Here is a 57,671-nt window from a genome sequence, read left to right as displayed (position 1 = left end):
CAGGTCGATCGGTCGTCCGGCCGCGTGCACCCGGTGCCCGGCCAGGTCGATCGTCACCGCACCGACGCGGATCGTCTCGCCGTTGGACGCGCCGGTGACCGGTCTGCGCCGCAACAACGCCCGCAACCGGGCCACGAGTTCGCCGAGGTCGAAGGGCTTGGTGAGGTAGTCGTCGGCACCCTTCTCCAGGGCGGCGATCCGGTCGCTCACCGCGCTGCGGGCGCTGAGCACGCAGATGGGGATGTCGTTGCCGAGCGCGCGCAGTGCCGTGACCACACCCACCCCGTCGAGTTCTGGCATGTTCACATCGAGCACCATCGCGTCGGGCGCGGACGAACGCACCAGGGTGAGGGCGGCGGCGCCGTCGCTCGCGGTGAGCACCTCGAACCCCGACAGTTCCAGCCCGCGCCGCAACGACGCGAGCACGCGGACCTCGTCGTCGACGACCAAGATCTGCTGTCCGATCATCTGCTCACCCTAGTGCGATCGATCGTCACTGCAGGTCAGCGCGGGAAAGCCGGGCGAGCGGGGCGTGCGCCGTCGGGCCGTTCGATGATCGTCCGTTCACCGCCCGGCCCGATCCGCACGCACTCGACGTCCTCGGGGAGTTCGCCAAGCGCGCCCGGCCCGAGGTGGATCGTGTGATCGCTGCCGGGGTGTGCGGGGAAGCGCTCGAGCTCGATGCTCGGCGGCAGCGACGGTTCGGGCGGGGTGGGCAGTTCACCGCCGGGGGCGGTGCAGAGAATCCGGACGTGTTCACCGCGATCGGGGGTTTCGGGGTCGGCGAACGCGGCGCCGGTGAGGGTCGCGGTGAGCAGCGCGACGCCACCGACGGTCGCGGTGACGGCGCCGACGCGGCGGCGCAGGGAGGAAGCGGTCATGATCGGTCTCCTGGAAGTGGGTCGCCGACCCGTGTCGGTCGGCGAAACCGACGCTAGGCAGGCGATCTTCACGCTTCGTTGAGCGATCGTTAGAGTTCTCTTGGGATCTGGGTCCCCCTGGTTCCGACGGCTCGCCGAAAGCCGTTGCTCGCCATAGAGTGGGACCGGCTGTCCTGGTGAAAATGACAGTACGGAGTCGGGCAATTAGTGTTGGATGATCTTCACTTCGCCTCGTATGTGGGTGGGGAGAGTCAGCGATGCGAGTGTGGAGCAAGAATGACGCGGGAACTGCCTTTCGACGACGGTGACGCGCGCGCCGACGGCACCGACACGGCCTATCTGGTGGCCAACGGTGTGGCCCGCGTGGCACGGGCCGGTGCCTACGTCACCGGTGGCGCGCTGGTCGCGGCCAACGGGACGAGCCAGGAACACGGCAGCAGCAACGCCGACAGCCGCTACGCGGGGTGGTCGTCGCAGGTGCCGACCGATCCGGAACCCGACGCCCCGAGCCCGGTCCTCACCTTCCCTGATCTGCCCGCCGAACCGGCGCCGAACCCGTTGCCCTACAGCCCGTTCGGCACGCAGCCTCCGATGGACGGCGACGTCACGCTGACCTCGCAGCCGCGCGAAGGCGGTTGGCGCCCTGAGATTCCGGGGACCGGCGGCGATCACGACATGCGCATTCCCGGCACCGACGACGACGATGCGTCGAGCGGCATCGGCATCCCCTCCTACGGAGGTCCCAAACCGGGCTACGGCGACGGTGGCTTCGGCATCCCCGGCACCGACAAGCCGAGCGCCGGGCAGCCCGGCGCCGGATTCCCCGAACTCGACGGCATCCCCGGCATCGGGATCCCTGGCTACGACGGGTTGCCCGGCGGTATCCCCGGCTACGACGGCGTCCCCGGCGGCGGGATCGGCATTCCCGGCTACGACGGCCTGCCCGGCGCCGGTATCCCCGGCTACGACGGCGGTGCCCCCGGCTTCGGCGGTGGGATCCCCGGGTACGACCACGGCCTGCCCGGTCTCGGTGGACTGCCCGGCTCGAACGGACCCGGCCAGGTCGCCGACCCCGGCGGCGCCTTCGACGGCATCGGTGACCTCGGCAACCTGTTCGACGGCTTCGGCGCCATGGTGACCTCCGACTGGCAGGTCGACATGCACGCCGGGCTCGACGGTGTGTGGTTCACCTCGCAGATGAAGGTCGACGTCCAGGTCGGCAATGTCGGCGACGCGCTCGACGACTACAGCCAGTGGCTCGGGGAAGGGATTCGGATCCCCGGCGAGCCCGCCCCACTCGACAGCGGTACGGGCAGCGGGGTGCCCGGTGCCGCCGCGCTGCCGGAATCCGGCGTCGGTTCCGATCCCTCGGCGGCCGGTGGGCCAGCAGTGCCCGGCTCGGCATCCGTCCCCGGCCCGACCGGCGGAGCCGAGCTGCCCGGTTCCACGACGGGCCCGGCCGCGAGCGGCGGTCCGGTGGCTCCTTCCGCGCCCGGTCAAGCCTCGGGTACGCCCGGCCAGCCCGCGCCGGTGGTCCCTGGTGGTTCCGCACCGGCCCCCGGCGTTCCGGCCGCGACGGCGCCGGTGGCCCCCGCTCCCGTGGCTCCGGCCCCGGCGCCGGTGGCTCCGGCGGTGGTCGCCCCGGCGCCCGCACCCGTGCCAACCCCGATCGTGGCGGCGCCCGCTCCGGCGCCGATCGCCCCGGTACCGGCTCCGGTCCCCGTCGTCGCCGCGCCGATCGCCCCGAGCCCGGTGGTCAGCACACCACTGCAGACCACCATCCAGCCCGACGCGGCGACCACCCCCATCGCGAATGTGCTCGGCGGTCCGCCCGGTGCGTCCCCGCTCACCGCGCCCGCCGCGGCCGTGCCCGGGCTGCTCGCTCCGACCCCGGTGACCAAACCCGTTGTGGTCCCCGACCTTTCCGACAGCACGCCGACCACGCCGCCGACGATCACCCCGCCCGCGCCGCCGACAACCGTCGATCTCAGCACCCCCTCCACGGTGAAGCTGCCCGAGGTGCCGACCGTGACCGTCCCCACCACGCGGCCCGACGTCACCGTCCCGACGGTCACCGCGCCGACCACCGGTGTGACCGTTCCGGTGACACCTACCTACCCCGACGATGTCACCGCCGACCCCGACACGGGCGTCACCAGGCCGACCACGCCGAGCACCCCGAGCGTCGACGTGCCGATCGACACCGCCGATCCGACCGCGCCCACGCAGCCGACCGCACCCACTCAGCAGCCGACCGCGCCGACCAAGCAGCCGACCGTCGACATCGACCCGCCTGCGGTGGTCACCCCGCCGCCGACGGTGGCGCCGACCGTCGTTCCCGTGAAACCGCCGGTCATCGAGACCAAGCCGATCGCCGCCGAGTTCGATCAGCACGACGGCGGCTACTATGGCGCCTCGGCCGGTCTTTTCGAACCGGGCGTCGGTGCCGCCGATCTGTCCTCGGCGTTTCCCACCACGCACGCTGGGTACGACTTCGTCTAGTCCCAGCACGAGGACCGGGCCCATGCAACGAGAGTGAGGAAAAGGTTGTCTGCCGCGACCGGACTGCAGACCGCGACGGTGAAGCATCCGGACGCGATGGCACCGGTGGTCTCGCTCGTCGACGAACTGCGGGACCTGGTCCGCTCCGGCGGGCGCGACGACCTCGATGCCCGCCTCGGCATGGTGCGGGCCAGACTCACCGATCCCCGCGTGCGCATGGTCGTCGTCGGCGAACCGGGTGCCGGGATGAGCACCCTGGTCAACAGCATGGTCGGTACTCCGGTCAGCGCCACCGACGGCAAGCCCAGCGTGCCGGTGATCGTCGAATACGGCCGGGCACCGACCGCGACGCTGGTGAAGTCGGACCCGCGCGGTCGGCTCGAACGCGTGCCGGTCGACCCGCTCGATCCGGGTCCGGCGCTGATCTCGCTCGGTGTCGTGCGCGCGGAGTTCGCCGAGCCGAGTGCCCTGCTCGCCGACGGCCTCGTGGTGATGGACGCGCCGGGCGCCGCCACCCACGACAAGGTGGCCTGGTCGATGATCGCCGCCGCCGACGTGGTGCTCTACGCCACCGACTCGGCCGCCGAACTCACCCCGGCCCAACTGGACTACCTGCGCCGCGTCGAACGGGTCTGTCCCTCGGTGGTATGTGTGCTCACCAAGATCGACCGCAATCCGCACTGGTCGCTCACCCAGCGCCGCAACCGGGCGCTGCTCGACGAGGCGGGCCTGAACTTCGCCGTCGCTCCCGTGTCGGCGGTGCTGCACCGTCAGGCGGGCGAAACCCGTGACCAGCAGCGCGACATCGAGTCCGGGGTGCCCCAGCTCATCGATCATCTGCGCGAATTCGTTGTCGCCCGCGCCGATTCGGTCGCGGTGACGGCGGCGGTGCGTGACATCGCGCTGGTCACCGACCAGCTCACCGTCACCCTGCGGGCCGAGGCCGACACCCTGCGCGACCCCCGCAGGCGTGCCGAGATCACCCAGCGGCTGGCCGCCGCCCGCGCCGAGGCCGATCAGCTGCGTCAGCGCACCGCCACCTGGCAGGTCACCCTGGTCGACGGCAGTTCCGAGCTCGGCGCCGATATCGAACACGACCTGCGGCACCGCCTGCGCAGCCTGGTCCGTGAGGCCGAGGCCGAGATCGCCCGGATCGACCCGGCCCGCAAGTGGGCCGATTTCGCCACCGAACTCGACGCGCGGATCTGCGAGGCGGTCGAGGAGAACTTCGTGATGGCGCACTACCGTGCCGTCGAGCTGTCCGAACAGGTGGCCGCGAAGTTCCCGCCCGACAACCGCACCCCGCCGCTGCCGGAACTGCGGCTGACCAACCCGGGCGAGGTGCTCGAGCCGGTGCAGCCGCTCGAGCCGCTGGAAAGCGCCAAAGCCGGTGTGGGACAGCAGTTCCTCTCCGCCCTGCGCGGCTCCTACGGTGGCATCCTGATGGTCGGCCTGGCCACAAGTCTGCTCGGTATGTCACTGGTGAACTGGTATTCGGCGGGCGCGGGTGTGCTGCTCGGCGTGAACGCGCTGTGGGACGATCGCCGAAATCGCAAGCAGCGTAGGCAGGCCGAGGCCAAGGTGGCCGTGGCCCGGCTCGCCGACGACGTGATCTTCCAGGTGGGCAAGGAATCCCGCAACCGGCTGCGCACCCTGCAGCGGGTACTGCGCGATCACTACACCGAGATCGCCGCCGAGGTGTCGCGCACCGCCGAAGAGGCCTTGCGCGCCGCCGAGGAGACCGGCCTGCGCTACGGCGACCACCGCGAACTGCGCCTCACCGAGATCGACGCCGGGCTGCGCACGGTCGCCGCGCTGCGCGCCCGCGCCGAGAAACTCGCCTACTGACTCGTCTGGTGGTGGGCCGGGGAGTGCGCGGGCTGGAACTGACCGGCCTGGCGTGAGTCCTCGGCTCGGATCACGTGGGTCACCGCGTTGATGAGCGCGAGGTGGGTGAATGCCTGCGGATAGTTGCCCAGGTGCCTGCCCGTCCTCGGATCGATCTCCTCGGCGTAGAGCCGCAGCGGACTCGCCAGGCCGAGCAGCCGTTCGCACAGATGGGTGGCCCGTTCCAGCTCACCGATCTCCACCAGCGCCGACACCAGCCAGAACGAGCAGATGGTGAAGGTGCCCTCCTCGCCGGACAATCCGTCGTCGGTGGTTTCGGTGTCGTAGCGCAGGACCAGCCCGGACACGGTGAGCCGGTCGGCGATGGCCAGCACGGTCGCCCGCACGCGGGGGTCGTCGGCGGGCAGGAACCGGGTGAGCACGATCAGCAGCAGGGAGGCGTCGAGGGTGGTGCCGCCGTAGGTCTGGGTGAACACACCCTCGGCGTCGACACCGTTGGCCAGCACGTCGTCGCGGATCTCCTCGGCGATCTCGAACCACCTGGTCGCCTGGGCGCGCTTGCCGTGCAGCTCCGCCAGCCGGGCACCCCGGTCGAGCGCCACCCAGCACATCACCTTGGAGGCGGTGAAGTGCTGCGGTTCGCCGCGCACCTCCCAGATGCCGCGATCGGGTTCGCGCCAGTGGTTGATCGCCGCGTTCACGGTGCGTTCGAGCATGGGCCACAACGAGTCCGGTACCTGCTGGCGCGACTTCATGTGCAGGTACACCGCGTCGAGCATGGTGCCCCAGATGTCGTGCTGGTCCTGGTCGTAGGCGGCGTTGCCGATGCGCACCGGCTGGGAGTAGTCGTAGCCGGACAGGTCGGGCAGCGTGTGCTCGGTGATCCGGCGCTCGCCGCCGATTCCGTAGAGCACCTGCAGGGGGACGGCGTCGCCGTTGTCGCCGGTGGTCACGTCGTTGAGGAAGTTGAAGAAATCGTCGGCCTCGTGGTCGAGGCCGAGGGTGTACAGGCCCCACAGGGCGAAGCTGGAGTCGCGAACCCACGTGTAGCGGTAGTCCCAATTGCGTTCACCGCCAGGGGTTTCCGGTAGTGACGTGGTCGGTGCGGCGAGCAGGGCGCCGGTGGGGGCGTAGGTCAGGCCCTTGAGCGTGAGCGCGCTGCGTTGCAGGTAGTTGCGCCACGGGTGATCGGGGAAGTCGCCGAGGGTGATCCAGCGTCGCCAGCATTCGGCCGTGGTCCACATCTTGTCGGCCGCCTCCTCGAAGGAGGTGGGCGCGGGCAGCTCCGACCAGGTGAGCGCGACGAACCTGTTGTCGCCTTCGCTCATCCTGGTGCGCGCCCGCGCCTCACGCCCCTCCAATCCGAGCCGGAGGTCGGTGGTGAGGGTCAGGCTCGGGCAGTCGTCGTCGGCGGTGCACGACGCGGTGGCCCGCTCGTAGACCTTGCCGGAGTACTCCCAGCGCGCACCGTCACGGTGGTAGTCGAACGACGGCTCGCAGCTCATCTCCAACTCCACCGTGCCGCTCACACACTTCACCGTCCGCAGCAGGATGTGCTCGGCGTCCCAGTCCATCGGGGTGCGGCGGAAGCTGCGCGAACGGGAGGTGGTGTTGTGCCAGGGGCCGAGGACCAGCGCGTCACGCACGATCATCCAGCCGGTCTCGGTCTGCCAGGTGGTTTCCAGGATCATTCCGCCCGGCAGATAGCGCCGCGCGGCGGGCACGTGCACGCCGTACGGGCCGATCCGGAAGTGCCCGGCGGCACGATCGAGGACCGCGCCGAACACACTCGGTGAGTCCGGCCGTGGCACGCACATCCACTCCACCGACCCGCTGCTGGCGATCAGGCAGTTGGTCTCGCAGTCGGACAGGAAGGCGTAGTCGTCGATCGGTGGGAAGGCGCCTCGTCGACCACTCGAGAGCACCGGCGTCAGAATCGGCAGGCTGTCTTCGGGAGAAGAGGGCATACCCCATGATCTGTGCGATGCGCGCCCGCGTCCACCGCGGCGGTCGAACCGCCCGGTCGTGACGGGTGTTCACGACGACCTACTAGTGTGGTCGTCGTGCAACGGATCGCAGGATGGTGGGACGGCTTCGAACTGTGGGTGGCCGGGCTGCCGTTCATTCCCCAGTTCCTCGTCGTCCTGGTCGGCATGGTTCCGATCAGCTTCGCCATCGCCTATGGCCTCGATCGCACCCTGCGCGCGATCTTCCGCGCGCTCGGCCGCGACGACCGCCCCGAGCTCGCGCCCGCTCCGGCTCCCGCGCCGGTGCGCCCGACCGTCGGCAGTGGTGCCCGCTGATGCCACGTTCGCGCGTTCAGCTCGCCCTCGTCGCCCTGCTCGTCCTGGTCGTCATCGCCTGGTTCTTCACCAGGTGACCGGCGTGCGGGAACCGCACACCGGTCGTTGCGATCAGTTCTTGCGCCAGTCGTCGAAACGTTTGCCCAGGTCGGCAACGGTGCGGCCGACTTCCTGGCCGACGGTGTTCACCGCCGAACCCACATCGCGGCCCAGATCGCGCACGGTGCGCACCAGCATGTCCTCGGACTGGTCGAACGACTCGCGGTAGTGGCGAGCGGCCTCCTTCACCTCGTCGCTGATGCGTGCGTTGCGGTCCTGGTCGCGGCGTGGATAGGTGCCCGAGAGCACCCGGTCGTACTCGCCGGACTGGATCCAGCGGCGCAGTTCGGCGGCGCGCAGCACCGAGAACGGATGCGACTGCAATTCCAGGTTGAGCAGTTTGAGCACCCCGTCGCGCAGGTCGCCCGAGCGCAGGTAGTCGTCGGCTTGGTCGAGGAACGCGCCGTGGTTCATCTCCTTCAGCCAGGCGCCGCCCGCGGTCTTCATGTGCACGCGCACCGAGGCGTCCACGTCCTGGCAACACAGCAGACCGGCGCGGTCACCCGACAGCTCGGACTTGCGGCTCCACTCCATCAGGGCGGCCACGATCGCCCGCAACGCCCAACCGCCCACCGGCATCCAGCCCACCGAGGCCGACAACCGCATCAGATGCATCAGCATCGTGCGGTAGACCGCGTGCCCGGACAGCGCGTGCCCGAGCTCGTGCCCGATGACGAACCGCAGCTCCTCGGTGTCCATCAGCTCGAGCAGACCGGTGGTGACCACGATGAACGGCTTGTCCATCCCGATGGTCAAGGCGTTCACCGACGGGTCCTGCAGCACGAACATCTCCGGCGTGACCTGCGCGTCGAGTACCCCGACACAGTCGGCGCGCAACTGGTGCAGGGTGCGGAACTGGCGTTCGTCGACCCGCACCGCGGTGGCCAGGTAGAGCAACCGGTGCTGACGTTCCCGCAGCAGGCCCGACAGCGCGCGCAGCACGGTGTCGAAGCCGCTCAGCGACCGCAGCGTCACCAGGGCGGTGCGATCGGCCGGGTGTTCCCAGGTGCGGGTGCTGATCTCCGGAAAACGCGTCCGTACCCGGTCAGGAGCCATGGTCATGGCTGAAATCCCCCCTCGTTGTTGAACTCTCGTCGATTCGAACCATCATGCACAAATCTGCTACAGTTCGCCTGTGTCATCGAGTGTCGCCCCGCAGATCCGCCATGAACTGGCGTTGATCGCTGTCGGCAACCTCGCTGTCGCCGACATTCTCTGTCGTTGATCGGCCACCGGACACTCCTGCGCGTTTCTCCCCAGTAGACTGGCGCGCGCTTTCCTTTCGCAGGTGTCGTTCGTCACTCCAGGGGCCACTGGCCCGAGTCGCGCCAATTCTCGACATGCGTCAACCCGCCCCGACGAACACCGTTGGCAGGCAGGTCCTTTCCGAAAGGTTCACCCCGATGTCTCGCATCATCCGATTCGGCTCGCGCCGTCGCGTCGCCGTTGTCGCCCTCACCGCTGTGGCCGCCATCACCCTGTCGGCCTGCGGCGGCGGGGCCAGCGACTCCACCGGCGGCGACTCGGCCGCCGACGGCAGCGCGGGCACGATCAACCTCTACGCCTACGCTGTCCCCAAGCCGGGCTTCGACAAGGTCGTTCCCGAGTTCAACAAGACCGAAGCGGGCAAGGGCGTCCAGGTCCAGGCCTCCTACGGCGCCTCGGGCGACCAGTCCCGCAAGGTCAAGGACGGCGCCGAGGCCGACATCGTGAACTTCTCGGTCGAACCCGACATCACCCGCCTCGTCGACGCGGGCCTGGTCGAGTCGAACTGGAACGCCGACGCGAGCAAGGGCATCCCGTTCGGTTCGGTGGTGACCCTGGTGGTGCGCAAGGGCAACCCCAAGGGCATCAAGGACTGGGACGACCTGGTGAAGCCGGGCGTCGAGGTCGTCACCCCGAATCCGTTCAGCTCCGGTTCGGCCAAGTGGAACCTGCTCGCGCCGTACGCGGCCAAGAGCGACGGCGGCAAGAACCCGCAGGCGGGCCTGGACTACCTGACCCAGCTGATCTCGCCCGAGCACGTCAAGGTGCAGCCCAAGTCGGGCCGCGAAGCCACCGAGACCTTCCTGCAGGGCACCGGTGACGTGCTGCTGAGCTACGAGAACGAGGCCATCTTCTCCGAGCGCAACGGCGACCCGATCGAGCACATCAACCCGCCGGTCACCTTCAAGATCGAAAACCCGGTCGCGGTGCTCAAGAACGCCAAGAACCAGGCCAAGGCGCTGGCCTTCCGCGACTTCCTGTTCACCCCGGCCGGTCAGAAGGCCTGGGCGCAGGCCGGTTTCCGCCCGGTCGACCCGAAGGTCGCCGCCGAGTTCGCCGCCGACTTCCCGCAGCCGACCAAGCTGTGGACCATCGACGACCTCGGCGGCTGGAAGACGGTCGACAAGGAACTGTTCGCCCAGGGCACCGGCAAGGTCGCGGTCATCTACGACCAGGCGACCAAGTAGGCCGTGACCCAGCGCACACGCGATACTGGACAACTGTGACTGACAGCAGTGGGCACGCCGGGACCGGGGACACCCCCGGTCCCGGCGGTGCCGCGAAATCTGAGAAAAGCTCCACGGGCAGCCGCCTGTCGTGGCTGCGCGTCACCGGCTCGGTCGGCCCGTTCGGCATCGGTGTCGCTGTGCTGTGGCTCAGCGTCATCGTGCTGCTGCCGCTCGCGGCCCTCACCGTCAGCTCGTTCGAGGACGGCTGGGGCGGATTCTGGGACGCGGTCACCGCGCCCGCCGCGCTCGACTCGCTGAAGGTGACCATCGGCGTCTCGGTGATCGTCGCGGTGATCAACGTGCTGATGGGCACCCTGATCGCGTGGGTACTGGTGCGCGACGAATTCCCCGGCAAGGGGATCGTGAACGCGCTGATCGACCTGCCGTTCGCGTTGCCGACGATCGTGGCCTCCATCGTGTTGCTGTCGCTCTACGGCCCGAACAGCCCGATCGACATCCACCTCAACGCCTCACAGCCCGGACTCGTCGTGGCGCTGGCCTTCGTGACGCTGCCGTTCGTGGTGCGGTCGGTGCAGCCGGTGCTCATCGAGGTCGACAAGGAGGTCGAGCAGGCGGCCCTGTCGCTCGGCGCCAACAACTGGATCACCTTCCGCCGGATCGTGCTGCCCACCCTCACCCCCGCGATCATCTCCGGCGGCGGCCTCGCCTTCGCCCGGGCCATCGGCGAGTACGGGTCGGTGGTGCTGATCGGCGGCAACATCCCGCGCGAGACCCAGATGACCTCGCAGTACATCCAGCAGCAGATCGAGGTCGACCGGCCGGTGAACGCGGCCGCGGTGTCGGTGGCGCTGCTGGTGATCTCGTTCGTCAGCCTGCTCGTGCTGCGGATTCTGGCCGAACGGTCCTCGCGCAAGGAAGAGGCGGCCCGATGAGACTGTCCGCGTTCACCCGGCTCTCGCTGCGTACCGTCGCGCTCGGCTACCTGGCCGTACTGCTGGTGTTGCCGCTGGTCATCATCCTGTGGCGCACGTTCGAGCGGGGGATCGGCGCGTTCCTCGAGTCGATCACCACGCCCGCCGCGCAGTCGGCGTTCCAGCTGTCGATGATCATCGTCGCCATCGTCGTCCCGTTGAACGTGGTGTTCGGGGTGATCACCGCGCTGGCCCTGGTGCGTAGCAAGTTCCCCGGGCGCAGCCTGGTGCAGGGCATCGTCGACCTGCCGTTCGCGGTGTCGCCGGTGGTCGTCGGTGTGTCGCTGATCCTGCTCTGGGGTGCCGGTGGTTGGTTCGGTGGACTGGAGACGCTCGGCTTCAAGGTCATCTTCAGTCTGCCGGGCATGGTCATCGCCACCATCTTCGTGACGCTGCCGTTCGTGGTGCGCGAGGTGGAACCGGTGCTGCACGAGATCGGCGACGATCAAGAACAGGCGGCCGCCACGCTCGGGGCCTCGCGCTGGCAGACGTTCTGGCGCATCACGCTGCCCGCCATCCGCTGGGGCCTGACCTACGGCGTCGTGCTCACCGTCGCCCGCGCGTTGGGCGAGTTCGGTGCGGTCATCATGGTTTCCACCGCGCTGCCCGGCGAGTCCCAGACGCTGACCCTGCTGGTTCACGGCCGCTACATCAACGACCACAACACCTTCGGCGCCTACAGCGCGGCCACCCTGCTGATGGGCATGGCCCTGGTCGTACTCCTCCTGATGACTCTTCTCGAACGCAAGCGGGGCACCGAATGATCACCGTGACCAACGCGCGCAAGAACTACGGTTCCTTCGCCGCTCTCGACGACGTCAGCATCGACATCCCCTCCGGCGAGCTGACCGCCCTGCTCGGCCCCTCCGGTTCGGGCAAGTCCACCCTGCTGCGCTCGATCGCGGGCCTGGAGAACCTGGATTCCGGCGTCGTGGTCATCGCGGGCAACGACGTGACCCACGTGCCGCCGCAGAAGCGCGACATCGGCTTCGTGTTCCAGCACTACGCCGCGTTCAAGCACATGACCGTGCGCGACAACGTGGCCTTCGGGCTGACGATCCGCAAGCGGCCCAAGAAGGAGATCGACAAGCGGGTCGACGAACTGCTCGGCATCGTCGGTCTCGACGGTTTCCAGCACCGGTACCCGGCGCAGCTCTCGGGTGGTCAGCGTCAGCGCATGGCGCTGGCTCGCGCGCTGGCCGTTGACCCGCAGGTGCTGCTGCTCGACGAGCCGTTCGGTGCCCTGGACGCCAAGGTGCGCACCGATCTGCGTCAGTGGCTGCGGCGCCTGCACGAGGAGGTCCACGTGACCACCGTGCTGGTCACCCACGACCAGGAGGAGGCCCTCGACGTCGCCGACCGGATCGCGGTGATGAACAAGGGCCGTATCGAACAGGTCGGTTCGCCCGAGGACGTCTACGACCGGCCCGCCAACGAGTTCGTGATGTCGTTCCTCGGTGCGGTGGCCCGGCTCAACGGTCACCTCGTGCGCCCGCACGACATCCGCATCGGCCGCGATCCGAGCATGGCGCTGGCCGAGCACGAGGGCACGGCCGAGTCGGCCGGGGTCACCCGGGCCACCGTGGAACGGATCGTCCGCCTCGGTTTCGAGGTTCGGCTCGAGCTGCGCAACGCGGCGACCGGCGACCAGTTCGCCGCGCAGGTGACGCGCGGCGACGCCGCCGCCCTGCGACTCACCGAGGGCGAGACGGTCTACGCGCGCGCCACGCGCATCCCGGATCTGCCGCAGTCCTGAGATCCTCTCGACCGAGGCCCCGCGACAGCCGTCGCGGGGCCTCGCGTCTTTCGCGGATCACCGCAGGTAGTCGGTACCGCCGGTCCCGCGACGCGCCCGTCTCGAAGAATTTTCCCGATCTCACCACGCGGATTCGAGGACTGTGCATGACACGGTGTCACAGGTAGAGGCGTTTTTACTGGTGAGTAGCTTTTCCGGGCGCCGCGTGCGGGGGTGTACGACCCGGATTCCGGGTATTCGCGGAGTTGACGTGACCACTCGTAGGTGTAACTATTGGAAACAGTAAACGTCCCTTGAGGAGAGGCAGTGACGACGATGTCTGCGCCCACCAACCATGACGTCGATCCTGTAGTCGCGGAGGCTCAGGCGTACGCCGAGAAGTTGCTGATGCTGTCCGAGGCTTCGGTGAATCGCCACTTCGACCCGTTCGAGGACATCGACTGGGACAACCCGGAGTTCGACCCGGACTACAAGCCCGAGCGCTGGGTGCTGGTCACCTCCGCCGACCCGATCGGCCGCCACCCCTGGTACCAGGCGCTGCCGCTGGACGAGAAGATCGCCATCGGCAAGGTGCGCCAGGCCAATGTCGCCAAGGTCGGCCTGCAGTTCGAGGCCATCCTGATCATCGGCATGATGCAGCACATCTTCAACCTGAAGAACAACGACCCGGAGTTCCGGTACTGCTCGCACGAGATGATCGAAGAGCACAACCACACTCTGATGTTCCAGGAGATGGTGAACCGCGTCGCCGACGTGCCGGGCATGAACCCGCTCGTGCGTCAGCTGCGCCACCTGGCCGCTCCGGCCGGTGCGCTGTTCCCGAACTTCTTCTTCATGGCCGTGCTCGCGGGTGAGGAGCCGATCGATCACATCCAGAAGGACATCCTGCGCTCGGGTGACGACATCCACCCGATCATGCGCGGCGTGATGGCGATCCACGTGGCCGAGGAAGCTCGCCACATCTCCTTCGCCCACGAGTTCCTGAAGAAGAACGTCCCGGCCCAGCCCGCGTTCAACAAGGCCGTGCTGTCGATCGCCATGCCGATCATCATGTTCGTGCTCGGCCGCGCGATCGCGACCCCGCCCAAGACCTTCTTCAAGCAGTTCGACATGCCCAAGGACGTCCGCAAGGAGCTGTTCTACGGCTCCAAGGAGGCCAAGCAGGTCTTCGCGGACTACTTCATCGACGTGCGGGCCCTGGCCGAGGAGATCGGTCTGATGAACCCGATCGCCAAGAAGGTCTGGAAGCTGCTCGGCATCGATGGCCCGTCCAGCCGCTACCGCTCCGAGCCCAAGCGCTCCGCGAAGCACGCAGCCTGAGACGATAAACAGATGCCCTACGTTGTAACCCAGTCGTGCTGTAGCGACGCCTCGTGCGTCTACGCATGCCCGGTGAACTGCATTCATCCGACCCCGGATGAGCCGGACTTCCGTACGGCGGAGATGCTCTACGTCGACCCGGCCGCGTGTGTGGACTGCGGCGCCTGTGCCACCGCGTGCCCGGTCGACGCGATCACCTCCTCGAAGAAACTCACCGAAGAGCAGAAGCCCTTCATCGAGATCAACGCCGACTTCTACCGGGTGCAGCGCTCGCGTCCCACGCTGGCCGCCCCGGTGATGCCGCCCGCCATCGACACCGAACGCTCGCCGCTGCGGGTCGCGGTCGTCGGGTCGGGTCCGTCGGCGATGTACGCCGCCGACGAGCTGCTCACCCAGCCGCGCGTCGCGGTGACCATGTTCGACCGGTTGCCGCAGGCCTACGGCCTGGCCCGGCTCGGCGTCGCGCCGGACCACAAGCGCACCCGCAAAGTGGCCGACCTGTTCGACGTGATGTCGAAGCAGGAGGATTTCGGCACCTACCTCGATGTCGAGATCGGCAAGCACGTCAGCCACGCCGAGCTGCTCGAGCACTTCCACGCGGTGATCTACGCGGTCGGCGCGTCGGCGGATCGCAAGCTGAACATCCCCGGTGAGGGGCTGGCGGGCAATGTGTCGGCCACCGACTTCGTCGCCTGGTACAACGGCCACCCCGACCATGCCGAGGACCGGTTCGATCTGAACCAGAAGCGCGTCGTTATCGTCGGCAACGGCAACGTCGCTCTCGACGTGGCCCGCATCTTGACCGTCGACCCGGCCACTCTCGCCGACACAGACATCGCGCCCTACGCGTTGAAGGCCCTGCGCGAGAGCAAGATCGAAGAGGTCGTCATCCTCGGTCGTCGCGGCCCGGCCGAATCGGCGTTCACGGTGCCCGAGTTCGTCGGTCTGCTGGCCGCCGATATCGACATCGCGATCGAGGGCGAACTGCCCCCGGTGACACCGGAGCTGCCGTACAAGGTGGAGCAGAAGCTGCGTCTGCTGCACAGCGTGGCGCAACGCCCGTTCGGTGACCGCAAGCGCATCGTGTTCCGCTACCTGTCCTCGCCCGTGGAGATCCTCGGTGCCGAGACGGTGACCGGTGTACGGGTCGAGCGCAACGAGCTGATCACCGACGCCGAGGGCCGCACCAGTGCCGTGCCGACCGGTGACACCGAGCTCCTGGAAGCAGGCGTCGTACTCACCTCGGTGGGTTACCGGGGCGTGCCGACCAAGGACCTGCCCTTCGACGACGCGCGCGGCGTGATCCCGAACGAGGCGGGCCGGGTGCTCGACGCGCCCGGTGGCGAGGTCGTGCCCGGCACGTATGTGACCGGCTGGATCAAGCGCGGTCCGACCGGGTTCATCGGCACCAACAAGTCCTGCGCGCAGGAAACCGTGCAGCAGCTCGCCGACGACTTCAACCGGGGTGTGCTGGGTGACCCCGCGCGCGACGCCGGGGAGTTCGACAGGCTCGTTCGCTCGCGTCGTCCGCAGGCGGTGGCCGGTGGGGCCGCCGCTCCGCGCGCGGTGGGTGGCTTCAAGCGCCTGCTCGCTCGCGGCTGACCGAAGCAGACGAAGGCCCGCTGCGCCCACTGGGCGGTGCAGCGGGCCTTCGTCGTCTTCATCGGGCGGTTCTCACTGTGCGGTGAAACCACCGTCGACGGTCACCGCCGCGCCCGTGACGAACGACGCCTCGGCGCTGAGCAGGAACGCGCACAGCGCCGCGATCTCCTCGGGCCGCGCGATGCGCCCGATCGGGTGCATCGCCGCGATCGCCGCCTCGCCCTCGGGGGTGGCGCCCATGGACGCACGGAATGCCGGGGTGTCGACGGCGCCGGAGACCAGCGCGTTCACCCGCACACCGGCGGCCGCCGTTTCCAGCGCCACCGACTTGGTCAGCCCGACCACGCCGTGCTTGGCCGCCACATAGGGCGCCACCGAGGCCATGCCGACCACGCCGAGGTTGGAGGCGTTGTTGAGGATGGCGCCGCCGCCGGAGGCGATGATCGCGGGGACCTGATGACGCAGGCCGTAGAACACACCGGTGAGGTTCAGCTCCAGGTCGGCGCGCCAGGCGTCGTCGCCGATCTCGGCGACCGGGCCGAAGGCATTCACCGCGCCCGCGTTGTTGAACGCGGCGTCGAGCCTGCCGTACTCGGTGAGCGCGGCCTGGGTGAGCCGTTCGACGTCGGCGTCGACGGTGACGTCGGTCGGCACGAACAGCGCGCGCCCGCCCTCGGCCCGGATCTGCTCGGCCAGCTGCTCGCCCTGGTCCTTGCCCCGTGCGCCCAGCACGACGGCCGCACCCTCGGCCGCGACCCGCAGTGCCACCGCCTTGCCGACGCCGGAACTGGCGCCGGTGACGAGGACGACCTGGTCGGCGAAACGAGTGGACATGCGTAGTACCTTCTCTCCCTTGATGTTTCGGAGTCCATGTGGGTTCGTCTCCGTGTTTCGAGTCAACCGCCGCGGCGGGGCGCGTGCTGGCGGATTTCAGCCGTTGCGTTGACGTGTCACGATTTCCGGGGCCTATACAAATCGATCTTTTGGTTTTCCCGGTACGGCTATGCGATCCAGCGGTAAATGAATTGATTACCGGTCGGTAATTAGCTTCATAACGCTGATAACAAACCGAAAGAATGTATTTTCGCTCGACTACGGGTGATTACTCTTGAGTAGCTGACTCTCGGAGTCTGTAGGTGCCCGTGCGAACGTTCAGGGGACTGGACGGTCGACCGCATTGCGATCTACCTGCGAATATGCCGCTTTCCGCATCTGATGTGGAGTGTCGGGTATCAATCTCACAGCAATTCGGCCATGTGGCCGTTAATCTGGGCGAGCTGTTTGGAAGACGACCGCGGCCACATGAGTGCGCTCGCGTGCTGGACGTGGTCACGGTGCGTTGACGGGATAGCAAATACAATGACCAGAGGTCTGGGTTTGAGCATCGGCACGGTCAATGCGATTTCGGCGGTTGTCGCCGAGGATCCGGCCAAGCCGACGGTACGCACACGCCGTACCGCCCTCACATTCGACGACGCGGGCCGCCCCCGCATCGGCGCGATCAACGAATTCGCGTCGGCCATCACCGATTTCGCGGACCTGAGCCGCGAACCGGAGCCGATGGTGATCGCGGGGCGCTTCTACTCCGCCACCAACCTGATCGCCGCCGTCGCCACGGGGCTCATCGAACTCGCCGAACCGGCCGCCGGGGTGGTGCTCACGTACCCGGCCACCTACACCGAGAAGCAGGTCGCCCTGCTCGGTCAGGCATTACACCTGGCAGGCGCGGGTCAGGTGCTGCTCGCACCCGAACCGGTGGCCGCCGCCGAGTGGCTCGAGGCCGACCAGGGCCCACTCGCACCGGGTTTCGTGCTCGTCTACGACCTGGGCGCCAACAGCCTGGACCTGACCGTGCTGCGCGTCGGCCCCGACTGGCCGCACCACCCCATGGTCGGCACGCCCGTGCGGTCCACCGATTTCGGCGGAAAGCCGTTGGGGGAGATGGTCGCCCGGTACGCCGGGGAACCGCGCACCGGCCGCGCCACGTCGACGCTCACGTCCATGGTCAACACCGACAGCCTGCGCGCCGAACACATCCGCGACACCTTCCCGCTGGTCAGCAAGACCGTCGCCACCGCGGGTCTGCGTCTGGCCGATCTGTCGCACATCCTGCTCGTCGGTGGAGCGTCGCGCCCGCCGGAGGTGGCGCGCACCCTCGCCGAGCTCGGCGTTCCGCTGGTGACGGTCGCCGACCCCGGCCAGGTCGTCGCCGCAGGGGCGGCGGCCCTGGCCGCGCGCACCTTCGCCCCGCCTCAGCAGGGCGGCGGCGCGGCTCCGCACGTGGCCGTCTTCTCCAGCGCCGCCGTGGTTTCCGCGCTCGCGATGTCGGCGATGACAGTGTTCGGCAGTCCGTTCGATCCGGGCTTGACGCCGGTTCTCGAACGGTTCCCCGTCCTCGGCGCTCCCGCCGACGCGCTGCTCTACGACATGAGCGCCGACCTGCTCGCCGCCAAGACCACCGGGTTGGTCAACACGATCGACCCGGTCACCGGCAAGGTGCGTGTCGTCAGTGCGGCCGCCCGCACCGCGTACGAAATGATCGTCGGCGCGGCTTCGGGTGCCCCCGACCGGGCAGCGTCGCAGGCGGGTTCCGCTGGGGGCGAACGGTTCCGGCCGGGCGGTGGGGACTGTCGTTCGCCGGTCCTGGCCCGGACGTCCTACGGTGACCCTGCCCATTTCGTGAACCCGCTGCCGTTCGACAGGCCGACCACCGAGGTGCCGGGCGACCCCGGGCCCGTCGCCGACCCCGGTCCGATCGCCGGGGTGCCCTCGGTGCCCGGCATCCCTTCAGCTGGATCGACGAACCCCGCAGTCCCCGGCATTCCCCGCGACACCGCCCTCCCGGCGCCCGGTACCGGTGCTCCCGATGTGTCCCCGCCCGCTACGGGTGGGGTGGATATCGGTATATCCGACGGCCTCGGCAGCGGCGCGACGCCTTCCGACAACCCGTACAACCCTGTCGGCACCGGCGGTATCCCCTCCGGCGATACGTCCGGCGGAGTCGGCGGGAGCGATTCGGGTGCGTCGACCGGTGGCACGTCGGGTGGCGTTTCCGGCGGTACCTCGGGTGGGGCGTCGGGTGGGACATCCGGCGGAGGTGACTCGGGCGGTACCTCCGGTGGCACGTCGGGTGGGGCCTCCGGTGGCGACTCGGGTGGGGCCTCTGGTGGCGACTCGGGCGGCGCCTCCGGTGGCGCGGGCGCAGGCGGCTCGACCGGCGGAACCTCGGGCGCCGACTCCGGCGGGGCCGGTTCGGGTGGCAGCACTTCCGGTGGTTCCACGTCGGGTGGTACGTCCGGTGGTTCGGCGTCGGGCGGCACGTCGGGAGGTTCCACCTCAGGCGGCACGTCGGGAGGCTCCACCTCGGGCGGTACGTCGGGCGGCTCCACGTCCGGCGGAACCTCCGGCGGCAGCGACTCCGGCGGCAGCGACTCCGGTGGTTCATCCGGCGGTGACGGTGGCGGCGGGGGCGGCGGGGGCGGCGGTTCTCGCCGCTGAGACCCCACACTTCGGTTCCTCGCCGCGTGAGGAGGATGCCGCTGCCGCCCGTGAGCGCATCGGCGGTGGTCCGCCTGTTTCGCGGTCTCGCTGGTGAGCACTCCGACCGACGACAGATCGCTGTGGAGACGAAGTATCGCGCGGGAGCCCAAGGCACGGCGATGTTTCGGGGTGCCAGTCGCACGGTGCCCGCGTGTCAAGGGCGATGAATTCCCTCGTGGGCGGCGAACACGGCGGGCACAATGGGGTGATGGCCGCACTCGGGGGAGCGCCGAAGCTGATCGCGCTCGATATCGATGGAACTCTGCTGGAGACGGGGTGTGCCATCAGCGCGCGAGTCGTCGCCGCGGTGCGGGCGGCGGTGGACGCGGGGGCGCACGTCGTGGTGACGACCGGGCGAACCGTGCTCACCACCCGGCCCGTGCTGCGCGAACTCGGACTCGGCGAGGGGCACGCGCTGTGCTCCAACGGTGCCGTCCAGATCGACGTGGCACGTGGGGAACCCGTCGCGGTGGAACTGTTCGACCCGGCGCCCGCCGTCGGCGCGTTGCGGGCGCTGTTCCCGGAGATGATCTTCGCCGCCGAGCGCGTCGGCGTCGGCGTCTGGGCAACGGGCCACAGCCCGGGGGAGTACTCGATCGGCGATTTCCAGCTCGTGGATCACCACGTGCTCAGCAGCGAGCCGACACCACGACTCAACGGATGGTGGCCCGGTGGCGACGTCATCGAGATGGTGCGCCAGCTCGAAAGTCTCGTGGTACCCGAAACATCGTGGGTGCACGGTGAATTCGGGCCCTGGCTCACGGTCTCGCGTCGTGGTGTGTCGAAAGGCTGGGCGCTGGAACGTCTCCGGTGCTCGCTCGGTGTCCACTCCTCGGCGACACTTGCCATCGGCGACGGCTTCAATGATCGCGAAATGCTGCGCTGGGCGGCGCATTCCGTGGCCATGACCGGCGCGCCCGACGAGGTACTCGCCATGGCAGACGAGGTGACCGGCCACGTCACCGAGGACGGTGTCGCCACCGTCCTCGAACGCTGGTTCTGACGCTCAGGCGCTCGCCGCGTCCCGCGCGGCGGTCATCGCCACGAAATGCGGGTTGGACATGATGCCGAGGACATTGCCGAAGGGGTCGAGTACCGAGGCCGTCACGAAGCCCGCGCCGTCGCCGTGTTCGGTGATCGGCTCGTATTCGGTGGCACCGAGGTCGAGTAGGCGGGTGCGGGCGGCGGCGAGATCGTCGACGTGCCAGTACACGATTCCGCCGCCGCCCGGGGCGTTGCGGGCACCGGCCGGTGCGTAGGCGCGGTTGATGATGCCGAGTTCGTCCTGTCCCGGGCCGAGCCGGAACTCGTAGTAGCCGCCCGGCACCTCGTAATACGGGGCCAGGCCGAGGAATTCGGAGTACCAGTCCTTGGCGGCGGTGAGGTCGTCGGCGTAGTAGGTGGTGGTGGCCATTCCGCGCAACATGTCTGCTCCTGGGGGTCGTCGTGCTGTTTCTCCGAACTCTGCCAGCCAAAGTGCTCACCGAATGAGCACTTTGTTCGGCAGAATCATCGAGTATGCGAGCGGACAGATTGGTGGCCACCCTGCTGTTGATGCAGGCGCGCGGCCGGGTGACGGCCGCGCAGGTCGCCGCCGAGTTGGAGGTGTCGGTGGCGACCGCCCGGCGCGACCTCGAGGCATTGTCGGCGGCGGGTATCCCCGTCTATCCGCAGGCCGGGCGCGGCGGTGGGTGGTCGCTGATCGGCGGTGCCCGCACCGATCTGTCCGGGCTGACGGCGGGCGAGACGCGGGCGCTGTTCCTGCTGGCGGGCCCGGCCGCGCAGGCCGCACCCGAACTGAAGTCCGCGCTGCGCAAACTGGTGCGAGCGTTGCCGCAGACCTTCCGTGCGGACGCCGCCGCGGCGGCCGACGCGATCGTCGTCGACCCGGCCCGCTGGGGACGGCCCGATTCGCGTCCGCCCGCGGCGCTGGCCCCGCTCCAACGGGCGGTCGTCGATCGCTGTCGGGTGCGTATCGAGTACGTGCGCTCGGGGGAGCGCACCGTGCGGGAGCTGAGCCCGTGGGGCCTGGTGGAGAAGGAAACGGTCTGGTACCTGATCGCGGGTACCGACCGTGGCCGCCGGACCTTTCGTCTCGACCGGATCGGCCAGGTCACCGTGCTCGACGAAGCCTTCGACCGGCCCGCGGATTTCGACTTGCCAGCCGAGTGGGCGCGGATCGTGACCAGGATGGAGCAACGGCGCGCCGCCGTCGCCGCGACGGTGCTCGTCTCCGCCGCGTTGGCCCCGATCCTGGTAGACCAGCAGGGCCGCAACTGCACGCTGCTCGGTCCCTCGGCCGACGGGCGGGTCCGTGCCGAGATCACGGCGGACACGGCGAAGATGGTCGCCAGGCAACTCGCGGGGTGGGGGGCCGACGTGGAAGTCGTCGGCCCCCCGGAGGTTCGGGCGGAACTGGCCGCGCTCGGCGCCGAACTGGTCCGCGACAACAGCTGATTCGTCGCCTGGCGCGCCGGTGGGTCAGACGCGGCCGAGCCGCTCGGCCAGGGCCCGGGTGACCTCGGTCGCCACCACCGCGTGTCCGCTGGTCGTGAAGTGGATCAAGTCCGCGCTCATCACGCTGGGCCGCAGGCGTACCGGGTGTTCCCAGAACTCCGTCAGGACGGCGTCGTATTCGGTGGCGAGCGCGCGGATCAGCTCGTTCATCTGCGCCATGCGCGCCCGCATCGCCCGCATCGGCTCCATTCGTTCGACGGCCCACACATCGGCGACGGTGAACATCGACAGTTGCGCACCGGCCTCGGCGAGTGCGGTGAGCATCGCGGACAGGTTGTCCCGCAGTCTGTTCGGATCACCGCCCGCTTCGAACAGGTCGTTGCCGCCGCAGTTCACATGCACCAGATCGGGTCCGAACTCGAGGATCTCGGGCAGCTGATGCTGTCTGACCTGGGTGCTCGTCGCGCCGACACGGCCGGTATTGCGATAGGCCAGTTCGGGATTCACCGCGCGCAGGGTGGCTGCGACGCGATCGGCCCACCCGGTGGTCGCGTACCCCGGGCTCGGGTCGCCGGTTCCGGCGGCGATCGAATCGCCGAGGACGGCGAAACGCCGCCACGGCGCCCCGCGCAGGAGTTCGACCGCCCGCTCCGGTGCCAGGACCAGCGGATCGTCGGCTTCGGTGTAGTGCGCGGACAAGGGTGTGCTGGAAGACATCTCGACTCCTAGTTCTTGGTGTCCGAGGGCACGAGCAGCAGCAGCGCGACGGCGAGACCGATCACCGCGCCGATGGCGAAGACCGTGTGGAAGGCACGCACCGCGTCAGCGGGGACGGCGGTGAAGACCGCGGCGAGCACGGCGACACCCACCGCACCACCCACCTGTCGGGCGGTCACGTTCATCCCGATGCCCGCCGCGAACTGCTGTGGCGGAACCGAACTCGCCGCAGCGGTACCGAGCACCGTCACCACGATGCCGATGCCGCCACCGCCGAGCACTCCGGCGGGCACCCACGCCGACCACAGCGCGGGGTCGGGCCCGAAGGCGTCGGTACTCATCCAGGCGAGCGCGGCGGTGTACATCAGCGCACCGAGCACGGCGGCCCAGCGCTGTGCCGACGGTGCCGTGATCCGGCCGACGATCACCGAAGTGACCATAGAGGCGCCCGCCCCGACGGTGAGCGCGGCCGCGGATTCGAGCACCGAGTAGCCCCACATCGCGTCGAGGAACAACGGCCCGGCGAGCAGCCAGGCGAACATCGTCGCGCCGAACAGCAGCGAACCGGCATTGGCGAGGGCGAATCGGCGATTCCGCCACAGCGCGACGGCCACGGCGGGCGAGGGATGGCGCAGCGAGCGAATCAGCGCGAGGGACACGAGAGCCGAACCGCCGATCAGCGCGACCAGCGTGACCGGCGCGGTCCACCCCCAGGTCTGGCCCTCGGTGATCCCGGCGACGACCGCGCCGAGGCCGAGCGCGATGGCGATGATGCCGAGCGGGTCGGGTAGTGCCGAGTCCCCATGCGGCTCGTCGATGGGCAGGCGAAGGGCTGGCACGATCAGTGCCACGGCGACCGGCACATTGACCAGGAAGACCGCACGCCAGCCGAGCGTCTCCACTAGCGCACCGCCGATCGCCGGACCGACCACCGCGGCGAATCCACCCGCGGCCGTCCAGGCGGCGATGGCGGCACCGATCTTCTCCCTCGGGGTGGCGACCAAGACGAGGGCGAGTGCCGAGGGAACCATGAACGCCGCGGTCAGGCCCTGGAGGAGGCGTCCGGCGATGAGCCAACCAGCGCCCGGCGCGAGCCCGCACAGCACCGAGGTGACGGCGAACCCGGCCAGCGACAATGCGAACAGCCGCCGCCGTCCGAGGCTGTCGGCCAGCCGCCCCGCCGGGGTCAGCAGGGCGGCGAAAGCGATCGCGTAGCCGCTGACGATCCAGGTGAGCGTATTGGTCGGCGTTCCGGGATAGCTGGTGGCGATGGTCGGGAAGGCGATGTTCACCACCGACAGATCGAGGAAGGCGATGAACGCCGCGCCCGCGGCGACGGCGAGCGCACGCGAGGCGGCGCGGGTACTCGGACTGGTCGGCGGTTGCTCGGGCCGCGCGGTGACGTCGGTCATGGGATGCCCCTTCGGGGAGAGAAATAAGAACGTACGATCGTTCGTAAATAAAGTACGACCGATCGTTCGTACGAGCAAGAAGGAGTGGGACAATGGCGACTATGACCGAGACCGAGCCCGCCGATCAGCGACTGGCCAAGGGTGCCCGCGCTCGGGCGACGATCGCGCGCCGCGCCGCCGAACTCGCCTCCGTCGAAGGCCTCGACGGCCTGAGCATCGGCATGCTCGCCGCCGACCTCGGCATCAGCAAAAGCGGTATCGCCACGCTGTTCGGCACCAAGGAGGCGCTCCAGCTCGCGGCCGTGCAAGCCGCCCGCGATGTGTTCATCGAGCGGGTGATCGCGCCGAGCCTGCGGGAGCCGCGCGGTATCGAGCGGATGAGGACGCTGATGGATCGCTGGTTCGACCACATCGCCGATCCACCGTTCCCTGGCGGCTGCTTCCGCGTCGCGACCCTGACCGAGTTCAGCAGCAAGCAGGGCGCCGTGCACGATGCGATCGTGGCCGACCGTGAAGAGTGGCTCGGCCTGTTGGCGACCGAGGTCCGCAAGGCGCAAGAGCTCGGTGAACTGACCGGAATCGATCCCGATCAGCTGGTTTTCGAACTGGACGCGGTGGTCAGCGCCGCCAATATCGCCCGCCAGATCGGCGATTCGACCCGTTTGGATGCCGCGCGGACCATCACCGCTCGCTTGCTGGCGCAACGGTGAGGACATGCCGACGGCGCCACTGCCTCCAGGGCAGTGGCGCCGTTCGCGGGTTCGACTAGTCGGCCGTGAGGGTGAAGGCGGCGGTGCGGACCACGTCGCCGTGGCGGAAGTCCAGGAACAGTCGGTAGGTGCCCCGACCGGGAACCGCTGTGTGGAAGGTGATTTCGGGTCCGGCCGGGGTGACTCCGTCGCCCGGTTCACCATTGGGGTGCACGTGCACGTAGGCGAGGTCGCCCGCCCGCAGGATCACGAGGTGGCCGAAAGCGGCCAGGTAGGGCTGCAGATCCGTCACCGGCACACCGTCTTTGCGGACCGTCAGCGTCAGCAGGTCGCCTTCGGCGCGTAGCTCACCGTCGACGGTCACCTCGTAGCCGTCGACCTCCGCGATCCGACCGGCGGCCGGAACAGGTTGCGGCGCATACTGTCCCGCGATCGCGAGATCGGCACCGAGAGTGATCGTCCGACCCAGCGCGCGCGGCGCGATATCGGCGAACACCCGGTATGCCCCCGCCTCGGGCAGCTCCAGCCGAATCACCCAGGTGTCGTCGGCCTCACGCGCCGGATGTACATGCCAGAACCCGGTCAACTCCCGCCGCGCCACGATCAGATGCAACTCGCGATCGTGGATCGGGTCGAACTCGGTGACCGCTTTCCCGTCGGGCCCCAGAATCCGAAACCGGAAGTCGATCCCGCCCGGCTCGGCGATGGTGGTGTCGAGGTCGAGGGTGTAGCCGTCCTGTGTGACCAGGAGGCCGCCGGGGGCACCGGCTCCGTGTGCGGCGTGAGCGTCGCTGTGTGCGGTGTGGGTGTCGCCGTGCCCGGCGTGAGCGTCGCCGTGTGCGGCGTGAGTGCCGCCGTATCCGGCGTGGGTATTGCCGTGTGCGGCGTGAGTGCCGCCGTATCCGGCGTGGGTATTGCCGTGTGCGGCGTGAGTGCCGCCGTATCCGGCGTGGGCGTCGCCATGTGCGGCGTGGACGTCGCCGTGGGCGGCATGAGCTCCGGCGGGTGTCGGGTGTCCCGGTCGGGTGGTGTCAGCTGCGTGTTCGGTCGCGTGGGGATCGGTGGGTCCGGCGGCGTGACCCGCGTGTGTTGCGGCGGGCTGGTGATGAGCCGCGTGGTCGACGAAGGCCGCATGCCCACCGATGTGCGCGGGCTGGGTGGTGGTGTCGACGGTGGGGTGGCCGACGTGGGCGTTGGTGGTCATCGGTTCGCCTCTCGATTCGCTGTGCTTCTGACACGAAAATATACCCCTAGGGGGTATACGGTAAAGGTGACGGGCTGTGAAATGAGTCACTGCTGATCGCGCGGTTCGGTCAGGTTGGGCAGCGATCGGTGTAACCGGTAGCTGGGGCCGTTCGGGCCAGATAACCGGCCGATCCGTCGGTTCTCGAACGCCGCGCCGAGGTTCTCGTTCATGGCCCGAGACGTGGTGCCAGGCCCCGAACGCCACGATGGTTCGCCCGCCGGTCTTCGGACGAGCGAACCGATCGCGATGAGGCGTGATCGCCGGAGTTCCTCGGTCGTGTCTTGCAAGTGGTCCGAGCGGGAGATTCAATCTACGCCAGGTTCATTCGACTCGACCGCCCGTAGTGGTCGCCTGACCATCACGGAGGCTGCCACGCCAGGGAGTGCCGCTTCTGCGGTTCACAACGCGGAGACGAACTCGGTTGTGTGCGACGCGACGAAGCTGACATCGTGTCCAGGTGGCCGTACTTCTGGGTGAAAAGCGCAGGTTCGCTGTCGAAGTCGGCGAGCGGTCCTCGGGGCTGCGTCGAGTGGACCTGTGGGCCGCCGATCAGTGGTTGACGTGCGACGACAACATGGTCTTCGTCGAGCAGTTCCGCCGGTCTGTGGAGGAAACGGCCGTCTCGGTACGTTCCGGGCGCATTCCGCCGCTGCCCGTTGCCGGGCTGTCTGCGGTCGCCACTCATCGCCGGTTCGGCACCGCGACCGACGACGACCCGATTTGTCAGTTGCGCGAGCAGTTTCGATTCCTGTGCTGGGGACCTACGACCGACAACTTGCAGACCTTCGCCTTCCGTGACGGCGACGACCTGGTGATCACGCTGCAGTTCTGGCGTGAGGGGCATCTGCTCGATCATCCCGAGCATGTGGGACGGATCTTCGAGGTCACGATCGAGCCCGCTGAATTCGCTGGAATCCTCGAAGAGCTGGATTCAGCCCTGTAAGTCGTCGGAGCCAGACGATGGTAGTGCGCTGGAACTCAGGCGGAGAGTTCGAGTTCCGGCGCCGTCGCGCTGTCGTAGCGAGCCCACACGACGTCCGTCAGTGCCGGGTGCGCTCCGATGATGTCGGCGTGAACGATGTCAGGGGCCGCCGCGTGGAGGCGGTCGGTGAGCAGGCCGGGTGCGAGAAACCACGGAGCGACCACAACGCGGCGTGCGCCTCGCGCCCGCAGGCGCTCCACGGCGGCCGAGATTCCGGGTTCCACTGTGGCGAAACAGATCTCGGTGCGCAGTCCGGTCGACTCCGACAGGCGGCGAGCTACCGCGGCGGTGCGCAGATTGGCGTCGGCGCTGCGCGACCCCACCGCCGCGACCACGATCCCCAGCGCCTCGATGCCCCGCCCGGGAGTATTCAGTGCGACGGCACGCGAAACGGTACCCGACAGAGCCCAACTCGATGCTCCGCCAGCGGTGGCCGAAGTCTCCGCGGTTGCCGATGTGCCGACGTTTGCCGGGGCGCCCAAGCTTGTCGATGTGGCTGCGTTTGTCGGAGTGATCGCGCCCGATGCGGTGGCTGCGCCCGCTGGGGCACCCACGCTCACCGGAGTGGCTGCGCCCGCTGGAGTGGTGGGGCCTGTAGGGCCAACTGCGTTCATCGTCTTACCGGCCGCTGCGGAAACGACCCCTGCCGGAGTGGCCGAGCCTGGCAGATCGGCGAAGGCCTCGATGACCCGGTCGTGGAGTGCCGCGATCAGTCGTGGGTCGGCGCCGAGGACGTCGGCTTGGGTCAGCTGAAGCTGTGGATGCCGGTGCCGCGCCTGGTCCAGCAGGGCGGGCAGGTCGACGCGCGCGTGGAAGGCGCTGCCCAGCAGCAACGGAACGACGATGGCGTCGGTGTGTCCTCGCGCGGCCAAGTCGTCGACCACCTGGTCGACGGAGGGTGCGCTCAGGTCGAGAAAAGCCAAGCGGACGGTGAGATCCGGCCGGGCCGCGGCGATGTCGGCGACAGCGGCCGCCATGGTGGCCGCCGAGCGCGGATCGCGACTGCCGTGGGCGACCGCGATCAGCGCGGGCCCGCCGCCGCGGCGCGGCACCGGAGAGGTGCCGCGCGACGGGGCGAGCAGGCGCGTCATCAGACCGCGCTACCGACCTCGACCGAGGTCAGCACGTCGCCCACCAGTCCGGCCGCCAGTGTGTTGCCACCGGCAGGGTCGATCAGCAGGAACGAGCCGGTGTGCCGGTTCGTGCGGTAGTCGTCGGCCGGGATCGGCTCGGCCAGGCGCAGCGAGACGCGGCCGATGTCGTTGAGTTCCAGGGTTTCCGGGCTCGGCTCGGCCGTCAGGGTCTGCTCGTCGAACCGCTCCACGAGCGCGCCGACGATCGCCTGCGTGGTCTTGGCGCCGTGCTTGAGCAGCAGCCGCGCGCCGGGGCGCAGCGACTTGTCGCCCAGCCAGCACACGGTCGCGTCGAAGGTGTCGATCGCCTCCGGGGCGTCGGCGACCGAGGCGATGATGTCACCGCGCGAGATGTCGACCTCGTCGGCCAGGATCAGCGTCACGCTGCGGCCCACCTGCGCGACGGCGAGTTCACCGTCGGGGGTGTCGATGCGCTCGACGGTGGTGCGCTTGCCCGAGGGCAGCACCACGATCTCGTCACCGGGGGAGACCGACCCGGCCGCGATCTGACCCGCGTAGCCGCGGTAGTCGGGGTACTCGGCGGTGCGCGGACGGATCACGTACTGCACCGGGAAGCGCAGGCCGAGGGCGTGCGTGCCGGTCGAATCCGCGTCCACGGGCACCGATTCCAGGTGCTCGATCAGCGAGGGGCCGTCGTAGTACGGGGTGTTCTCCGAGCGGCTGGCGATGTTGTCACCGTGCAGCGCCGAGACGGGGATCTCGAGGACGTCCTCGTCGGCCCAGCCCAGCTTGGCGGTGAGCGCGTTGAACTCCGCCGAGATCGCGGCGAACACCTCGGCCGGGTTGTCCACCAGGTCGATCTTGTTCACGGCCAGCACCAGCTTCGGCACGCCGAGCAGCGCCAGCACGGCGGCGTGGCGGCGGGTCTGCTCGATGACACCCTTGCGCGCGTCGACGAGCAGGATCACCAGCTGCGCGGTGGACGCGCCGGACACCGTGTTGCGGGTGTACTGCACGTGCCCCGGGGTGTCGGCCAGCACGAACGAGCGCTTCGGCGTGGCGAAGTAGCGGTAGGCCACATCGATGGTGATGCCCTGCTCCCGCTCGGCACGCAGGCCGTCGACGAGCAGCGACAGGTCGGGAGTCGACAGACCCTTGTCCACCGAGGCGCGGGTGACGGCGTCGATCTGATCGGCCAGCACGGACTTGGTGTCGTAGAGCAGCCGTCCGACCAAAGTGGACTTGCCGTCGTCGACAGAACCGGCGGTGGCCAGCCTCAATAGGTCGGACATATCAGAAATAACCCTCTCGCTTGCGGTCCTCCATGGCGGCCTCGGACACGCGGTCGTCGCCGCGGGTGGCACCGCGTTCGGTCAGTCGGGACGCGGCGACCTCGGCCAGGATGGCCTCGTTGTCGGCGGCGTCGGAGATGATGGCGCCGGTGGTGGAACCGTCGCCGACGGTGCGGTAGCGCACCGACCGGGTCTCGAGCACTTCGTTCTCGTTCGGGCCGCCCCACACGCCGGGGGTCATCCACATGCCGTCGCGCTGGTACACCGGGCGCTCGTGGGCGTAGTAGATGGAGGCCAGATCGATGTCCTCGCGGGCGATGTAGCGCCAGATGTCGAGCTCGGTCCAGTTGCTCAGCGGGAACACGCGCACGTGCTCACCCGGTGCGTGCTTGCCGTTGTAGAGGTTCCACAGTTCGGGCCGCTGCCGCTTCGGGTCCCACTGACCGAAGGCGTTGCGCAGCGAGAAGATCCGCTCCTTGGCGCGCGAACGCTCCTCGTCGCGGCGACCGCCGCCGAAGACCGCGTCGAAGCGGTGCTCGGTGATGGCGTCGAGCAGCGGGACGGTCTGCAGCGGGTTGCGGATGCCGTCGGGGCGCTCGGTGAGGCGGCCGTCGGCCAAGTACTCCTCGACCGAGGCCACGTGCAGGCGCAGCCCGTACTTCTCCACCACCTTGTCGCGGAACTCGAGCACCTCGTCGAGGTTGTGCCCGGTGTCGACGTGCAGCAGCGCGAACGGCAGCGGCGCGGGCCAGAAGGCCTTGAGCGCCAGGTGCAGCAGCACGGTGGAGTCCTTGCCGCCGGAGAACAGGATCACCGGCCGCTCGAACTCGCCCGCGACCTCACGGAAGATGTGGATCGCCTCGGACTCCAGCGCCGCGAGGGTGTCGAACTCGGTCAGGCCGAGATCGCGTTCGGTGGTGTCGGTGTTCACAGGCTCACTCCCGGTGGTGGTGATGGTCATGATTGGTGCAATCCGCACTCGGTCTTGGCGAGGCCCGCCCAGCGGCCACTGCGCGGATCGGACCCCGGTTCGGGCTTGCGCGTGCAGGGTGCGCAGCCGATGGACGGGTAGCCCTCTTCCACCAGGGGATTGACGAGGATGCCGTTGGCCTCGATGTAGGCCTGCATCTCGTCGTCGGACCACGGTGCGATCGGATTGATCTTCACCAGGCCGAACGCTTCGTCGAAGGAGATCAGCGGGGCGTTGGCGCGCGTGGGCGCCTCCACCCGGCGGATGCCGGTGATCCAGGCGTTGTAGCCCGACAGCGACTTCTTCAGCGGGACCACCTTGCGCAGACGGCAGCATTCGGCGGCGTCGCGCGCGAACAGGTCCTTGCCGAGCAGCTCGTCCTGCTCGGCGACGCTGTGCTCGGGCCGCACGTTCACCACGTTCACCCCGTACACGGCCTCGACCGCGTCACGGGTACCGATGGTCTCGGCGAAGTGGTAGCCGGTGTCGAGGAACAGCACGTCGACGCCAGGACGAGCCTGCGCGGCCAGGTGCACCAGCACACCGTCCTGCATGTTCGAGGCGACGATGTAGTTGTTGCCGAAAGTCCGGTCGGTCCAGGCGATCAGGTCGACGGCCGAGGCGTCGGGGCCCAGTTCGGCCGCGCCCTGCTCGGCGATGGCGCGCAGTTCGTCCTCGGACAGCTTGGCGGCGAGATTCGTTGTCACAGTTGAGATCTCCTCATCCACTAGCGGAGGTCGGCCTCGTCGGCGCGAACCGCCCACACCGCGAAACGTTCACCGTCTTCGCGGTTCTTGACGAAGTTGCGCACGACACGCTCGATGTAGTCGCCGAGCTCGACGCTGGTCACCTTGTGCTGACGCAGCTTGCGGCCGAAACCGCTGTCCAGACCGAGGCTGCCACCCAGGTGAACCTGGAAGCCCTCGACCTGATTCCCGGTGCCGTCGTCGACGAGCTGGCCCTTGAAGCCGATGTCGGCGATCTGGGACCGGCCGCACGAGTTCGGGCAGCCGTTGATGTTGATCGTGATCGGCACGTCGAGCTGTGCGTTGATGTCGGCCAGGCGCTGCTCGAGCTCGGGGGCGAGCACCTGCGAGCGCTTGCGGGTCTCGACGAATGACAGCTTGCAGAACTCGATACCGCTGCAGGCGAGCAGGTTTCGCCGCCAGATCGACGGACGCGCCTGCAGGCCGAGCGGTTCCAGTTCGTCGATCAGCGCGTCTACCTGGTCGTCGGCGATGTCGAGGACGATCAGCTTCTGGTACGGGGTGAACCGGATGCGGTCCGAGCCGTACTTCTCGGCGGCGTCGGCGACCTTGCTCAGGATGGTGCCCGACACGCGACCGGCGATGGGGGAGAAGCCGACGGCGTTGAGGCCGTTGCGCAGCTTCTGCACGCCCACGTGGTCGATCGGCTTGGCAGGCTGCTCGGGAGCGGGGCCGTCGATGAGCTTGCGCTTCAGGTACTCGTCCTCGAGCACCTGACGGAACTTCTCGATGCCCCAGTCCTTGATGAGGAACTTCAGGCGGGCCTTGGTGCGCAGGCGGCGGTAGCCGTAGTCGCGGAACAGCGACACGACGGCTTCCCACACATCGGGTACTTCGTCGAGCGGCACCCACGCGCCGACCCGCTTGGCCAGCATCGGGTTGGTCGACAGACCGCCACCGACCCAGAGGTCCAGGCCGGGCCCGTGCTCGGGGTGGTTCACGCCGACGAAGGCGACGTCGTTGATCTCGTGCACCACGTCCTGCTGGCCCGAGATCGCGGTCTTGAACTTGCGGGGAAGGTTGGAGTACTCCTTCTTCCCGATGTAGCGCTTGACGATCTCGTCGATCGCGAGCGTGGGGTCGATGATCTCGTCGAGCGACTCACCGGCCAGCGGCGAACCCAGGATCACGCGCGGGCAGTCGCCGCACGCCTCGGTGGTGTGCAGACCGACCGACTCCAGCCTGCGCCAGATCTCGGGGACGTTCTCGACCTCGATCCAGTGGTACTGGACGTTCTCGCGGTCGGACAGGTCGGCGGTGTCGCGGCCGAACTCGGTGGAGATCTGGCCGATGGTGCGCAGCTGGGCGGCGTTGAGCGCGCCCGCGTCGCAGCGCACCCGCATCATGAAGTACTTGGCCTCGAGGATGTCGACGTTGTCGTCGTCGGTCCAGGTGCCGTCGTAGCCCTCTTCACGCTGGGTGTAGAGGCCCCACCAGCGGAAGCGGCCGCGCAGATCGGCCTTGTCGATCGAGTCGAAGCCGCCCTTGGCGTAGATGTTCTCGATTCTGGCCCGCACGTTGAGCGGGTTGTCGTCCTTCTTGGACTGCTCGTTCGGGTTCAGCGGCTCGCGATATCCGAGGGCCCACTGGCCTTCGGAGCGGCGGCGGACCGGCTTGCCGGTGCGCTCGCGCGGCGCGACCGCGCCTTCGGGGCGCGGACGGTCGGGCCGGACGCGGCGCTCGGAGACCGGGCGCTCGGGACGGGCCTGCGCCGTCGACTGTTCGGTCGAACCGGCGTCGGTGCTCGACGTCATGTGGGGTCGCTCCTGCGGGGGTGGGTGTACATCCGTGCTGAAGGCGCGAGGGGCTGGCTCGCGTCAGGTGGTCAGCGGGCCGATGAAAGTCGAAGGCACCGGGGATTCCCGGGCGGACGCCGCTGCGCTACCGGTAGGAACCGGGCCGACAACAGGCGCTGCAGACACGCTGGAAGTCGACGTGGCGACGGGCCACGAGTCGTACTCCAGTTGCGTGCATGTGCTTATTGTGCCATGTCAGGGGGGTCGTTCCGAACGCAAGGAGATATTTCCCGCACTTTTGAGGGAAATCCCCTGGACGACCGTACCGTTCTGTGACAGGCGTCATAGCGCTCGGCGAGGAAGTGAACGGCGATTCGTCCGCTGGCGCGAGTGTGTCGGGCGCCGCATCGGTTGACCTGAACCGTGGTTGAGGGCGCACAGTGACCGCATGAGCGACAACGTCACGGTAGCGGGCCGAGCCCCCGCCGATCTCGACTCCGAACTCGCAACCATCCGCGCTGTCGTCGAGGCCATCGCGCACGCGCAGGACAACGAACTGATCGACGAGTTCGTCTCCGTCTTCCGCGACGACGCGATCTGGACCACGGGCCACGGAAAGCGACTGTTCGGCCGCGCCGCCATCGCCGAGTTCACCGCCCAGGTGTTGCCCGGCGCGACCACCCACGGCAAGGCGACCTACGACATCGAACACGTGCTCTTCCTGCGCCCGGACGTCGCCGCGGTGAAGATCCGGCAGAGCTACTTCGCCGTCGACGGTGAGCTGACGGGCCGGGGTACGCCGATGTATGTGATGACCAAAGAAGACGGCACCTGGGTACTGACCGCCAACCAGAACACCCCCGTAGTGGACTGATCGGTCCGCCTTCGTGGGCGGCCCGTCGTCGGGAATATCGGCCAACGCACGGGGGCGCGCCTTCCCGATGGCAGGGCACCGCTGCGGTTGTCGGTGCCTTACTCGGGCAGCCCGACCGCGAGTCCTGTTCCCTCGTGGCGAGGCGGGGAACGGCTCCCGGGCCGTGTCCGACCCCCGGTGCACCGTGCCCGGATCAGCCGCACCGATCGGGGCCGGACGCGGCAGCTCACCAGCACCCGGCAGACTGGAGTGGTGATCACCAGCGCGACTCCCGGGGCTCCCGGTGCGACACCGGCCGACGCCGAGCGACCGGTGCTGCGCGATTTCGGGGGCGGTGCGTTCGGGGTGTATGTGCACGTCCCCTTCTGCGCCACACGCTGCGGCTACTGCGACTTCAACACCTACACAGCGGGTGAGCTGGGGACCTCGGCGTCGCCCCAGTCGTGGCTCGAGGCGTTGCGCGGCGAGCTCGCGACCGCGGCGGCCGAGTTCGGTGCGCTGCCGAGTGCTACCCCCGAGGTCTCGACGATCTTCGTGGGCGGCGGGACGCCCTCGTTGCTCGGTGGGGACGGGCTCGCGTCGGTGCTCGACGCGGTGCGGGCGAACTTCACTCTCGCCGCCGACGCCGAGGTGACCACGGAATCCAATCCGGAGTCGACGTCGCCGGAGTTCTTCGAGCGGCTCCGAACGGCGGGCTACACCCGGATTTCGCTCGGTATGCAGTCGGCCGCGCAGCACGTGCTGAAGGTACTCGACCGCACCCACACCCCAGGCCGGGCGGTGGCCGCGGCGAAGGAAGCGCGCGCCGCCGGGTTCGAGCACGTGAATCTCGACCTCATCTACGGCACGCCCGGTGAGACCGACGCCGATCTCGACGCGAGTCTGGACGCCGTGCTCGACGCCGGTGTGGATCATGTGTCCGCCTACTCCCTGATCGTCGAAGACGGAACCGCGCTGGCGCGCAAGGTCCGCCGTGGTGAACTGCCCGCACCCGACGACGATGTGCTCGCCGCCCGATACGAGCGCATCGATGCCCGCCTCGCCCGGGCCGGGCTCGGCTGGTACGAGGTATCCAATTGGGCCGCAAACGATTCCGCGCGCTGTCGACACAACCTCGGCTACTGGGCCGGTGGTGACTGGCTCGGTGCCGGGCCCGGCGCGCACAGCCATGTGGGTGGTGTGCGGTGGTGGAATGTGAAGCACCCCGCCCGCTATGCCGACCGGGTCGCTCTCGGCGGACTTCCGGCCGCAGGCTGGGAAGCCCTCACCGACGACGAGCGCTACACCGAACACCTCATGCTCACCGTGCGCCTGCGCTCCGGCCTACCGCTCACCGACCTCGCCCCCTCGGCGCGCCCCGCCCTCGACCGTATTCTCGCCGACGGTTTGGCCCAGGTCGTCGACGATCACCTCGTTCTCACCGATCAGGGTCGACTGCTGGCCGACGGCATCGTTCGCGATCTGCTCGACTGACGCCCTCGGCCCTGAATTCGTTCGCCCGCGCGGCGGTCCGGATGGCACGATCCGCCCGTGTCCACATCACGGAGTGAGTTGCTGCGGTGGCAGTTCGATCTCGTCTGGTCATTGTTCGACTACCACCTAGAGCGGTTGCGCGAGGAGGACTTTCTGTGGGAGCCGAGCGCGCTGTGCTGGACGATGCGCGAAGACTCCCTCGGCGGGTGGGTCGCCGACTGGACCGACGTCGAGCCCGATCCGATCCCGGTTCCGACCCTCGGTTGGCTCACCTGGCACATCGGCTGGTGGTGGAGCGTGGCCATTGATCACCTGCGGCAACGCCCACCGCGTGAACGCACCGATATCGTCTGGCCGGGACCAGGTGACGGCACCGTCGAATGGCTGCGTCGGCTCCGGCACGAGTGGCTCGACACCCTGACCGAACTCGACGACGCCGACCTCGATCTCCCGTCGGCGTACCCGTGGCCCGCCGACGCCGACTTGACGGTCGCGCATCTGGTCGGCTGGGTCGACGCCGAGCTGATGAAAAACGTCGCGGAGATCGGACAGCTCCGGTTGCAGCGCGCGGCGCACGATGCCGTTTCGTGACATCTTTTCGGCGGCGTGGTCGCGCTCACCCACGGTTCGATGATTCCCCGGTCACACCGATGATGTGGCCTGATGCACACCCGCCGGAGGGGGCGGACCACCGGGGTATCCGAAGCTGCTCTTCGGTGGGTTCAGCACCGAAGATAACGATTGGGGGCGTAGGCTTCGGGTCGAAACCTAGGGAGCTATATGTCCACCGAACGGCACATCACCCTCGTCCACGAGCAGAGCGAGTTCGCTGAGGCGCGCTCTGCCGAGAAGGCGGAGAACGCTCGCCAGTGCGCGGTCGCCGCACGGACGGTCGCTTCGCATTCCAACGATGCCGAAGACTGCGTGTCACTGTTGGCCATGCTCGGCCTCGACGCCCTCGCCGGTAAAGAAGTGGGCGCCGCCCACTCCCCGGCCCGCGTCGCCGCCCGCCGCGCCTGAGCGGTTCACAGTCGCCCGACCGGGGTGCCCGTGACGCGGCCTGTCCGTTCGCCCGCGTCATCGCGCACCCCGCACGGCCGAGTCGTGCCCTTCGCCACGCACCCCACCGATCACCCCGCCGGTGACTGTGGGTAGTGAGCAACCGAGCAACACATCGGTATTGGCCTCGGTAACCAAATAGACCGGCACGTCACGCACGCCTCCGTTCTTCGAGGCATCCGCCGCCGTCGGCACCACAGCCCCGGCGAAGCACCCCGCCCCCATCGTGGCCGACGTGGCGCCCGCCCCCCTGTCGTCGCCCGCATCCAGCCCGTCGGCGCCCCGATATCCGCCTCCGCCTCCGGCGCCCGGCCCGCCGACATTGACACTCACCCAGCCGAGACCCTGGCCGCTCGCCCCTGCGCGCATCCCCTCCGCATCGTGCAGGCAGGCCCATGCGCGCGCCGGTTCGGCACTGTGCTGGCCGAGTCCGCGTGTTCCTTCGGCGCCATGTTGGCTTGTTACTGCGCGCATTCCTTCGGTGCCGTGGTGACTGGATCCGGCGCGCGTTGCTTCGGCGCCTTGTGGGATGGCACCCGTACGTACCGCTCCGGCATCGTGCTGGATGGTTCCCGAGCGTGTGCCCTCCGCGGCTTGGCTGGTGAAGACCGCGCTCGGCCCGCCAGCCGGTCGAGTGCCTCTCTCGCTCGGTGACGTCGCCCGCTCCGCTTCCGTGCCGAAGTATCCCTCGGCGCTTGTAACCGCAGGCCACGCCGTACCTGGGTGTTGTGCGACACAAGAAGCGGATGAGGTCGAGGCCGAGGGGTCATCCGTTCGCTCGGCTGCTGACGCGTCGACTGCTACGACTTCGGCGCCCGCACCGTCCGGAACACGGGTTGTCGCCGCCACTTCGATGGTGCACGGGGTTCCGGCGGTCTGGGCGCAGAGGTGCGATCTGTTGTCGGGGTCTTCCCCCATCTCGAAGGTCGATGCCGCACGGCCCTCTTCATCGCTGAGCTCCACCGATCGGCCGTCGGGGCATACGGGACCCACTGAGGTCGAACACGATTCGATGGCGACACGTCCGGATCGGCTCCTCGGGTCGACAACTGTGTCGGCGGCAACGGTGATCGGGGTCGTGCCCGAGAACGCCGCTGATGCCTGCCCGGCCGCCGAAGCCGCGATCCGTGAAGTAGCGGTGGGTGATTCGTCTGTCCTGATCGACAGTGCTTCGCAATCTGTCTCTCGTTGTGCCGTAGAGCAATACAGCACATCGGCCATGGACGAGCGCACGGTTCGCCCGCTGTCGGAAGATGACGTCCGGTTCACAGTGGCATTCGGATGCCTGGCCGACGCAGATCCCGATGCCCCGGTCGAACCGACGGTGAACGGGGAACTCGGCAGCGGGATCATGGGTATTCGGCGATCGAGTTCGGCGAACGGCAGGACGTACCGCTCACGCAGCACGGCACGAGCCTCTGCTTCGCGCTCGATCGACTCCCGGAGGCCACCGGGGTCCGTGGACCATGCCGGGACCGAGACCACGTCGACGGCATCCGGAATCGCCCACTTGGTCGCGACGACGGCCTCTGCTGCGGCCTCCACCAACCCGGGCACGACCTCGAGAGCGGAGACCAGGTCTCGCGCTCGGCCGAGATATCGACGCAGGGACGAGATCGCCGCGTCGGCTCCCAGCCCCGACCATGCCGCGGGCAGCGCCGCTTCGATCGCATAGGCGAAGGCGTGCACGCCGTCTTCCCACCATCGCGCCAGCTGTCGAAACGTATCGGCTTGGGCAACAGCGTCGCCGACATCGAGCGTTGAAAATGCCTGCACGATGTCGCGATGCCGCCAGTGGTCGGCATTCTCGCCGCCGCCCGGAATCATCGGTCACCGATTGTCGGGAAGGAATGTCCCGGAACGGCTTCCGCCTCGGTGATGCGAGCGCCCCACTCCTGGTCGGCCGCCACCATACGGTCGTGCACCATCCGGTGCGCATCCCGGATGTCATCGACGATCCGGCGGTGGACCGCCATCGCGACACAGACCGCGTCCGCCGTCGCGCGGAACCGGGCCACCAGCGCCGGTCCGGATATCAGCCGAGCGTCACCCTCACCGAGACCCCAGCGGGTCTGTGACCCGATCCGCGCGGACGCCTCGGAGACCCGCTCGATCACCTCGAGAAACTCCACACACGCGCGATCGATCCCGGCGAATTCCTCGGGACACACCACGAGCGCCGAGCCACGCCCGTATCCATCATCACCGAACCCCATCGCAGATCCCTCCCGATCCGTAAAGATGCTGGTGAAGCACCTGATTCGGGATCGAACGTACGCCGGGCACCCGACCGCGACAAGCGCTGATCGAGGCCCTGTGGACAACTCGGCCCTGTGGAGAACTCACCGGAGAACGAGACAATTTAGACTGGACTACGAGACGCCCCGAGCGCCCTCGTGCGACTCTGTGCGCCAGCAGTACGACAACGCGGGCCGACGAGGTACCCGGCACGAGCGAGGAGGTGGGGTCGATGGCTTCGAGCACCGAGGATCGGCGATTCGAGGTCCTGCGAGCGATCGTCGCGGACTACGTCGCCACCAAGGAGCCGATCGGCTCGAAGTCGCTGGTCGAGCGGCACAACCTCGGAGTGTCCAGCGCGACGGTCCGCAACGACATGGCGGTGCTGGAGGCGGAGGGCTACATCACCCAGCCGCACACGAGTTCCGGCCGTGTGCCAACCGACAAGGGATATCGCGAATTCGTCGACCGGATCGCCGAGGTGAAACCACTCTCCGGCGCCGAACGTCGAGCGATCATGGAATTCCTCGAATCCGGCGTCGACCTCGACGACGTGTTGCGCCGAGGCGTGCGCCTACTCGCCCAGCTCACCCGTCAGGTCGCGGTCGTGCAGTATCCGACGGTATCGGCGTCGACGGTGCGCCACATCGAGGTCGTCGCCCTCAACCCCGCCCGCCTGTTACTGGTCGTCATCACCGACACCGGCCGCGTCGATCAGCGCATCGTCGACCTGGGCGCGGTCATCTCCGAGGACGACCTCGCCGCCGTGCGCGGCCTGCTCGGCGGCGCGATGGACGGCAAACTGCTGTCGGTGGCCAGTGCCTCGGTGGCCGGGCTACCCGAACGCGCGCCCGCCAAGATCCGCGACGTGCTGGTCCGGGTCTCCACTGTGCTGGTGGAAACCCTGGTCGAACACCCGGAGGAGCGCCTGGTGCTCGGCGGCACCGCCAACCTCACCCGCAATGTCGCCGATTTCGGCTTCCCCGGCTCGCTGCGCACCGTCCTCGAGGCGCTCGAGGAACAGGTGATCGTGCTGAAGCTGCTGGCCGCTGCCCAGCAGCCCGGCCAGGTCACCGTGCAGATCGGGGAGGAGACCCAGGTCGAGCAGATGCGCGGGACCTCCGTGGTGTCCACCGGGTACGGTGCGGCGGGCGCGGTGCTCGGCGGGATGGGCGTGCTCGGCCCGACCCGGATGGACTATCCCGGCACGATGGCGTCGGTGGCCACCGTCGCCCGTTACATCGGTGAGGTACTGGCCGAAAGGTGACCGCCGGGTCGGCGCCGACCCGGCAGGCACTGTTATGGTCGGTACTTCGACCGGGGTAAAGTTGAGTCGAACAGACTCATAGGATGCGCCCGGCGTTCGGCTGGACCACAGCGACCAAGGACTAGAGAACTCAAGTGGCACGGGATTACTACGGACTGCTCGGCGTCGGCAAGAATGCCACCGACCAGGAGCTCAAGCGCGCGTACCGCAAACTGGCCCGCGAACTGCACCCCGACGTGAACCCGGACGAGGCCGCCCAGGCCAAGTTCAAGGAAGTCTCCACCGCCTATGAGGTGCTGACCGACCCGGAGAAGCGCCGGATCGTCGACCTCGGCGGTGACCCGCTCGAAAACGGCGGCGGCGGTGCGGGATTCAGCGGTGCCGGGTTCGGCGGCCTCGGTGACGTGTTCGAGGCGTTCTTCGGCGGGATGAGTGGCCAGGGCGGCGGTGCGCGCAAGCCGCGCGGCCGGGTGCAGCCCGGGGCCGACTCGCTGATCCGCACCAGGCTGAGTCTGGCCGAGTGCGCGGTCGGTGTCACCAAGCACCTCACCGTCGACACCGCCATCCTCTGCGACCTCTGCCACGGCGCGGGCACCAACGGCAACTCCAAGCCGGTGCGCTGCGAAACCTGTGGCGGCGCGGGCGAAGTGCAGTCGGTGCAGCGTTCGTTCCTCGGCCAGGTACTCACCTCGCGTCCGTGCCCGACCTGTCGCGGCGCGGGCGAGGTCATCCCCGATCCGTGCACCAAGTGTGGTGGCGACGGCCGCGTGCGTGCGCGCCGCGAGATCGCCGCGCCGATCCCGGCCGGTGTCGCCAACGGCATGCGGGTGCGCCTGGCCGCTCAGGGCGAGGTCGGTCCCGGTGGTGGTCACGCCGGTGACCTGTACGTCGAGGTGGTCGAGCAGCCGCACGACACCTTCGTCCGCGACGGCGACGACCTGCACTGCACCGTCCGGGTGCCGATGGTCGACGCGATCCTCGGCACCACCGTGGTCGTCGACACCATCCTCGACGGACCGACCGAGCTCACCATCGCGCCGGGCACCCAGCCGGGCGAGGTCATCCACCTGCGCGGGCACGGCATGCCCCGACTCCGCTCGGGCGCGCGCGGTGACCTGCTTGCCCACCTCGACATCGTGGTGCCGACCAAACTCGACGGCAAGCAGACCGACCTGCTGCGCAAGTTCAAGGGCATGCGGGACAAGGACCGCGCCGAGGTGATGTCTTCGCAGTCCGAGCACAACAGCGGCCTGTTCGCCCGGCTGCGCGCCTCGTTCAGCGGTCGTTGACCCCGTGGCCGCCACGGTCTTCTACCTCGACGACATCCCCGAACCAGGCGCTGTCGCGGTGCTCGACGGACCGGAAGGTCGCCACGCCGCCACCGTGCGCCGGACGCGGGTGGGCGAGCTGATCACCCTGTCCGACGGACACGGTGTGCTCGCCGACTCGGAGGTGATCGCGGCGGCCAAGGACCGCCTCGAGCTCACCGTCCACGACCGCAGACTGGCCGAACCGGTCACCCCGCAGGTCACCGTGGTGCAGGCGCTGCCGAAGTCGGATCGTTCCGAGCTGGCCGTCGAGCTGATGACCGAGGCGGGCGCCGACCTGATCGTGCCCTGGCAGGCCGCGCGCTGCGTCGCCAACTGGGAGGCCAAGGCCGCCAAGGGCATCGAGAAGTGGCGGGCGGCGGCGAAATCGGCGGCGCGGCAGTCCCGGCGTGCCTACATTCCCGAGGTCGCCGGTCTGCATCGCACCCGTGACCTGCTCGAACTGGTGCGCGCGGCGAAGGCCGAGGGCGCGGTGGTCGCCGCGCTGCACGAATCCGGCACCGGCAAGTTCACCGAGCTGCCGCTCGCCGAGAGCAAGGAAGTGGTGCTCATCGTCGGCCCGGAAGGCGGACTCGACGACACCGAACTGACCGCCCTCGCCGACGCGGGCGCCGACATCGTGCTGCTCGGCCCGACCGTCCTGCGCACGTCCACCGCCGCGGCGGTCGCACTCGGCGCGCTGGGAGCGCTGACCACGCGCTGGTGAGATCGCGCCGACGGAGTACCCCGGTCGGGTAGCGACGGGCCTCTACCACGTCCCGGATTTAACCGCTGTGCGGTGTCGGTGGGCGGCGGTAAACTGGTCTCATCGAACACCAGGTCGAGACCGGAAGCAGGCTATAGCCACTTTTGAAGAACACAGGCGAGATCGGCGATCCCACCCTCCCCGTCCCAGGCGTCGGCACCGACGGCAACGGAGCATCCCCGGCGGCGCGAACCGTGCGTTCCAGCATCGAACTCGCCCCCGAATCCGTTTTCCCCTTCCTCGGCTCGGCCGACCAGAACCTTCGTCAGCTCGAGCAATTGCTTCCGGCCGACATCCACGTGCGCGGTAGCACCGTCACCATCACCGGCAAGGCCGCCGATGTGGCTCTGGCCGAGCGTGTCGTCGAGCAGTTGGTCGCGCTGACCGGCCGCAACCGGGTGATCACGCCCGAAGCGGTCCGCCACACCGTCTCGATGCTCACCGACTCGGGCGTGTCCGAATCGCCCGCCGAGGTGCTGAGTCTGGACATCCTGTCGCGGCGCGGCAAGACCATCCGGCCCAAGACACTGAACCAGAAGCGCTACGTCGACGCGATCGACGCGAACACCATCGTGTTCGGCATCGGTCCGGCCGGTACCGGTAAGACGTACCTGGCGATGGCCAAGGCGGTGCAGGCGCTGCAGAGCAAGCAGGTGACCCGCATCATCCTGACCAGGCCCGCGGTCGAGGCCGGTGAGCGGCTGGGCTTCCTGCCCGGCACGCTCAACGACAAGATCGACCCGTACCTGCGTCCGCTCTACGACGCCCTGCACGACATGATGGACCCGGAAGCCATCCCGAAGCTGCTGGCCTCCGGTGTCATCGAGGTCGCGCCCCTGGCGTACATGCGTGGTCGCAGCCTCAACGATTCGTTCATCATTCTCGACGAGGCGCAGAACACCACGGCCGAGCAGATGAAGATGTTCCTCACCCGTCTCGGCTTCGGCTCGAAGATGGTGGTCACCGGCGACGTCTCCCAGGTCGACCTGCCCAATGGGCAGCGCTCGGGTCTGCGGGCGGCTTCGGAGATCCTCACCGACATCGATGACATCCACTTCTCGGAACTCACCAGCTCCGATGTGGTCCGGCACCGGCTGGTCTCCGACATCGTCGACGCCTACGACCGCTTCGAGTCCGAGACCCGCGCGGTCCCCGCTCCGCACTACCCGGGCAACCGGGCCCAACGCCGGGCAGCGGGCCGAGCGGATCGCCGCTAGTTACCAGTCGCACGCTGCGATGATGTCGGTCGCTACGACGCGTCGTACTCGTGACGTCGCGTCGTAGGGCGGTGCGATGCACTCGCCCCCTCGGCCCGTACCCTGAACAGGTGAGCATCGAGATCGCCAACGAATCGGGTATGGACATCCCCGAAGAAGACCTGGTCAGCGTCGCGCGTTTCGTGATCGGGCGGATGGACGTGCATCCGGCCGCCGAATTGTCGATGGTGCTCGTCGATCTCGACACCATGGCCGACCTGCACGTGCGGTGGATGGACCTGCCCGGCCCCACCGACGTGATGTCGTTCCCGATGGACGAACTCGAGCCGGGCGGTCGCCCCGACAGCCCCGAGCCCGGTCCGTCGATGCTCGGCGACATCGTGCTGTGCCCCGAGTTCGCCATGGGGCAGGCGCAGAAGGCCGATCACTCGCTCGACCACGAGCTGGCCCTGCTCACCGTGCACGGCGTGCTCCACCTGCTCGGCTACGACCACGCCGAGCCGGAGGAGGAGAAGGAGATGTTCGCGCTGCAAGCCCAGCTGCTCGAGGAGTGGTATCAGAGCCTGCGCGAGGAGCAACTGCGCGCCGAATTGGCCGAGCGCGATGCCCGGCTGCTCGGTAAGGCAGGCTTCACCGCACCGGGTGACGCGCTGGGCCCCGCGTGACCTCGATGGTGCAGATCCTGCTCGCCATCGGGCTGATCGGGCTCGGTGGTGTCTTCGCAGGTGTCGACTCCGCCCTCAACACCGTGTCACGCGCGCGGCTCGACGACATGGTCCGCGAGGAACGGCCGGGCGCCGCACGGTTGCGCAAGATCGTCGACGACCGCCCCCGCTATGTGAACTTGATGGTGCTGCTGCGCATCCTGTGCGAGATCAGTGCCACCGTGTTGCTGGCCGCCGCGACGCTGGAGCTGTGGAGCCCGACGACGGCGCTGCTGGTCACCGCCGCGTCGATGGTCGTCGTCTCGTATGTGGTGATCGGGGTGGGCCCCCGAACCCTCGGCCGTCAGCACGCCTATTCGATCGCGTTGGCCGCCGCCGTCCCGATGCAGATCATCGGTGCGGTGCTGAGCCCGGTGAGCCGACTGCTGATCCTGCTCGGTAACGCGATCACCCCGGGTAAGGGGTTCCGCAACGGCCCCTTCGCCTCGGAGATCGAGCTGCGCGAAGTGGTCGACATGGCCCGTGAGCGCGGCGTGGTCGCCGACGACGAACGCCGCATGATCCAGTCGGTCTTCGAACTGGGCGACACCGCCGCCCGCGCGGTGATGGTGCCGCGCACCGAGATGGTGTGGATCGAGAACGACAAGACCGCCGCCCAGGCGATGTCGCTGGCCGTGCGCTCGGGGCATTCGCGCATCCCGGTGGTCGGCGAGAACGTCGACGACGTGCTCGGCGTCGTCTACCTGAAAGACCTTGTGCCCTATGCCGATCGCGCGCGCAAGGTGGCGGTGCGCGAGGTGATGCGCCCGGCCGTGTTCATCCCGGATTCCAAACCGCTCGACGCGCTGCTCGACGAGATGCAGCGCCGTCGCAACCACATGGCCCTGCTGGTCGACGAATACGGTGGCATCGCCGGGCTGGTCACCATCGAGGACGTGCTGGAGGAGATCGTCGGTGAGATCGCCGACGAATACGACATCGACGAGACCCCGCCCGTGGAGGACCTCGGCGAGGGCCGCTACCGCGTGTCGGCTCGGTTGTCGGTGGAGGACCTCGGCGAGCTGTACGGACTCGAGATCAACGACGAGGATGTCGACACCGTCGGTGGTCTGCTGGCCCACGAGCTCGGCCGTGTTCCGCTGCCCGGTTCCAAGGTGACCGTGCACGGCCTGGTGCTGCGCGGCGAGGGCGGCGCCGACTCCCGGGGGCGGATGCGGGTGAACACCGTGCTGGTGCGCCGCTCGGCCGACAAGGACAAGAAGACAGACAAGGCCCGCACGGGTCGCCCCGACGAGGCATCGACCGAGACCGATCCGGTGACGGTGCCCGCAGACAACGGAGAGACCGATGAGTGAACTCGACGCAGAGGACAACAAACTGCTGGTACTCGCGCGTGGCGCGCTCGGCCGCACGGGCGGTGCGAGCGGGGCGGCGGTGCGTGACACCGACGGCCGCACCTACGCCGCGGGCGAGGTGAACCTCACCGCGCTGCGCCTGACCGCGTTGCAGGCCGCCGTCGCCGCGGCGATCTCCAGTGGCGCCGAGGGTTTCGAGGCGGCCGTTGTGGTCGGCGCGAGCGAGGCCGACGCGGGCAGTGACGCGGTGCGCGAGGTGTCGCCCGGCGCCGCCGTGATCCACACCGATCGTTCCGGTGCCGTGCTGAGCGAGGTGCGCGGTGGCTGACAAGGAATTCCGGTCCGGCTTCATCTGTTTCGTCGGCCGCCCCAACACCGGGAAGTCGACCCTGACCAACGCCATGGTCGGCTCGAAGATCGCGATCACCTCCTCCCGTCCGCAGACCACGCGCCACACCATCCGTGGCATCGTGCACCGCGACCACGCCCAGCTCATCCTGGTCGACACGCCGGGCCTGCACCGTCCGCGCACCCTGCTCGGACAACGCCTCAACGACCTGGTGCGCGACACCTACTCCGAGGTCGACGTGATCGCGCTGTGCATCCCGGCCGACGAGAAGATCGGCCCCGGCGACCGTTGGATCGTCGAGCAGATCAAGCAGATGGCGCCCAAGACCACCGTGCTCGGCGTGGTCACCAAGATCGACAAGGTGAGTCGCGATCAGGTGGCCCACCAGTTGATGGCGGTGTCGCAACTGCTCGGTCCCGAGGCCGAGGTGGTTCCGGTGTCGGCGGTCAAGGGTGAGCAGGTCGAGGTGCTCGTCGACGTGATCGCGTCGAAGATGCCCGAGGGCCCGGCGTTCTACCCCGACGGCGAGATCACCGACGAGCCAGAGGAAACCCTCATGGCCGAGCTGATCCGCGAGGCCGCCCTCGAAGGTGTGCGCGACGAACTGCCGCATTCGCTGGCCGTGGTGATCGAGGAGATCCAGCCCTACGAGGCCAACGAGGACATGCTCGAGGTGCATGCCCTGCTGTACGTGGAACGGCCGAGCCAGAAGGCGATCATCATCGGCAAGAACGGTTCTCGCCTCAAGGAGGTGGGGACCAACGCCCGCAAGCAGATCGAGCACATCCTCGGCACCCGGATCTACCTGAATCTGCACGTGAAGGTCGCCAAGGACTGGCAGCGCGACCCCAAACAGCTGGGGAAGCTGGGTTTTTGACCGTTTGCGCGTCGGTGGTTCGGGGTATCGTTCGGCGAACGCGCCGGTTGTGATCGGCGTTGTTCGCTGATCACCCCGGGGAGGCGTGGACGTGCCCGATGCCAACGATGTCGGCAAGCTGCTGGAACTGCTGCGGGCGCTGGAAATCCCCGACACCCGGCCGCGCGTGTGGCGCACGCTGGTGCACGGCAGGCGCACCCTGCCACGGCCGATCGTCGAAATGGTCGGCTTACAGGGCCACACCGCGTTGGTCAACGATCTCTACAGCTGGCTGGGGGAGTCCGGTGGCAGGCGGGCCACCCCGCGCGTCAGGATCGACCTGCACGCTCCCGATCTGCCGCCCACCCGGCTCAGCCCGGATGTCAACGCGTTCAACGCCGGTCCGCACGCCGACGACCAGGAGATCCCGGACCACTGTCTGCCGATCATCCAGCACCTGGTCGCCGGTTTCGCGACCGACGACACCGCGATGGGCGCCATCAAGTTCCCGCGCTACCGCACCGCCGACTGGCTGACCAGACAGCGCGTCACCTCCGACGAATCCGAGGCGCCGGACGAACTGCGCAGGCGCCTGCCCAAACTGCTGCGCAGCGGCGGCCCGACGAGTCGTTCCGACACCGCCGAAGGTGTTGCGGGCGATATGTTCTCCCAGTTGATCTTCGGCGTCTTCGCGCTGTGGCCGATCCTGCGGCTGTGGTTGTGGGTGTCGGGACGCATTCCCGGCATGTCGAAGGTGACCCGCTGGTTCCTGCACCAGCGCTACCTCGCGCCCGAATTGTCGGGCAGTTTCCTCGGTTTCGCGGCCCGGCTCACCGCCTCACACCGGGTGGACGAGAACGAGGAACAGGTCGCCAAACTCCTGATCCACGCCTTCCTGGAGGACCTGCGCGACGCCTATCGTCGCCGCATCTGGCGGCCGTCGAGTTGGCGGCGCACCGCCTATCCGGTCGCGCTGCTCGGTGGTCTGAGCGAGGGCGGTGACGGGGCGCGCATCCTCACCTGGATCAACGAGATCCGCAACGAGACCGGCCTTTTCGACCCCCTCGTGGTCGTCGCCTTCCGCGACGAGGGCCCGTCGCGTGAGGTGGGGGAGCTGTCGAACATCAGTGACCTGCGCACCCTGCGCACGCTGGAAAGCCTCGCCGATCAGCCGACCGCACAACCACCCGACCCGTTGCAGATCTGGATCAGGGAGATCGACAGCAGGCGGACCCACCGCCAGGCCGACGCCTGGTTCCTGCCGCTACGAGCGCTGATTCCGCCGGATTCCACCCCGCGCGTGGGTGATCCCCGTTTCCGCGGACAGTCGTTGCCGCCCGCACCGCCGATGGCCTCGCGCAGCTGGTTCGTCGGGTTGTGTGTGCTGATCCCGATCGTGCTGGCGGTGGCCGCCGCCCTGGTCTACTTCCCGCCGCTGCGTGGCGCGTCGTGTTCGCACTGGCCGTGGACGACGGGGGTGAGCGTCAGCCTGGTCGACGGCGAGTGTGTCGGCTACAGCGACAACGTCGCCCAGACCTTCGCCGACGACCCGGAACTGTCGGCCATGCAGCGCGAGGTGTTCCGCCTGAACGAGGCGGCGGCGAGCGCGCAGGCGAGCAACCCGAACCGGCCGCTCGTCTCACTGGTGTACTTCGCCGGACTCAGCTACGTCGATACCAATGTGCGCTACCCGCACGCGCAGGTCGAGGAGCTGGCCGGACTCGCGGTGCAGCAGCGGCGGGCGCTGCTCGCCTCCGACGAGTCGGAACCGTTGCTGCGCGTTGTCGTCGCCAACGGCGGTTCGGACATGCGCCACGCCCGCTGGGTCGTCGAGCACAAGCTGCGCCCGCTCGTGGCCGACGACTCGAGTGTGCTCGGTGTGGTCGGCATCGACCGCAGCACCGACGAAACCCGCCGGGCCATCACCCGATTGGGTGAACTGGGTGTGCCCGCGGTCGCGACGACGCTGTCGGCCGACGGGCTCGAGCAGGCATCGCCGCTGTATTTCCAGGCGGCGCCGAGCAATGCGGTCCAGGCCCAGTTGGTCGCCGACTACATGCAGGGTGCGCGCGCCGACGACGGAACTCCGCGCTACGACAAAGTCACGATCTACCACCCCGAAGCACCCGACGATCTGTACGTGACCACCTTGGTCGAAGACCTCCAGAGTGAGCTCACCGAACGCGGTGTGACGCACCGGAGTACGAGCTGGCGCGCCCAGCAGGAGCTCTACGGTCTGCCCGCACCGTGCGAGGCGGAGTCCTTCGACCGGCGCGAACTGCTGTTCTTCGCGGGCCGCAACGACGACTTCCCCACCTTCGCCAAGGCGCTCAGCCGCGGGTGCATCAGCGGCGACGGCCCGGCACTGCTCGGCAACGACGCGGTGACGAGACTGATCACCGATCCGCGTGCGACCATCGCCCTGCCCGCCAATCTGACCGTCCGCTACGTGGCAAAAGCGGCACCGGTGATGCTCGGCGGCGCCGACTGCGTGAAGGGCGTCGGCAAACTCGGCGACCGGCCGGTGCCGTTCGAACACGAACAGTTGTGTGCCGAGCTCGCCGGTCTCATCGAGGATTTGCGCGCCTACCCCGACATGACCGAATACCAGCCGACGTGGGCAGGCGACCGGACCGGCCTCGCCTTCGACGTGAGCGGGCTGTTCCTGCAGGCGGTGCGTGCCAGCCGAGGCGTACTCGGCGACCAGCCGCCCAACCGGACCGCGATCGCGGTGCAGCTGCGCGAGGCCGACTATCGCGGCGTCACCGGAACCCTCGGTTTCTCCACCAAGCGGGTGGCCGACGGGTCGTCGATCGCGGTGCTCGTCACGACCGCCGTGGGTGGGAACGGCCCGCAGCGGTGCCTGATGATGTTCCCGCGCCAGCCAGGTCAGGACGGGTGTCCGGCGGGGACCAAGAGCGATCTGGAAAGTTGGCGCGAACCCGGCAGATAGCGTGCTGGGGTCGTGATCGTGGCCCCGCACAGCCTGATTCATGTTGTTATAGTCACTCGAACATCGTCGCCGAACCCGCTCGGTGGGTGGCGATCGTCCGGTGCCGTGGCACCGGGTGTCTGTCGGAAGGGTCCCGGCAGAATGGAGCGTGGGAGAGTTCGGGCGGTGAGTATTGCCGAGGGCGCGGAGTTCGCGGGCTATCTGATCGAGCGACGCCTCGGCAGCGGTGGCATGGGCACCGTCTACCTGGCCAAGCATCCGCGACTGCCCCGCCACGACGCGATCAAGATCCTCGCCGACGACCACGCGGGCGACACCGAGTTCCGGGCCAGGTTCCTGCGCGAGGCCGAACTGGCCGCCGGACTCACCCATCCGAATCTCGTCGCCGTGCGCGATCGCGGCGAGGTCGACGGCAAGCTCTGGATCGCCACCCAGTACGTCGCCGGAGCCGACGCCGCCGAACTCGTCCGGCGCACCCCCACCGGGCTCGATCCCGCGCGGGCGGTCCACATCATCGGCGAGGCCGCGCGTGGACTCGACGCGGTGCACCGCGCCGGACTGCTGCACCGTGATGTGAAACCCGCCAACATTCTGGTGGCCGAGGATCCGGGCAAACCGGACCGGGTACTGGTCACCGATTTCGGCATCGCCCGTCGGGCCGAGGACACCGCCACGCTGTCCGCGGGCGGTGGATTCACCGCGACCCTGTCCTACGTGTCGCCCGAGCAACTCGGTGGCGAGCGCGTCGATCTGCGTGCCGATGTCTACGCGCTCGGTTGCTCGCTGTTCCAGCTGCTCACCGGCTCGGTGCCGTTCCCCCGGCAGACGCCCGCCGCGGTGATGTACGCCCATCTGCACGAACCGCCGCCGCGGCCGTCGGCGCTGCGGCCAGGACTTCCGGCGGGTTTCGACGCGGTGATCGCGCGGGCTCTGGCCAAAGACCCGGCCCAACGGTTCGATTCGTGTGGTGCGCTGGCCGCGGCGGCACGCGAGGCGATGCACGGGTCCGCGTCATCGGAGCCAGCGGCGCCCACTTCCGCTTCGCTGCCGAGCTCAGCACCACCGCTCCCGCCATTCGGCGCGGCAGTGGGGGAGTCGCGCGCGGGCTCCTTCCCCGACGATCCGTTCGCGGCGGTGCTGCTGCCACGGCGCACCCCCTTCGCCCGGCTCGTCCGCCGCCGTGGTTTCCGAATCGCGGTGGCGGCGGTATTCGTCGTCGGCATCGTCACGGCCGCGATGCTGGGGACCGGCGGCGGCACCGAGTCGTCGACGAATGCCGACGTGACCACCTCGCCACCACCGCTCCCACCCGCGACCGCGTGGGGCGTCTACAGCTTCGTCGCTGACCTGTTTCCCGACCTGCTGCCCGCCTATCAACTCGGTGTCGGGTACCAGGAGATGAGTGCCTGTTACATGATCGACGACAAGGGTGATCACATCCCGACCGACACACTCGCGCCGTTCGCGCGGATGCGCTGTGAAGGCAACCGCGACCCGGCGGTATCGGTCACCCTCGAGTGCAATACCGATCGCTCGCTGATGCTGGTGCCGCCGAGCACGGACACGGTGGAGGGCAGCGAAGAGTGGCGGCGCGCGTCCGGGAGCGGAAATCTGCACTGGGGCAGGAACACCGATCTGGACGGTGGTGTCGTCGGTAACCTGTCGATCTACTTCGACGATGCCGCCAGGTCGTTCTGCCGGATCAGGGTCGTCGGCGGCGCCGACGGCGCCGAACTGCGCGAGAGGTGGTGGCCCGATGCGCCGCTGTGACGCGCGCCTGGCCAGTGGTCTGCTCGGCGTTGTGCTCGTGGCCGCCGCAGTGACCGGCTGCCAGGTATCCGGGAGCGCGGAGCCGGTCCGCGTCGACCTCGCCACCTTGGACTACGGGCACTACCAGCATGTTCCGCTGACGGCGCCACCGGGGACCGAATACTCGGGCCGGGTGATCGAGTCGCTCCGGATCGGTGAGGTCATGGTCAATCCGGCCAAAGCCGATTCCGCGCTGTCGGTCCCGCCCCCCGACAAGGAAGCCGTTCCGCTGCCGACCCCGGCCAAGGTGTCGGGCGTGCTGTCCGAACAGGCACGTGCCGTGCTCACCGAACACGGCATGCTCGCCGGTTTCCTCGTCGCCGGGACCGACACCGCCCACACCCGGCAGCTGACGGTGCTGGCTCTGCGCATGCCGAACGCAGCCGCGGCGACCGCGGCGGCGGCCGGACTCGACGCCACCGACGCGGCGGTCAGCGCCGACAATGTCGCGGTATCGATTCCGAAGTACCCTGCGGCCAAGGCGCATTGGCGTCCCACGGTGGCGAGCATGGCGGCCACCATCGCCCACGGCGCGTTCGTGGTGAGCGTGTACGCCGTGCACACGACCCCCGATGCCGCCGCGCTGACCACCCTGATCAGCGCGGCGTTCGACGCGCAGTTGCCCGAGCTCGACCGCTTCGTGCCGACGCCGCCCGAGCGGTTCGCCGACCTGCCGATCGATGGTGAGGGCATGCTCGCCCGGATGGTTCCGGAGAAGGTGGGGCGGTGGTCGTCGCCCGCGGTGGTGCTGGTCGACGCGGACAACATCGCAGGTGGCAAGGGCGTGCTGCACGCCAGGGGCGTGGTGTACGGCCCCAACGCGACCTTTCTGATGGGTAGCCGCCAACAGCGGACCTCGGCGAATGCCCTCGCACTGGTCGGCTTCGACGGACTCAAGCGCTACTTCGATGCCACCGAGGCGCGCCGAGCCTACGAGCGCGGCATCACCAGCTGGACCGACCTGCGGCTGCTGCCCGGTCCCTCGGGCATCGAGGACATCCGGTGCGGCGACGCAGGCGCGGTGGGGAGCGAGCCGGAAGTCCGGTACGTGTGCGCACTGCTGCACGGCCGCTATATCGCCACCGTCTTCGCGCCGACCGAGCAGCAGATCCGACAGAAGGCGTCGGCCCAGTACAGCCTGCTGGAGCTGGCCGAGTGAGCGAACAGCTGCGCCCTGGTGCGGTCTTCGCCGGGTACGTGATCGAGCGCGTCCTCGGCAGCGGCGGCATGGGCACCGTCTACGCCGCGCGTCATCCGCGTCTGCCGCGCTCGGACGCGCTCAAAGTGCTCAGCGACGCGCACAGTGCCTCCGCCGAATTCCGGGCCCGGTTCGTCCGGGAGGCCGAACTGGCGGCCCGCATCGACCATCCGAACGTGGTGGCTGTGCACGATCGCGGCATCGACCAGGGCGCGCTGTGGATCGCGATGCAGTACGTGGCAGGCACCGATGCCGCGTCCGTGCTGCGCGATGGTGTGCCCGATCCTCGGCTGACTCTGCACATCGTCGCCGGAGCCGCCGCCGGTCTGGACGCGGCCCACCGCGCCGGACTGCTGCACCGCGACGTCAAGCCCGCCAATCTGATGCTGGAATCGCGTGTGGGGGAACCGGAGCGGGTGCTGGTCGCCGATTTCGGCATCGCCAAATCCGGTACCGACGGCACCGCGTTGACCGAGTCCGGCGTGTTCCTGGCCACCCTCGCCTACGCGGCACCGGAATTGATCCGGCTCGACGCCGTCGACCATCGTGCCGACCAGTACTCGCTCGGCTGCACGCTCTACGAGCTGCTCACCGGTCGCAAACCGTTCCCGCGCGAGACGCCCGCCGCCGTCATCAACGCGCACCTGACCGCGCCGCCACCTCGGCCCACCGAGCTGAATCCGCACCTACCACCCGCTGTCGATGCGGTGATCGCCCGAGCGCTGGCCAAGAACCCCGACGACCGGTATGCCAGCTGCGGGGCCCTCGCGGCTGCCACGGCCGCGGCTTTCGGCACCCCGGTGCCTCCGACGGCGCGGATCGGTGCGCCCGAGGCGGTGCTGCCACGAAATCCGCCGAGCGGACGGCCCAGCGCGTCACCCGGGGTCGCTGTCTCGAGCGCCGCACCGGGCACGCCGCACGGCGGACAGGGTCATCGGCCGGATGCGCCGGGCGACGCACGCGCGCAGGTTGTTCCGCGAGTCGCGCAGAGCGTGTCGGGTGGTCCGCGAGGTGCCGAGCAGCCGTGGGCCACGCCCCGCATCAGCCCGGCCGGTGACCCACCGCGCAGGCGATGGCCGCTGGTCGCCGGAGCGGCCGTCCTGGTCACCGCCGCCGCGATCGCGGCAGGAATCGTCGCCCTCAACCGTGACGAACCGACGACCCCCGAGGTCGCCGCGACATCGGCGGCCCCGACGACCGCCGCCGAATCACCGTGGAAGGCACACGAATACATCGTGCGCGCGTTTCCCGAGTTGCTCCCCAAGTCGCCGTTCGCCAGCGGCTACCAGGGCACCCGTTGCGCCGCGATCGACAAGGAATACAACCCAGTTCCACTGGACCAGCTCGGCGACATGGGCACCCTCAGCTGCAACGGCGACCGCAACCCGGTCGAGCGGATGACGGTGGCGTGCAAGGGCAATCGCGCGCCCGGCACCGCGGGCAGCTTCGACGACGCCCTCACGACCAGGGAAGAGCAGTGGGAGCGGCCGTCGGGGCGGGGCCGGATCGTCATCGAGGACATCCCCGGCCGCGTTCCCGGTACGGTCGCCGGTGCGCTGAGCATCCAATTCGACGACACGGCCCGCAACTTCTGCCTGATCGTCGTTCTCGGCGGGGCGAACGGCACCGACCTCTACAACCGCTGGTGGGTGAACGCCCCGCTCTGACTCACCACCACGGTGTCGGGCGGTGGCGCTCCCAGCGCAATTCCGATTCCAGCTGTGCGGCCAGCGAGATCAGCATCGGCTCGGTGTCGGCCGTGCCCATCAGTTGCGCGCCGATCGGGAGACCGTCGTCGGTGAATCCGGCGGGAACGTTCACGCTCGGCCACCCGAGGACATTCCACGGCCAGGTGTACGGGCAGGCCCCGGTGATGAGGTTGTTGGTCGCGCCGACGCCGATGCCGTCGATGTCTTCGGCGCGTGGGGGAGGGGTGGCGGTGGTGGGGGCCAGTACCAGGTCGTAGTCGTCGAAGAACCCGCCGATCCGCTTGTGCAGCAACGGTTCCAGGCGGCGCGCGGCGAACAGTGCGGGGCCGTCGAGCAGGCGGCCGATGCGGGCGTTGGCGGTCGTGCGCGGGTCGACGACGGCGCCGGGCATGGCGCGGTGCACCTTGCTGATGCCCGACAGTGAGCGCGGCAGGAACGACGCGCCGATCAGCAGACCGTAGTGCAGGTCGGCGACGGTCACCGTGTGGCCGAGCTCGCGCAGGGTGCCCGCCATCGCGCGCACGGCGGCGGCGATCTCGGGATCGAGGGCCGTCTTGGTCGCTGTGAACGGAATAGCGAGGGAGACAGCGATTCTCAGCTTGCCCGGATCGCGACCGAGCGCGGCGCGCGCGTCGATCGGGGCCGGGGTGTGCAGATCGCCCTCGTGCGGACCTGCGGCGACGTCGAGCAGCAGGGCAGCGTCGGCCACCGTGCGCGCCAGCGGTCCGTTGACGGTGAGTCCGTGGAACGCCTCGGGCAGCGGCCAGGTGGAGATGCGGCCGCGCTGCGGTTTGATGCCGACCAGGTTGGTCCACGCCGCCGGGATCCGCACCGAACCCGCGCCGTCGGAACCCAGTGCGGCAGGAACCATTCCGGCCGCGACGGCGGCGGCCGACCCGCCCGAGGAACCGCCGGGCGTGCGGGTGCGATCCCACGGGTTGCGGGTGTGGCCGAACGCCGCGCCACTGGTGAACGGCAGCTGACCGAGTTCGCAGGTGTTGGCCTTGCCGACGATCACCGCACCCGCCGCCCGTAACCGGCGCACCGATTCGGCGTCCTCGCTCGCGCGCGCGAACTCGCCACCGCAGCCGAAGGCGGTGGGCTCCCCGGTCACATCGGTGTCGTCCTTGACCGCGACGGGTACTCCGAGCAGCGGCAGTCGGACACCGGCGGCCAGCCGAGCGTCGGCCTCGGCGGCCTCGCGCAGTGCGGCCGCGCGGCGCACCACACGGAAGGCGTTGAGCGTCGGCTGGGACGCCTCGATGCGGTCGAGGGCCTCGGTGACGGCGGCCACCGAGGTGGTGGTGCCGTGGGTGAGGGCCGAGGCGAGTTCGGCGAGGCCGAGGTCGGCCGGTGGCGGCGCGATGCGGTCGGGCGCGGACATGTGAACTCCGTCTCTGCGGGCAGGTGGCTCGACGGTATCCCGCAACTGGTCACTCGTCCACATACCCTAGGTGTAATTCATCTAGACATACATTCAGTATGTATGTAACAGTGGAGACCAATCATTCGATCAGGGGAGGACCCCATGGGAATCAGCTCAGCACTCGGCCCGGCACCCGACCTCGCGCTGTCGTCCGGGCGCCTCCGGTATCACGACATCGGAACCGGATCGCCGGTCGTGTTCGTCCACGGCCTGCTCGTCAACGCCGATCTCTGGCGCGGTGTGATCCCCGGCCTCGTCGCGGCCGGGCACCGCTGCCTCGCCCCGGACTGGCCGCTCGGCTCGCACTCGATTCCGATGCCAGAAGCCGACCTCACCCCCGTGGGCCTGGCCGACCTGATCGCCGAATTCCTCGACGCGCTCGACCTCACCGATGTCACGATCGTCGCCAGCGACACCGGCGGCGCGCTCACCCAGATCCTGATGACCCGGCACCCGGAGCGGATCGGTCGCGTCGTCCTGGCCGCTGTCGACTGCTTCGAGGTCTTCCCGCCGCAGCCCTTCACCACCCTGGTCCGCCTGGCGAAGCTCCCGGGCGCCGTCGCCGCGCTGCTCGCCCCGTTGCGCTGGCGACCCGCGCAGCGGCTGCCACTTGCCTTCGGCTGGGTGACCAAACACGCACTGCCCCGGGCGATCGCGGAGTCCTACCTGGGGCCTGCTCGCCGCGACCCAGGGATTCGGGCGGACCTGCGCCGGTTCGCCGCGGGTGTGGACGCTCGGTACACGCTGGCCGCCGCGCACCGATTCGCCGAGGTCGACCTGCCGGTTCTCGTGGTCTGGTCCACCGAGGACAAGCTGTTCCCGATGTCGCTGGCGCAGCGCTTGGTCGCAGCCCTGCCTCGGGCGAGTCTGCGCACCGTCGGCGATTCCTACACCTTCCTTCCCGAGGACCAGCCGGAGTTGCTCACCGAACTGATCGTGGAGTTCACTCGGCTGCATGCAGCGCCGTAGTCAGGAGGACCGCTCCCGCACCACCAGGACCGCGCTCGAGCGGGCAGGCCGTGACCTGTTCGCCGAGGGCGGCTTCGCGGGCACCTCCGCCGAGCAGTTGGTGGCGGCCGCCGGTGTCACCCGCGGTGCCCTGCACCACCACTACGGCGACAAACGCGGGCTGTTCCTGGCGGTGCTGGAACAGATCGAAACCGAGGCCACCGCCGAGATCGCGCGCGCGATCGCCGCCGTCGACCCCGCTGACGTCGTCGCCGGGATGACCGCCGGACTGGCCTGCTTCCTCGATATCTGCGGCCGCCCGGAGATGCTGCGCATCGTTCTGATGGATGCCCCGACGGTCCTCGGCTGGCCCGCCTTCCGTGAGTTCGAAGCCCGGCACGGCCTCGGCCTGCTCACCGCCGAACTCCAGCGCGCCGTCGATTCCGGCCTGGTTCCCTCGGTCCCGGTTCCGGTGCTCGCGCAGCTGCTGCTCAGCGCGATCACCGAGGCGTCGCTGATCGTCGCGCACGCCGAGGACCCCGACCGCGCCCGTGTCGAAACCCAACAGTCGCTGCTGCTGCTCATCACCGGTCTGCTCAGGCAGAGCTGACGTGTCCGTGGCCGCGGTGTCGTGGCGACGTGGAAGACTGGGCGCGTGCGGTTGTATCGGGACGAGGCGGTGGTGGTCCGTCAGCACAAGCTGGGCGAGGCCGATCGCATCGTCACGCTGCTGACCAGGCAACACGGGTTGGTGCGCGCGGTCGCCAAGGGAGTGCGGCGGACCAAGTCGAAGTTCGGTGCCCGGCTCGAGCCGTTCGCCTACATCGACGTGCAGTTGCATCCCGGCCGCACGCTCGACATCGTCACCCAGGTCACCACCGTCGAGGCGTTCGCCGCCGACATCATCGACGACTACGGTCGCTACACCACCGCCTGCGCGATCCTCGAGACCGCCGAACGCCTCGCCGGTGAGGAGCGCGCCCCCGCGCCGAAACTGCACGCGCTCACCGCGAGCGCCCTGCGCGCCATCGCCGCCAAGAAGCGCCCACACGAACTGATCCTCGACGCATACCTGTTGCGCGCCATGGGTTTCGCCGGTTGGGCGCCCGCGCTCGACGAGTGCGCCCGCTGCGCGACCCCCGGCCCGCACCGTGCCTTCCACGTCGCCGCCGGTGGCGCGGTGTGTGTGCACTGCCGCCCACCCGGCGCGAGCACGCCCGCCGCCGGGGTGCTCGATCTGCTCGTCGCCCTGCTGAAAGGGGAGTGGGCCTACATCGCGCAGGTGCCCGACTCGGTGCGTCGTCAGGCCAGCGGTCTGGTCGCCGCGCATCTGCAGTGGCATCTGGAACGGCAGCTGCGCACCCTGCCGCTGATCGAGCGCAGTCGCGTCGATCCCGACCCCGCGACGGCGGGTCGCGCGGGCTGAGAGCACGACCGCCGCCGGGGCTCGGTCGGGGATCAGGCAGCGACAGTGGAGCCCGTGTTGCGATGCGGTCGGACCGCGCCGCCGGAGCCCGTGTGAGGCTCGGTGGGGGATCGGG

At 69.0% G+C, this 57,671-nt stretch carries 51 protein-coding genes (1 of these 51 running past the window's edge); 34 read left to right on the top strand and 17 right to left on the bottom strand.

From position 1 onward, the window contains the following. Both NC7_RS16940 and NC7_RS16935 read right to left on the bottom strand, forming a co-directional pair. A protein-coding gene (locus NC7_RS16940; protein WP_067984198.1) for a response regulator transcription factor crosses the window boundary here: on the bottom strand, positions 1-468 show its 5' portion. The gene continues 225 nt to the left of window position 1, outside the view; the window shows 468 of its 693 coding nt (coding positions 1-468); the start codon lies at positions 466-468; the stop codon falls past the left edge of the window. A gap of 35 nt (positions 469-503) precedes the next feature. Beyond that, positions 504-881 (bottom strand): hypothetical protein, encoded by a 378-nt coding sequence (locus tag NC7_RS16935; protein ID WP_067984196.1) that lies wholly within the window; start codon positions 879-881, stop codon positions 504-506. Between the two features lie 276 nt (positions 882-1,157). On the opposite strand from NC7_RS16935, the gene NC7_RS16930 reads away from it, so the two are divergent. Next, entirely contained in the window at positions 1,158-3,383 is a 2,226-nt protein-coding gene (locus NC7_RS16930; protein WP_067984195.1) for a hypothetical protein, read from the top strand. A 45-nt stretch (positions 3,384-3,428) separates the two neighbouring features. Next, positions 3,429-5,231 carry a P-loop NTPase family protein gene (locus NC7_RS16925; protein ID WP_067984192.1) on the top strand — a complete coding sequence of 601 codons (1,803 nt, stop codon included), beginning with the start codon at positions 3,429-3,431 and terminating at the stop codon, positions 5,229-5,231. Here NC7_RS16925 and NC7_RS16920 read toward each other — a convergent pair. Then, positions 5,225-7,198 carry a glycoside hydrolase family 15 protein gene (locus NC7_RS16920; protein ID WP_067984190.1) on the bottom strand — a complete coding sequence of 658 codons (1,974 nt, stop codon included), beginning with the start codon at positions 7,196-7,198 and terminating at the stop codon, positions 5,225-5,227. The two genes, NC7_RS16925 and NC7_RS16920, sit on opposite strands and share 7 nt — an antisense overlap. A 96-nt stretch (positions 7,199-7,294) precedes the next feature. On the opposite strand from NC7_RS16920, the gene NC7_RS16915 reads away from it, so the two are divergent. Beyond that, on the top strand, positions 7,295-7,534 hold the full coding sequence (locus tag NC7_RS16915) for a hypothetical protein (RefSeq protein WP_067984290.1): 240 nt from the start codon (positions 7,295-7,297) through the stop codon (positions 7,532-7,534). 111 nt (positions 7,535-7,645) lie between these two features. Here the strand turns inward: NC7_RS16915 and NC7_RS16910 are convergent, their stop codons facing one another. Next, a complete protein-coding gene (locus NC7_RS16910; RefSeq protein WP_067984188.1) occupies positions 7,646-8,695 on the bottom strand; it encodes a M48 family metallopeptidase in 1,050 nt (349 codons plus the stop codon). Positions 8,696-8,768: 73 nt separating this feature from the next. Here NC7_RS16910 and NC7_RS30540 point away from each other — a divergent pair, with 73 nt between their 5' ends. The 7 genes from NC7_RS30540 to NC7_RS16880 all read left to right on the top strand — a co-directional run bounded on the left by NC7_RS30540 (position 8,769) and on the right by NC7_RS16880 (position 15,738). Next, a complete protein-coding gene (locus NC7_RS30540) occupies positions 8,769-8,858 on the top strand; it encodes an Ms4533A family Cys-rich leader peptide (protein ID WP_019045829.1) in 90 nt (29 codons plus the stop codon). Between the two features lie 178 nt (positions 8,859-9,036). Continuing rightward, the gene (locus tag NC7_RS16905; protein WP_067984186.1) at positions 9,037-10,086 is read left to right on the top strand and encodes a sulfate ABC transporter substrate-binding protein; all 1,050 of its coding nucleotides are present in this window, start codon (positions 9,037-9,039) and stop codon (positions 10,084-10,086) included. Positions 10,087-10,211: 125 nt separating this feature from the next. Next, complete coding sequence (gene cysT, locus NC7_RS16900; protein ID WP_067984288.1) at positions 10,212-11,021, top strand: sulfate ABC transporter permease subunit CysT; 810 nt, start codon at positions 10,212-10,214, stop codon at positions 11,019-11,021. Next, complete coding sequence (gene cysW, locus NC7_RS16895; protein WP_067984184.1) at positions 11,018-11,824, top strand: sulfate ABC transporter permease subunit CysW; 807 nt, start codon at positions 11,018-11,020, stop codon at positions 11,822-11,824. Before cysT ends, cysW begins: the two co-directional genes overlap by 4 nt. Then, positions 11,821-12,816: a sulfate/molybdate ABC transporter ATP-binding protein gene (locus NC7_RS16890; protein ID WP_067984182.1), complete on the top strand. Its 996-nt coding sequence runs from the start codon at positions 11,821-11,823 to the stop codon at positions 12,814-12,816. Before cysW ends, NC7_RS16890 begins: the two co-directional genes overlap by 4 nt. Positions 12,817-13,122: 306 nt before the next feature. Then, positions 13,123-14,136, top strand: a complete 1,014-nt coding sequence (locus tag NC7_RS16885; RefSeq protein WP_373861256.1) for an AurF N-oxygenase family protein — start codon at positions 13,123-13,125, stop codon at positions 14,134-14,136. A gap of 12 nt (positions 14,137-14,148) precedes the next feature. Then, the gene (locus tag NC7_RS16880) at positions 14,149-15,738 is read left to right on the top strand and encodes an FAD-dependent oxidoreductase (protein WP_084458547.1); all 1,590 of its coding nucleotides are present in this window, start codon (positions 14,149-14,151) and stop codon (positions 15,736-15,738) included. Between the two features lie 72 nt (positions 15,739-15,810). Here the strand turns inward: NC7_RS16880 and NC7_RS16875 are convergent, their stop codons facing one another. Further along, entirely contained in the window at positions 15,811-16,572 is a 762-nt protein-coding gene (locus NC7_RS16875) for a glucose 1-dehydrogenase (protein ID WP_067984176.1), read from the bottom strand. Between the two features lie 525 nt (positions 16,573-17,097). On the opposite strand from NC7_RS16875, the gene NC7_RS16870 reads away from it, so the two are divergent. Both NC7_RS16870 and NC7_RS16865 read left to right on the top strand, forming a co-directional pair. Further along, positions 17,098-19,236 (top strand): Hsp70 family protein, encoded by a 2,139-nt coding sequence (locus NC7_RS16870; RefSeq protein ID WP_067984174.1) that lies wholly within the window; start codon positions 17,098-17,100, stop codon positions 19,234-19,236. A gap of 250 nt (positions 19,237-19,486) precedes the next feature. After that, positions 19,487-20,281 carry an HAD family hydrolase gene (locus tag NC7_RS16865; protein ID WP_067984286.1) on the top strand — a complete coding sequence of 265 codons (795 nt, stop codon included), beginning with the start codon at positions 19,487-19,489 and terminating at the stop codon, positions 20,279-20,281. Positions 20,282-20,284: 3 nt separating this feature from the next. Here NC7_RS16865 and NC7_RS16860 read toward each other — a convergent pair whose 3' ends face one another. Then, entirely contained in the window at positions 20,285-20,704 is a 420-nt protein-coding gene (locus NC7_RS16860) for a VOC family protein (protein WP_067984172.1), read from the bottom strand. Between the two features lie 92 nt (positions 20,705-20,796). Between NC7_RS16860 and NC7_RS16855 the strand changes: the two genes are divergently transcribed. After that, on the top strand, positions 20,797-21,735 hold the full coding sequence (locus NC7_RS16855; protein WP_067984170.1) for a helix-turn-helix transcriptional regulator: 939 nt from the start codon (positions 20,797-20,799) through the stop codon (positions 21,733-21,735). A gap of 24 nt (positions 21,736-21,759) precedes the next feature. Here the strand turns inward: NC7_RS16855 and NC7_RS16850 are convergent, their stop codons facing one another. Continuing rightward, positions 21,760-22,452 (bottom strand): SGNH/GDSL hydrolase family protein, encoded by a 693-nt coding sequence (locus NC7_RS16850; protein WP_067984167.1) that lies wholly within the window; start codon positions 22,450-22,452, stop codon positions 21,760-21,762. An 8-nt stretch (positions 22,453-22,460) separates the two neighbouring features. Further along, positions 22,461-23,864: an MFS transporter gene (locus NC7_RS16845; protein WP_067984165.1), complete on the bottom strand. Its 1,404-nt coding sequence runs from the start codon at positions 23,862-23,864 to the stop codon at positions 22,461-22,463. 101 nt (positions 23,865-23,965) lie between these two features. On the opposite strand from NC7_RS16845, the gene NC7_RS16840 reads away from it, so the two are divergent. Further along, positions 23,966-24,574, top strand: a complete 609-nt coding sequence (locus tag NC7_RS16840; RefSeq protein WP_067984163.1) for a TetR/AcrR family transcriptional regulator — start codon at positions 23,966-23,968, stop codon at positions 24,572-24,574. Between the two features lie 55 nt (positions 24,575-24,629). Here NC7_RS16840 and NC7_RS16835 read toward each other — a convergent pair whose 3' ends face one another. Continuing rightward, positions 24,630-25,778 (bottom strand): DUF8832 domain-containing protein, encoded by a 1,149-nt coding sequence (locus NC7_RS16835; RefSeq protein ID WP_236573541.1) that lies wholly within the window; start codon positions 25,776-25,778, stop codon positions 24,630-24,632. Between the two features lie 499 nt (positions 25,779-26,277). Between NC7_RS16835 and NC7_RS16830 the strand changes: the two genes are divergently transcribed. Continuing rightward, positions 26,278-26,763 (top strand): hypothetical protein, encoded by a 486-nt coding sequence (locus NC7_RS16830; protein ID WP_067984161.1) that lies wholly within the window; start codon positions 26,278-26,280, stop codon positions 26,761-26,763. Positions 26,764-26,798: 35 nt separating this feature from the next. Here the strand turns inward: NC7_RS16830 and NC7_RS30640 are convergent, their stop codons facing one another. The 5 genes from NC7_RS30640 to NC7_RS16805 are packed head-to-tail and all read right to left on the bottom strand — an operon-like array spanning position 26,799 to position 32,679. Next, positions 26,799-27,893 (bottom strand): CbiX/SirB N-terminal domain-containing protein, encoded by a 1,095-nt coding sequence (locus NC7_RS30640; RefSeq protein ID WP_084458546.1) that lies wholly within the window; start codon positions 27,891-27,893, stop codon positions 26,799-26,801. After that, entirely contained in the window at positions 27,893-29,188 is a 1,296-nt protein-coding gene (locus NC7_RS16820) for a sulfate adenylyltransferase subunit 1 (protein ID WP_067984158.1), read from the bottom strand. Before NC7_RS16820 ends, NC7_RS30640 begins: the two co-directional genes overlap by 1 nt. Position 29,189: 1 nt before the next feature. Further along, entirely contained in the window at positions 29,190-30,152 is a 963-nt protein-coding gene (gene cysD / locus NC7_RS16815) for a sulfate adenylyltransferase subunit CysD (RefSeq protein ID WP_407940392.1), read from the bottom strand. Then, the gene (locus NC7_RS16810) at positions 30,146-30,865 is read right to left on the bottom strand and encodes a phosphoadenylyl-sulfate reductase (RefSeq protein ID WP_067984282.1); all 720 of its coding nucleotides are present in this window, start codon (positions 30,863-30,865) and stop codon (positions 30,146-30,148) included. The genes cysD and NC7_RS16810 overlap by 7 nt, the downstream gene beginning before the upstream one ends. A 20-nt stretch (positions 30,866-30,885) precedes the next feature. Then, positions 30,886-32,679, bottom strand: coding sequence for a nitrite/sulfite reductase (locus tag NC7_RS16805; RefSeq protein ID WP_067984156.1), 1,794 nt, complete (start codon positions 32,677-32,679; stop codon positions 30,886-30,888). Between the two features lie 430 nt (positions 32,680-33,109). Between NC7_RS16805 and NC7_RS16800 the strand changes: the two genes are divergently transcribed. The 4 genes from NC7_RS16800 (at position 33,110) to NC7_RS16785 (ending at position 36,028) form a co-directional block, all read left to right on the top strand. Beyond that, positions 33,110-33,535 (top strand): SgcJ/EcaC family oxidoreductase, encoded by a 426-nt coding sequence (locus NC7_RS16800; protein ID WP_067984154.1) that lies wholly within the window; start codon positions 33,110-33,112, stop codon positions 33,533-33,535. 255 nt (positions 33,536-33,790) lie between these two features. Continuing rightward, positions 33,791-35,008: a radical SAM family heme chaperone HemW gene (gene hemW / locus NC7_RS16795; protein WP_084458551.1), complete on the top strand. Its 1,218-nt coding sequence runs from the start codon at positions 33,791-33,793 to the stop codon at positions 35,006-35,008. A gap of 57 nt (positions 35,009-35,065) precedes the next feature. After that, entirely contained in the window at positions 35,066-35,599 is a 534-nt protein-coding gene (locus NC7_RS16790; protein WP_067984152.1) for a DinB family protein, read from the top strand. Positions 35,600-35,788: 189 nt separating this feature from the next. Continuing rightward, the gene (locus tag NC7_RS16785) at positions 35,789-36,028 is read left to right on the top strand and encodes a hypothetical protein (protein WP_067984149.1); all 240 of its coding nucleotides are present in this window, start codon (positions 35,789-35,791) and stop codon (positions 36,026-36,028) included. Positions 36,029-36,085: 57 nt separating this feature from the next. On the opposite strand, the gene NC7_RS29180 is transcribed toward NC7_RS16785, so the two are convergent. Beyond that, on the bottom strand, positions 36,086-36,436 hold the full coding sequence (locus NC7_RS29180) for a hypothetical protein (protein ID WP_157102042.1): 351 nt from the start codon (positions 36,434-36,436) through the stop codon (positions 36,086-36,088). A gap of 1,454 nt (positions 36,437-37,890) precedes the next feature. Continuing rightward, positions 37,891-38,283, bottom strand: coding sequence for a hypothetical protein (locus NC7_RS16775; protein WP_067984145.1), 393 nt, complete (start codon positions 38,281-38,283; stop codon positions 37,891-37,893). A 254-nt stretch (positions 38,284-38,537) separates the two neighbouring features. Here NC7_RS16775 and hrcA point away from each other — a divergent pair, with 254 nt between their 5' ends. From hrcA to NC7_RS16715, 12 genes are all read left to right on the top strand, one after another. Next, on the top strand, positions 38,538-39,572 hold the full coding sequence (hrcA, locus tag NC7_RS16770) for a heat-inducible transcriptional repressor HrcA (protein ID WP_067486696.1): 1,035 nt from the start codon (positions 38,538-38,540) through the stop codon (positions 39,570-39,572). Between the two features lie 134 nt (positions 39,573-39,706). Continuing rightward, positions 39,707-40,861, top strand: coding sequence for a molecular chaperone DnaJ (gene dnaJ / locus NC7_RS16765; protein WP_067984143.1), 1,155 nt, complete (start codon positions 39,707-39,709; stop codon positions 40,859-40,861). 4 nt (positions 40,862-40,865) lie between these two features. Continuing rightward, positions 40,866-41,606, top strand: a complete 741-nt coding sequence (locus tag NC7_RS16760) for a 16S rRNA (uracil(1498)-N(3))-methyltransferase (protein ID WP_067984141.1) — start codon at positions 40,866-40,868, stop codon at positions 41,604-41,606. Between the two features lie 161 nt (positions 41,607-41,767). After that, positions 41,768-42,862, top strand: a complete 1,095-nt coding sequence (locus NC7_RS16755) for a PhoH family protein (protein ID WP_067984277.1) — start codon at positions 41,768-41,770, stop codon at positions 42,860-42,862. A 110-nt stretch (positions 42,863-42,972) separates the two neighbouring features. Then, positions 42,973-43,527, top strand: a complete 555-nt coding sequence (gene ybeY, locus NC7_RS16750) for an rRNA maturation RNase YbeY (RefSeq protein ID WP_067984139.1) — start codon at positions 42,973-42,975, stop codon at positions 43,525-43,527. 5 nt (positions 43,528-43,532) lie between these two features. Continuing rightward, positions 43,533-44,882, top strand: a complete 1,350-nt coding sequence (locus NC7_RS16745; RefSeq protein ID WP_067984275.1) for a hemolysin family protein — start codon at positions 43,533-43,535, stop codon at positions 44,880-44,882. Beyond that, a complete protein-coding gene (locus NC7_RS16740) occupies positions 44,875-45,210 on the top strand; it encodes a cytidine deaminase-like protein (protein ID WP_067984137.1) in 336 nt (111 codons plus the stop codon). The genes NC7_RS16745 and NC7_RS16740 overlap by 8 nt, the downstream gene beginning before the upstream one ends. Further along, the gene (gene era, locus NC7_RS16735) at positions 45,203-46,108 is read left to right on the top strand and encodes a GTPase Era (RefSeq protein ID WP_067984134.1); all 906 of its coding nucleotides are present in this window, start codon (positions 45,203-45,205) and stop codon (positions 46,106-46,108) included. Before NC7_RS16740 ends, era begins: the two co-directional genes overlap by 8 nt. Positions 46,109-46,193: 85 nt before the next feature. Continuing rightward, entirely contained in the window at positions 46,194-49,040 is a 2,847-nt protein-coding gene (locus tag NC7_RS16730; protein ID WP_236573537.1) for an ABC transporter substrate-binding protein, read from the top strand. A gap of 165 nt (positions 49,041-49,205) precedes the next feature. Continuing rightward, positions 49,206-50,810, top strand: a complete 1,605-nt coding sequence (locus NC7_RS16725; protein ID WP_067984132.1) for a serine/threonine-protein kinase — start codon at positions 49,206-49,208, stop codon at positions 50,808-50,810. Then, complete coding sequence (locus tag NC7_RS16720) at positions 50,797-52,008, top strand: DUF7373 family lipoprotein (RefSeq protein ID WP_067984131.1); 1,212 nt, start codon at positions 50,797-50,799, stop codon at positions 52,006-52,008. The genes NC7_RS16725 and NC7_RS16720 overlap by 14 nt, the downstream gene beginning before the upstream one ends. Next, a complete protein-coding gene (locus NC7_RS16715) occupies positions 52,005-53,714 on the top strand; it encodes a serine/threonine-protein kinase (RefSeq protein ID WP_067984130.1) in 1,710 nt (569 codons plus the stop codon). The genes NC7_RS16720 and NC7_RS16715 overlap by 4 nt, the downstream gene beginning before the upstream one ends. A gap of 1 nt (position 53,715) precedes the next feature. Here NC7_RS16715 and NC7_RS16710 read toward each other — a convergent pair whose 3' ends face one another. After that, on the bottom strand, positions 53,716-55,140 hold the full coding sequence (locus NC7_RS16710) for an amidase (RefSeq protein WP_067984128.1): 1,425 nt from the start codon (positions 55,138-55,140) through the stop codon (positions 53,716-53,718). Positions 55,141-55,284: 144 nt separating this feature from the next. Between NC7_RS16710 and NC7_RS16705 the strand changes: the two genes are divergently transcribed. The 3 genes from NC7_RS16705 to recO are packed head-to-tail and all read left to right on the top strand — an operon-like array spanning position 55,285 to position 57,556. Beyond that, entirely contained in the window at positions 55,285-56,151 is an 867-nt protein-coding gene (locus NC7_RS16705; protein ID WP_067984125.1) for an alpha/beta fold hydrolase, read from the top strand. Beyond that, on the top strand, positions 56,138-56,740 hold the full coding sequence (locus NC7_RS16700) for a TetR/AcrR family transcriptional regulator (RefSeq protein WP_067984123.1): 603 nt from the start codon (positions 56,138-56,140) through the stop codon (positions 56,738-56,740). Before NC7_RS16705 ends, NC7_RS16700 begins: the two co-directional genes overlap by 14 nt. A gap of 45 nt (positions 56,741-56,785) precedes the next feature. Continuing rightward, complete coding sequence (recO, locus tag NC7_RS16695; RefSeq protein ID WP_067984121.1) at positions 56,786-57,556, top strand: DNA repair protein RecO; 771 nt, start codon at positions 56,786-56,788, stop codon at positions 57,554-57,556. Positions 57,557-57,671 lie beyond the last annotated feature (115 nt).

The sequence above is a fragment of the Nocardia caishijiensis NBRC 108228 genome (genome assembly GCF_001612825.1).
GTDB lineage: Bacteria > Actinomycetota > Actinomycetes > Mycobacteriales > Mycobacteriaceae > Nocardia > Nocardia caishijiensis.
The sequence above is the reverse complement of the archived record's forward strand: the minus strand, read 5'-3'. Positions and strand labels throughout refer to the sequence as shown.

Excerpts from the sequence above, each read along its gene's own strand:
- hrcA (WP_067486696.1), top strand. The coding sequence starts at position 38,538 with ATGGCTTCGAGCACCGAGGATCGGCGATTCGAGGTCCTGCGAGCGATC.
- NC7_RS16880 (WP_084458547.1), top strand. The coding sequence starts at position 14,149 with ATGCCCTACGTTGTAACCCAGTCGTGCTGTAGCGACGCCTCGTGCGTC.
- NC7_RS16705 (WP_067984125.1), top strand. The coding sequence starts at position 55,285 with ATGGGAATCAGCTCAGCACTCGGCCCGGCACCCGACCTCGCGCTGTCG.
- NC7_RS16840 (WP_067984163.1), top strand. The coding sequence starts at position 23,966 with ATGACCGAGACCGAGCCCGCCGATCAGCGACTGGCCAAGGGTGCCCGC.
- NC7_RS16835 (WP_236573541.1), bottom strand. The coding sequence starts at position 25,778 with ATGACCACCAACGCCCACGTCGGCCACCCCACCGTCGACACCACCACC.
- NC7_RS16875 (WP_067984176.1), bottom strand. The coding sequence starts at position 16,572 with ATGTCCACTCGTTTCGCCGACCAGGTCGTCCTCGTCACCGGCGCCAGT.
- NC7_RS16800 (WP_067984154.1), top strand. The coding sequence starts at position 33,110 with ATGAGCGACAACGTCACGGTAGCGGGCCGAGCCCCCGCCGATCTCGAC.
- NC7_RS16870 (WP_067984174.1), top strand. The coding sequence starts at position 17,098 with ATGACCAGAGGTCTGGGTTTGAGCATCGGCACGGTCAATGCGATTTCG.
- NC7_RS16860 (WP_067984172.1), bottom strand. The coding sequence starts at position 20,704 with ATGTTGCGCGGAATGGCCACCACCACCTACTACGCCGACGACCTCACC.
- NC7_RS16745 (WP_067984275.1), top strand. The coding sequence starts at position 43,533 with ATGGTGCAGATCCTGCTCGCCATCGGGCTGATCGGGCTCGGTGGTGTC.
- NC7_RS16820 (WP_067984158.1), bottom strand. The coding sequence starts at position 29,188 with ATGTCCGACCTATTGAGGCTGGCCACCGCCGGTTCTGTCGACGACGGC.
- NC7_RS16865 (WP_067984286.1), top strand. The coding sequence starts at position 19,487 with ATGGCCGCACTCGGGGGAGCGCCGAAGCTGATCGCGCTCGATATCGAT.
- NC7_RS16700 (WP_067984123.1), top strand. The coding sequence starts at position 56,138 with ATGCAGCGCCGTAGTCAGGAGGACCGCTCCCGCACCACCAGGACCGCG.
- NC7_RS16785 (WP_067984149.1), top strand. The coding sequence starts at position 35,789 with ATGTCCACCGAACGGCACATCACCCTCGTCCACGAGCAGAGCGAGTTC.
- NC7_RS16805 (WP_067984156.1), bottom strand. The coding sequence starts at position 32,679 with ATGACGTCGAGCACCGACGCCGGTTCGACCGAACAGTCGACGGCGCAG.
- NC7_RS16775 (WP_067984145.1), bottom strand. The coding sequence starts at position 38,283 with ATGGGGTTCGGTGATGATGGATACGGGCGTGGCTCGGCGCTCGTGGTG.
- NC7_RS16740 (WP_067984137.1), top strand. The coding sequence starts at position 44,875 with ATGAGTGAACTCGACGCAGAGGACAACAAACTGCTGGTACTCGCGCGT.
- NC7_RS16910 (WP_067984188.1), bottom strand. The coding sequence starts at position 8,695 with ATGACCATGGCTCCTGACCGGGTACGGACGCGTTTTCCGGAGATCAGC.
- NC7_RS16855 (WP_067984170.1), top strand. The coding sequence starts at position 20,797 with ATGCGAGCGGACAGATTGGTGGCCACCCTGCTGTTGATGCAGGCGCGC.
- NC7_RS16930 (WP_067984195.1), top strand. The coding sequence starts at position 1,158 with ATGACGCGGGAACTGCCTTTCGACGACGGTGACGCGCGCGCCGACGGC.
- NC7_RS30640 (WP_084458546.1), bottom strand. The coding sequence starts at position 27,893 with ATGACGCGCCTGCTCGCCCCGTCGCGCGGCACCTCTCCGGTGCCGCGC.
- NC7_RS16905 (WP_067984186.1), top strand. The coding sequence starts at position 9,037 with ATGTCTCGCATCATCCGATTCGGCTCGCGCCGTCGCGTCGCCGTTGTC.
- NC7_RS16845 (WP_067984165.1), bottom strand. The coding sequence starts at position 23,864 with ATGACCGACGTCACCGCGCGGCCCGAGCAACCGCCGACCAGTCCGAGT.
- NC7_RS16920 (WP_067984190.1), bottom strand. The coding sequence starts at position 7,198 with ATGCCCTCTTCTCCCGAAGACAGCCTGCCGATTCTGACGCCGGTGCTC.
- NC7_RS16935 (WP_067984196.1), bottom strand. The coding sequence starts at position 881 with ATGACCGCTTCCTCCCTGCGCCGCCGCGTCGGCGCCGTCACCGCGACC.
- cysW (WP_067984184.1), top strand. The coding sequence starts at position 11,018 with ATGAGACTGTCCGCGTTCACCCGGCTCTCGCTGCGTACCGTCGCGCTC.
- NC7_RS16850 (WP_067984167.1), bottom strand. The coding sequence starts at position 22,452 with ATGTCTTCCAGCACACCCTTGTCCGCGCACTACACCGAAGCCGACGAT.
- NC7_RS16890 (WP_067984182.1), top strand. The coding sequence starts at position 11,821 with ATGATCACCGTGACCAACGCGCGCAAGAACTACGGTTCCTTCGCCGCT.
- NC7_RS16720 (WP_067984131.1), top strand. The coding sequence starts at position 50,797 with ATGCGCCGCTGTGACGCGCGCCTGGCCAGTGGTCTGCTCGGCGTTGTG.
- NC7_RS16710 (WP_067984128.1), bottom strand. The coding sequence starts at position 55,140 with ATGTCCGCGCCCGACCGCATCGCGCCGCCACCGGCCGACCTCGGCCTC.
- NC7_RS29180 (WP_157102042.1), bottom strand. The coding sequence starts at position 36,436 with ATGCGCGCAGGGGCGAGCGGCCAGGGTCTCGGCTGGGTGAGTGTCAAT.